This window comes from Kitasatospora sp. NPDC056531, assembly GCF_042794375.1.
Taxonomy (GTDB): domain Bacteria; phylum Actinomycetota; class Actinomycetes; order Streptomycetales; family Streptomycetaceae; genus Kitasatospora.
Genome location: NZ_JBHTTU010000039.1, coordinates 12,104 through 68,663, shown reverse-complemented (window position 1 = coordinate 68,663; position 56,560 = coordinate 12,104). Strand labels below are relative to the sequence as shown.

Genomic DNA, 56,560 nt, shown 5'->3' with positions numbered 1-56,560 from the left:
AGCCGCCAGATGAGCAAGCAGGGTGCACCCGCACAGCCGCCCCGGCCGGGCGACGGCTGGTGGGACACGGTCTACGACGGCCCGGCGGGCACCCTCCCCGACACCCCGCACGCCGACCCTGGCGACGGCACCGTGGACGACTGGTTCGACACGGCGGTCGGGCTGATCGGGCAGCAGCGCACGGCGGAGTCGGAGCCGGAGTCGGAGCCGGTACCGGAGGCCGTCGCGGATCCCGAGCCCGAGCCTGCGGTGGCGCGGGACAGCATCGACGACTGGTTCGACACCGCGATCGGCGTGATCGAGGGGACCGGGGGGACCGACGGGCTGGGGCGCCAGCGCACCTCGACCGAGACCCACCAGTTTCCCGCCCCGTCCTTCGCCTCCGACGCGCCCCGGGCGGAGCACGCGCCCGAGACCGAGGCTGAGGCCGTGCCCACGTCCGAGGCCGAAGAGGCCAAGCCCGAACCGGTCACCGAGCCCGAGCCCGAGGAGCCCCCCACCCCGGTCTCCCTGGAGAAGCCCGCCCCGACCCCCGCCGCCGAGCCGAAGCCCGAGCCCGCTCCCGAACCCCCGGCCGCCGAGGAACCCGCCCCCGAGCCGGAACCCGCCCCCGCCCCCGAACCCCCCGCCGTCACCAAGCCCCCCGCCCCCGAGCCCGAGCCCGACCACGCCCCCCAGCCCGACCCCGAACCCGCACCCGCGGTCCCCGACCCCCGCCTGGCCATCCGCACCCCGCGCGCCGAAGCCGACCCCGCCGTCCCGCACGTCGGCGAGCGCCCCCCGACCTACGGGCCCGAGCCCACCGCCGTAGCGGAGGCGGACCCCGGCTCGCTCGGCGCGGTCGTCCCGGACACCGCGCTGGAGGGCGCCCAGTACGGGAACACCGTGCTGCGCGCCGTCTCCGTCCGGGGCGACTCCGCCCGCTACCGGGGCGAGCCGCGCCGCGACAGCCTGCTGGTGACCAGGTTCGGCGACGGCCCCGACGGGCTGCTGCTCGCCGTCCTCGCGGGCTTCGACCGCACGGGCGGCGCAGAGGAGGGGGCACTCACCGCGGGGGCCGTCGCCGCCGCCACCGGCGAGGCCTGCCGCCAGCTCGCGGCCGCGATCGGGCGCAGCCGGGCGGGCCTGGCCGCCGATCTGCGCGACGGCGCCCGGGACCGGCTGCGCTACGGCCTGCAGCGCCTGGCCACCAGCGCCGCCGCCCCGCTGCGCGCGCTGGCGCCCCGGGCCGAGGGGGACGGCGCGCCGTCCCCGGCCTCGCTGCACTGCCTGATGCTGTCGCTGGACCCGGCGGCGGGCTACCGCGCGGCCTTCGGCGTCGGCCCGGGCGGGCTGTACCTGTTGCGCTCGGGCCACTGGATCGACGCCTACGCGGCCCGGCTGCTCCACCACCCGGACGGTCAGCCGCCGGCGCCGGACGCCCCGGTGCCGGATCCGCGCCCGTTCCGCTTCCGGCTGGTTCCGGCCACCCCCGGCGACATCCTGCTGCTCTGCACCCCGGGCCTGGCCGCCCCGGTCGCGGACGAGCCCGCCGTGGCCCACTTCCTGTCCGCCCACTGGGCGCACCCCCACCCGCCGGGCACGGTCGACTTCCTGCGCCAGGTCCAGGTCCGCGCCAAGGGCTACGCCGACGACCGTACGGCGGCCGCGGTCTGGACCGAGTGAGTGTCGGTGCCTGGGCCCGAGCCGGTGCCTCAGGCCCGCAGCAGGACGGCCGCGACCGCGGTGGCCTGGTCGAGGGCGGCGGGCCGGCCGGCGTCGGGCAGGCCGATGGCGATGGGGACGGCGAGGCCGTCGAGCAGGGAGCGCAGTTGGAGGGCGCGGTCGGCTGCGGGGCCGGGGGTGAAGTAGCCGGCGGCGGCGCCCTCCTCGATGAGGGCGACCAGGTCGGCCTGCCAGGGGGATTCGATCTCCTGCTGGCCCTGGCGGATCTCGGCGCTGGCGGGGGAGCGGCCCCACACCTCGACCCAGAGGATCCAGCGCGGGTCGCCCGGACCCTCCGGCAGGTAGAGGCGCAGGTAGGCGTCGAGGCGCTGCCAGGGGTCGCGGGCGTGGTCGGCGAGGGCCTCGCGGCGGCGGGCGCCGAGTTGGTCCTCGCTCCAGCGGAGGGTCTCCAGCAGCAGCTGGTCCTTGCTGCCGAAGTAGTAGAGCAGGTGTCCGGCGCTCATCTGGAGCTGCTTGCCGAGCCCGGCCATGGTGAGTTTGGCGAGCCCGTGTTCGGCGATCGCGGCCCGGGCGGTGGCGAAGACCTCCTCGCGGGGGCGCGCCGGCCGGCGCGGGCGGGCGTCCGCCATGTGCAGTGCTCTCCCTCGGTGGTGCGGAGCTCAGAAGGCTACCCGGGCGGGAGCGCGCGGCTCCCGCCCGGGGTGGACCTCAGAGCGCCTTCGGCTGCTGCTGGGTGATGCAGTGGATGCCGCCGCCGTTGGCGAAGATCTCCCGGGCGTCGACGAGTTCGACGGTGCGGCCCGGGTAGGCCTTGGCGAGGATGTCGGCGGCCTCCTGGTCGCGCGGGTCGGCGAAGGCGCACAGCACGACGGCGCCGTTGGCCACGTAGTGGTTGATGTAGGAGTAGTCGACCGGCTCGCCGTCCTCGTCCGACAGGACGGTGGGGGCGGGCAGTTCGATGACCTCCAGCGGGCGGCCCTGGGCGTCGGTGGCGGCGCGCAGGACGGCGACCAGCTCCCGGCAGACCTCGTGGTCCGGGTGGGACGGGTCGGGCTGGACGTGGGCGACCACGACGCCGGGGCGCACGAAGGAGGCGACGATGTCGATGTGGCCGCGGGTGCCGAACTCGTCGTAGTCGCGGGTGAGTCCGCGCGGCAGCCAGATCGCCTTGGTGGTGCCGAGGAAGGCGTGCAGCTCGGCCTCGACCTCCTCCTTGGTCCAGTCGGCGTTGCGGCCCTCGCCGAGCTGGACGGTCTCGGTGACCAGCACCGTGCCCTCGCCGTCGACGTGGATGCCGCCGCCCTCGTTGATCAGCCTGGAGGCGAAGCGCTGGACGCCCGTCAGCTCGCCGATGTGCTCGGCGATGTGCTGGTCCTTGTCCCAGCGGGCCCAGGACTGCGCGCCCCAGCCGTTGAAGATCCAGTCGGCGGCGGCGACCGAGCCCTTGCCGTCGATCAGGAAGGACGGGCCGATGTCGCGCATCCAGGCGTCGTTGAGCGGGCGCTCGACGATCTCGACCTGCTCGGAGACGTACCGGCGGGCGTCCGCCGTCTCACCGGTGTTGACGATCAGCGTCACCGGCTCGTAGCGGACGATGGTGTCGGCGACGGCGGCCCAGGCCTCGCGGGCCGCGTGCAGCTGCTCGGGGCCGTCGAAGGTGGGGTTGGTGGTCGGGAAGGCCATCCAGGTGCGGTCGTGGGGGTGCCACTCGGCGGGCATCCGGTAGCCGAGGGAGGCGGGCGTGGGGGTGGTCATCATCGGGTCCTTGAGGGGGAGGATCAGAGGAAGTAGAGGCGGCTGAGGGAGACGCTGTCGGCGGGCTCGGAGCGCAGCGGCGAGCCGTCCAGTGAGACCAGCCCGGTCTCGGTGACCTCGACCTGGCCGACGCGGGCGTTGCGCACCATGTCGCGCGGCCCGATGCCGCGGGTGCCCCGGACGCCGACGCGGCGGCGGCGGGTGGGCAGTCCGTCGGCGGGGCGGTCGAGGTAGGCGCCGTCGGCGGCGGCCTGGGCGACGAAGGCCACCGAGATGTCGGCGGCGGTGGCGCCGTGGGCGCCGAACTGCGGCCCCAGGACGAGGGGTTCGCAGCGGTCGGTGGAGGCGTTGGGGTCGCCGACCACGCCGTACGCGGGGAACCCGGCCTTGAGGACGAGCTGCGGCTTGGCGCCGAAGTGGTCCGGGCGCCAGAGCACGATGTCGGCGAGCTTGCCGACCTCGATCGAGCCGACCTCGTGGACAAGGCCGTGCGCGATGGCCGGGTTGATGGTCAGCTTGGCGATGTAGCGCAGCACGCGCTCGTTGTCGTCGCCGCTGTCGGTGGTGCCGTACGAGCCGGTGCCGTCCAGCGGGCCGAGTTCGGCCTTCATCTTGCCGGCCATGGCGAAGGTGCGGCGCACCGTCTCGCCGGCCCGGCCCATGCCCTGGGCGTCGGAGGAGGTGATGCCGATGACCCCGAGGTCGTGCAGCACGTCCTCGGCGCCCATGGTGCCGGCCCGGATGCGGTCGCGGGCCATCGCGGCGTCGCCGGGCAGGTCGACCTTGAGGTCGTGCGCGGAGACGATCATGCCGAAGTGCTCGCCGAGCGCGTCCCGGCCGAAGGGCAGGGTGGGGTTGGTGGAGGAGCCGATGACGTTCGGCACGCCCGCCATCTTCAGCACGTTGGGGACGTGACCACCGCCGCAGCCCTCGATGTGGAAGGCGTGGATGGTCCGGCCCTCCAGCACCTTCAGGGTGTCCTCGACGGAGAGGCACTCGTTCAGGCCGTCGGTGTGCAGGGCGACCTGGACGTCGTACTCCTCGGCGACCCGCAGCGCGGTGTCCAGGGCGCGGGTGTGGGCGCCCATGTCCTCGTGCACCTTGAAGCCGGAGGCGCCGCCCTCGGCCAGCGCCTCGATCAGCGGGGCCTCGTCGGAGGACGAACCGCGGCCCAGGAAGCCGATGTTGACGGGCCAGGCGTCGAAGGCGTTGAACGCGTGGCGCAGCGCCCAGGGCGAGTTGACGCCCACGCCCCAGACCGGGCCGAACTCCTGGCCGATGATGGTGGTGACGCCGGAGGCCAGCGAGGCCTCCATGATCCGCGGCGAGAGCAGGTGGACGTGGGTGTCGATGGCGCCGGCGGTGGCGATCATGCCCTCGCCGGAGACGATCGTGGTGCCGGTGCCGACGACCACGTCCACGCCGTCGAGGGTGTCCGGGTTGCCGGCCCGCCCGATCGAGGCGATCCGGCCGCCGATCAGACCGATGGACGTCTTGCGGATGCCCTGGACCGCGTCGATCACCAGCACGTTGCTGATCACGACGTCGCAGGTGTCGCGGACGGCGGCGGGCTTGAGGTGCAGGCCGTCGCGGGCGGTCTTGCCGAAGCCGGCCAGGAACTCGTCGCCGGGCGCCTGGGAGTCGGACTCGACCCGGACGATCAGGCCGCTGTCGCCGAGCCGGATCCGGTCCCCGGCGCGCGGGCCGTGGACGGAGATGTAGTCGTGGGGGCTGATGGCCGTCATGCTCCCGCCTCGCTTCGCTCGGCGGACCGCGCCGGCGCGGCCGCTCTGTCCAATTGCTCGCTCCGCTCGCTCATGACGGCACCTCCGCGTCGTCGAAGCTGGTCAGGTAGCCGGTCGCGCGGGCCTTCGCGAGGGCGGCCTCCTTCGCGCCGGGCGCGTCCAGGGGCCCGTCCACGAGCCCCGCGAAGCCGATCGCGACCCGCTCGCCGCCGATCGGCACCAGGCCGACCTCGACGGTGGCGCCCGGGTCGAAGCGCACCGAGGAGCCGGCCGGGACGGCCAGGTGGGTGCCGTAGGCGGCGGCGCGGTCGAAGGCCAGGCGCGGGTTGGCCTCGAAGAAGTGGAAGTGCGAGGTGACCGAGATCGGCACCCCGGAGGTGTTGTGGACGGGGATCAGCAGCGTCTCCTCGACCGGGTCGTAGCCGGCGCCGTCGCCGATCAGCGCGCCGCCGGGGGCCTCGTCGCCGAGTGAGCCGGCGCCCTTGAAGGGGTCGTTGACGACGGCGAGGCGGGTGCCGTCCTCGAACACGGCCTCGACCTGGACGACGGTGACCACGTCCGGCACGCCGGGCAGCACGTCGTCGGCGGTCAGGACGGAGCGGCCGGCCTCGATGGCCTCGGCCAGGCGAAGGCCGTCGCGGGCGGCCTCGCAGACGGTGTCCGCGATCAGGGCGGTCGCCTCGGGGATGTTGAGGCGCACGCCCCGGGCTCGGCGGGCGCGGGCCAGCTCGGCTGCTGTGAAGATCAGCAGCCGGTCCCGCTCGGTGGGGGTCAGTCGCACGGTTCCTCGCTCGCTCGTCGCCGGGAGAGGGGCCGGCTCGGGGCCGGGGGGCTTATGGGGTGATGTTCGGACCATCATTAGAACGTCGTTCAAACATCTCGGGGCCATTGAACCCGGACCGGGCCGCCCTGTCCAGCGTTGCCGCTCCGACCGGGTCCGGCCTGTCGGGCGGGCGACGGGGGTGAGGGCGGGTGTCCGACGGCGGCGAGGCCGGGTTCCGGGACCGGGCGTGCGGCGGGTCGGGGCCCGCGCGGCGGTGGCGGAGGCGGGGGCGCGTGTCCGGGCGCGCGGTCCGTACGGGCGCCGGGTGTGCGCGGGATCGGGTGGGGGCGGCCTCGAAAACTGCCTCTGCGCTTCGCAAACCTGTCCGGCGCGGGCAGTTGGATCACGTGAACCTCCCCGTGCCCCTTTCACCCCACGTGATCGGACGCACACTGTTGCAAACGCCGTCAACTGGGCATGAGGATGGGTGGTCAGAACGAGGGGGCCACCCGGCCGGCGGGGGATCCGGAGGCGGGGGCCCGGATTTGAGGGCGGGGGATGTGTTGATGGACGGTCAGTCGCGATTCCCGCGGCAGCGGACGGGTTCGGGCGACGCCTACCAGGCCGGGCAGGCCCAGGGCCCGGCCACCGGCACAAGGACGACCGTGTCGGGCGCGTCCGCGCCCGGCTGCGCGTTGCACCACCGGCTGCACCTGACGCTCGACCCGGCCGACCTGGTCGCGGTCGGCGCGGTCCGGCACCGGCTGCGCACGGCGCTGAGCCACTGGGGGGTGCCGGAGCTGTCCGACACCGCCGAGCTGCTCTCCTCCGAGCTGGTCACCAACGCGCTGCTGCACACCGGCAAGGGCGCGGTCTTCGACGCGGTGCTCGGTTCGGACAGCCGGCTGCGGGTCGAGGTGCAGGACGGTGCGAGCCGGCTGCCCGGGCGTCGCCGCGATCCCGACGCCGAGTACGCGACCTCGGGGCGCGGCCTGCTACTGGTGGAGGCGCTCGCGGACTCCTGGGGGGTGCAGCTCAGGGGCGACGGCAAGGTCACCTGGTTCGAGCTCGCGGTGCCCTGATCCCCGCCGCGTCCCGTACCGTACCGACCGCCGGCCCGATCGTCGGACCGCTCACTGCGCCACCACTCGCACCCCCGTCCGCACGATTGTTCGTCATCGATTGATCTGTTCCCGAAGCAAGCCCTGAACAGAAGGCGGAACGTAAGATTTCCGGCCCGTTGCCATTGCCGCTCGGCCGAACATTGGCCAGGATGGTGGGAATGTGTGTCCACGTGCGGGAAAGCAGCGGGGAGACCGAACCTCGACTGACCACTGTGCGTCGGCACCGTCCGATCCAGCACCACCCACCACATCGCCACGCGGCCCGTCCGGACGGTCGGCGCGGTCCGCCACGGCAGCGGCAGGAGCAGCATGCCCACTGAGCCCGAGTCGCCGGGGCCGGCGCTTCCTCCCGGCGCGTCCGCCGTGGAGCCGCTGCCGCCCGCCCGCCCGCCCGCGCAGGCCTCCCGGCGGAACCCGCTGCGCACGCCCCCCGGACTCGCCTCCGGACGGCTGGCCCCCGTGCTGTCCGGCGGACTGCCGCCCGCCACGGCCGACTCCATGCCGGACTGGCTGGAGCCCGCGATGGCCGCCAACGGCATCGGCTCCTTCGACTGGGACATCCGCCGCGACATCCTGGAGGGCGACCAGCGCGCCTGCACGATCATCGGCCTGGACGACGTGGAGCGCGGCCGCTTCGACCGCACCGCCGCCTCCTTCCTGTCCCTGCTGCACCCCGAGGACGCGCCCGTGGTGCGCCGCCGGGTCGAGCGCGCCGTGACCGAGCTGGGCCAGTGCGGCGCCTACTACCGCACCGTCGGGCCGAACGGCGGCATGCGCGCGGTGCGCTTCCGCGGCCGGGTGCTCGCGGACGCCTTCGGCCGCGCCTCCCGGATGGTCGGCTTCGTCTGGGACGCCACCGTCGAACTGCACAAGCGCGACCGCGCCGACCGGCTCGCCCTGCTGCGCGAGGAGCGCTCCCGCTTCATCAAGGAGGCCGCCCGCGCCCTGTCCGAGGCCGTCACCGTCCGGGACGTGGCCCGGGTCTTCACCGAGCTGCCGCTGCCCGGACTGCCGCCGGACGGCTTGGTGCTCGCCTCCTTCGAGGCCGGCCGGGCGCAGATCCTCGGCGCCTCCGGTTACCGCTCCGAGGCGCTCGCGGTCTGGGACCGCGCCGTGCTGCCGTCCGGCCACCCGGCCGCCGAGGCGCTGAAGCACCGCGCCCCGGTCTTCGTCTCCAACCGCGAGGAGTTCCGCGAGCGCCACGCCGACGTCTGGGAGCAGACCAGCCGCACCGGCCGTGGCTCCTGGGCCTACCTGCCGCTGGTGGCCAGCGGCCGGGCGATCGGCGTCTGCGTGGTCAGTTTCGACGACGAGCGCGAACTGGACGCCGACGAGCGGACCCTGCTGACCACCCTGGGCGGGCTGGTCGCCCAGTCGCTGGCCCGGGCCCGGCTGCACGACGCCGAGCACGAGCTGGCGGCGAGCCTGCAGCGGGTGATGCTGCCGCGCACCGTCCCCTCCATCCCCGGCGTGACCACCGCCGTGCGCTACCTCGCGGCCGGCTCCGGCCTGCAGATCGGCGGCGACTGGTACGACGTGGTGCCGCTGCCCGGCGGGCACGTCGGCCTGGTGATCGGCGACGTCCAGGGCCACGACGTGCACGCCGCGGGCATCATGGGCCAGCTGCGGATCGCGCTGCGCGCCTACGCCGCCGAGGGCCACCCGCCCGCCGCGGTGATGGCCCGAGCCTCCCGCTTCCTCGCCGACCTGGACACCGACCACTTCGCGACCTGCACGTACGCCGAGGTCAACGTGGACTACGGCGTGGTCTACGCGGTGCGGGCCGGCCACCTCGACCCGGTGGTGCGCCGCGCGGACGGCACCGCCGCCGCCGTGCCGGTGGCCGGCGGGCTGCCGCTGGGCATCGACCCGGACCAGGAGTACCGGGTCACCCGGTTCAGCCTGGACCCGGGCGAGACCGTGCTGCTGTGCACCGACGGCCTGGTCGAGGCGCGCGGCATGGACCTGGACGAGGGCATCGGCCGGCTCACCCGCGCGCTCGCCCGTCCGCTGCCGGCCCCCGAGGAGGCGGTCCGCGACCCGCTGGAGGACCTGGCCGACCGGATCGCCTCCCAGGCCGCCGACTCCAGCGAGCGCGAGGACGACATAGCGCTGCTGCTCCTGCGCTGGGACGGTCCGGCGGGCGGGCTCACCACCCAGCAGCTGCGCCGCCGGATCGGCCAGGCCGACCTGGCGCGGATCGCCGAGGTCCGCGCCGAACTGCGCGACGCGCTGCGCCGCTGGGGCGTCGCCGAGTTCATCGACACCGCCGAGCTGCTCTCTTCCGAGCTGGTCACCAACGCCATCCGGCACACCGACCGCGATGCCATGTTCACCGCCCGGCTCTACCGCGAGTCGGCCTCGGACGGCGGCCGGGCCCGGCTGCGGGTCGAGGTGGAGGACGAGTCCGACCTGTGGCCCACCCGCCGCACGCCGGGGGAGCAGGCCTCCTCCGGACGCGGCCTGATGCTGGTCGAAGCGCTGGCGGACGCCTGGGGCGTGGAGCCGCGCGGCTCCGGCAAGCGGATGTGGTTCGAACTCAGCGGGGCGAACGCGGCGTAGATCCCGCCGGGTCGGCGTGGTCGGCGTGGTCGGCGCCGTCCGGTCGCGCCGCGGCGGCAATCGGTCACGCCTCAGTGCAACGGGTGCGCGCGGCGGCCGCGTCTGCGAACCTGAAGGCAGGTCACGAGCCCCGGCGCGGCCCGGCAGCCGACGAGGGCGAGTGGCCAGAGCCCGCCGACGTGAGGCGGGCGGCCATGACCACTGCCGTACCCGAGGATCACGCCATGGTGTCGATCTTCCATCACCGCAGGGACGACCGAGCCGCCGAGTCCCCCACCCTCCCGCTGCCGCCCCCGCACCAGGAGCCGGCCGGGCCCCGCTACGCCACCGACGGCGCCGCCCGCCTCCCGCTGATCTACGTCCGCGGCTTCGCCGGCGGTACCAGCGGCATCGACAAGCAGGTGGACGACCCCTTCTACGGATTCAACACCGGCTCGACCCACATCCGGGTCGGCGGCGACGGCGACCCCCAGTACTACCAGTTCGAGAGCCCGTTGCTCCGGCTCTTCGCCGACGACGGCTACCACCCGCTGACGGCCGGTGACCCCAGGGCCTACCTGCAGTCCTGCGAGGACGGGTCGGTGGACCGGGCGACCGTCTGGATCCACCGCTTCTACGACGCCTCCGCCGACACCTTCGGCAAGCGGGCCGTCGACTTCGACATCGAGGCGGCGGCCCGCGACCTGTACGAACTCGTCCTGCTGGTCCGGAAGAAGACCGGTTCGGACAAGGTCGACCTGATCGCCCACTCGATGGGCGGCCTGGTCTGCCGAAGCATGCTCCAGAAGTGGTCCTACGACAGCCTCGGGGACTTCCGGCCGACCGTCCCCGGCAAGGACCTGGTCGACAAGCTGTTCACCTACGGCACTCCGCACAGCGGGATCGGCTTCGCCGTCGGCGGCGGCCTGCTCGACGAGTTCATGGAGGACCTCGGCCCGGTCGGGTCCGACATCTTCTCGCCGGAGAAGATGTACGGCTACCTGGTGCCGGGGGTCGAGTACGGCACCGAGGCCCCGGACGGCTGGCGGGCCGAGCGGATCCCGCCCCAGTACTTCGACACCGACCGGGTCTTCTGCGTGATCGGCACCGACGCCGGCGACTACGGCCTGGCCCAGAAGGTGGTCGGCCCGCAGAGCGACGGCCTGGTGGCGATCGGCAACGCCTGCGTCGACGGTGCGCACCACGCGTACGTCCACCGTTCGCACTCGGGCCGTTACGGCCTGGTCAACTCCGAGGAGGGGTACCAGAACCTGCGCCGCTTCCTGTTCGGCCGCAAGCGGGTGGCGGTCGCCCTCTCGGGCCTGGAGCCCGGCCCGCCCGCGACCGACGGCCGCCGGTCGTTCCGGCAGGGCGAGCTGCAGCTGTCGATCCGCGGACTGCCCGTGGTGACGGACCAGCAACTGGCGGCGCACTACTGCCCGGTCGCGCTGGAGCCCGACCCCGACGGCGGCTCAGTCCCGCTCACCACCGTCTTCCTGCTCGATCCGCTGACCACGCCCGCCGACGGCACCGACGAGCCGGTCTCGCTCCCGTCCCGCTACGCGCTGCACCTGCGGGTCTCCCGGCTGGCCGAGGAGCACGGGGTGCTGTCCTGGCGCGACCACCTCGCCCAGACGGCGGACTGGGACGACGTCCTGATCGTCGACGTGGGGCACGAGAGCGACGACCCCAAGGGCGAGTTGAGGATCTGGGCGGCCTGGAACTCCGGGCTGCCCGGCGCGATCGCCGACCGGGACCCGGTCGGTGCCGGCCCGCTCGACCACGGCCAGGACGCGATCCCCGTCCCCCTGCCGCCGAGCGCGGGCCGGCTCCTCGGCGCCGGCGCGGCGGTCGTCCTCACGCCCGGCGTCTGGCACTGACCCCGGTGGAGGTGCTCAGCCGAACCGCCCTCGGCCCGGCCGCTGTTCGGCCCGACCGCCGTCAGTCGAGCCGCCGTCAGCCGAACTGCTGCTCCAGGTCCTTGAGCTTGCGCTCCAGCGAGTCCAGCCGGGGCAGGGTGACGGTGTCCTCCTCCGCGGTGAGGTCGATGGTGCGCCGCTCCGGACGGGCCGGCAGGCCCGGCTGGACGACGGTGCCCTCGGCCGCGCCGACCTCACGCGGCCCGTCCTCGCGGGGCCCGGCGGCGCCGGCCTCCGGCCGCTCCGCCCCGGGCCCGCCGGCTATGGCGGGCTCCGAGCCGGACTCCAACTGCCGTGCGCCGCCGCCGCGGCCGCGCCAGTGACCGCCGCTGCGGTTGATCGCCCGGATCTCGGCCCGCTCACGGCGGCCCGCCAGCTTGCGGCGCTCCTTGTCCAGGGCGCGTTCCCGCCTGTCCTCGCGGACCTCGTCCACCGCCTCGTCCAGGCTGCGCACGCCCTCCAGCAGCATCAGCGACCAGGCCGCGTAGGTCTCGCGCGGGGCGCGCAGCCAGCGGACGATGCGGATCTGCGGCAGCGGGCGGGGCACCAGGCCTTGTTCGCGCAGCGCGGCCCGGCGGGTCTGCTTGAGCGCCCGGTCGAACAGGACCGCCGCGGACAGCGACATGCCGGAGAAGAACTGCGGGGCGCCGGCGTGGCCGAAGCCGCGGGGGGCGTGCACCCAGTTGAACCAGGCCGAGGCGCCGGCGAACAGCCATACCAGCAGCCGGGAGCCGAGTGCGGCGTCGCCGTGGCTGGCCTCGCGCACGGCCAGCACCGAGCAGAACATCGCGGCGCCGTCGAGCCCGAACGGGACGAGGTACTCCCAGCCGCCGGAGAGGCCGAGGTTCTGCACGCCGAAGCCGACCAGCCCGTGGAAGGACAGTGCGGCGGCGACGCCGGCGCAGCAGAACAGCAGCGTGTACGAGGCCGCGCCGTACAGGGATTCCTTGTGGCGGCGCCTTTCCTCGGAACGCTCCCAGGAATCCGAGCCGGCGGCGGGAGCGGATCCCCGGCTCCGGGCCAGGGCCACCAGGAGCGCGCTGACCAGTAGCCCAGCAACCCCGGTGACGGCCCAGCCGAGCGGTATGTCGGACAATTTCATCGCCGGAACCAGCCTCGCTTTCCTGCGTCGCTTTCCTGCGTCGTGATGGCGGGGACCATCATGGCGGATGCTCGGCGGGGGAACGGCTGATTCGCCGTCAATGCGCTGAGGAGAGGGATTTCTGATCCGGCGGAAATCGCATTGTCGTATCAGTGTGATGTGGATTGTTCCCGAAATGATGGCCTTTTCGGATTCAGAATCGGACGGATTTCCGTCAACCCGCCGTGACGGGTGGCGGCGCGGCTCGGCGCCGCCGGATCCGGGGGCAGCCGCCGCACATCTCCTCGGGCTCCACGGTGTACACGAGGCAGCAGCTGGCCCGGGCTCGGTCGGTGTCCGAAGCACCGGCCGCGCCCTCCGCCGGACCACCGGGAGCACCGGAGCGGTCGGGCGCCGGGTCCGCGAAACCGGCGCCCGGGGTGAAGGGGGCCGGGGCGGGAGCGGGGCACCGGCCCGCGCCGGGCGCGCACGCGGCGGGCTCCCCGGGGGCCAGCAGCGCGGTCAGCTCGGCGCGCGCCCGCTCCTGCTCGCCGAGCAGCCCGCCCGCGTACCCGAGCCCCTCCACCACCGCGTCGGTGGCCATCGCCCACAGCACCCGGGGCCCGCGCCGCACCTCCGGCCCGAAGGCGGCCAGCACCGGCCCGAGGAACTCGCCCAGCGCGCCGCGCAGTTCGGCGGCCAGCGCGGGCTCGTCCGGTGCCGTACGGGCGTGCGGCGCGCGGGCCGCCGGGTCGTCCGGCAGGCAGGCGAAGGACTCCGGGCGGACCGTCAGCTCGACCGAGCCCGGGCCCCGGCGCACCGAGACGTCCGCCGGGCCGAGCAGCGGCACGCGTCGCTCCAGGAGCCACGGCACGGTGAACAGCAGCGAGACCGGCCAGACGAAGCGGTGCAGTCCGAAGCCGGCCGCCACGTCCGGGCGCAGCGGCCGTCGGTAGCGGGCGAGGCCCTGCCGGGCGTCGTGGGCGACCAGCTCGCGCACCGCCCCGGGGTCCGCGGCCAGGTCGGCGACGGTCAGCCAGCCGTCGCCGCGCCGGGGCGGGGCGCAGCGCACGCTCACGACCGGAGTGAGCACGGTCAGTCGGTGGTACGACGGCGCGCAGGGGGCGGGGGAGTCCGGCGCGGGGCCGTGGGCGTGCGCCTCGGTGGTGCGGGGGGCGCGCGGCGTGGGGCCGGGCCGGGTGCTGCTCGCGGTCATGGGCGGGCCCCATCGGGTCGACCGGGGCCGCCGGTGGACCGCCCGGCGGTGCCCGGTCGTCACGGCGCCGGGCCCGGCCGGACCGGGGCACGGCGGTGCCCGGGGAACGGCAAGGCGACCCGTCCGGGGCACTGCTCACCCCGGACAGGTTAGGCTCACCTTAGCTGATTGCTCCCCGGGTCTCACTGGTGATGCGTCCGTCCGGGGGGAGGCCCCGGCGCACGGGCGGAGGTCGGGGGCGTGGCGGACAGCTGCCGCGCGAGCCAGACCGGCACCCCGCCCAGGACGTGCACCAGCCGGGCGGCCTCGGCGCGCAGTCGCGCGGCCTCGGCGGGCTCGGACACCTCGGCGAGCGCCGCGAGCGCCGGCGCGACCCCCACGGTGAAGCCGAGTTGCTCGCGCAGCCGCAGCGAGGCGTCGAACCCCTCCCGGGCGTTGCCGCGGTCCCCGCGCGCGAGCGCCAGCGCGGCCAGGTGCCGCCAGGTGTAGGAGCGCAGCAGTTCGTCGCCGCGCTCCCCCGCGCCCTCGTGCGCCCGGCGGTAGGCGATCCAGGCGGCGCTGCGGTCGCCCAGCAGGTTCTCGGCGACCAGTCCGCGCCGGAAGTCCAGCAGCGGGCGGCCCGGCGCGTCCGGCGGCAGCAGGGCCGAGGTGCGGCCGAGTGCGGCCTGCGCCTCGTCGAGCCGGTCGCGCGGGCCGAGCACGCTCGCCAGGTACGCCAGGAAGCCGCGGGCGCAGGCGGCGGCCGCGCGTTGCTCGGTGCCCTCCGCCAGGGCCTCGGCCAGTCGTAAGGCCTGTTCCGCCTGGGTCCAGTGCGCGGCGGTGAACAGGCACTGCTCGATGAGGAGTTCGGCCCGTGCGAGGGCGGCCGTGGGGTCGTGTTCGGCGGCCGGGCGCAGCAGTTCGGCGGCTTCCTGCCAGCATCCCCGGGAGCGTAGCCGCCACACGGTGTCGCCCGGTTCCTCCGCTGCCGCCCGCCCCCGCCCGTGCGAATCGCCCGGGCCCCATCCGTGCTCCGACAACGCCACCTCCTTGTGTGCGCCATCCGGCATGGGCGCGGACCTGCCCTGAGGCCCGGCCGCCACGGTCCGTTCGCATGGTGACGGCAGGGCGGAAGGCCCACGCTGTGGCGGCAATTCAACACGGGGGTGAGCTTGTGCACCAGATCACGAGCGCAGGTTGTTGCTTTCGGCGGGGAAATGATCTAGTGGGGCGCGGGGTCGGTCAGTGCCCGGCCGGTGGGTGGCCGGCGGGCGGTCAGGAGGTCCAGCCGGTCTCCATCAGGGCCTCGGCGGCGCCGTTGGCGGGTTGTGGAACGCCGGCCAGGTCCAGGCTGAACAGGGCGACCAGCAGCTGTTCGCCGCGCACGGTGGCCTGGTGCGAGTAACCGGCCAGGGTGAACATGGCGGCGGCCATCTCCTCGGCGTGCAGGGTCTGCAACCACAGGCACTCGACCGACTTCACGTCGGCCGGCTCGGTCCAGGTGTCCACCTGGGCGACCATCCGGCTGCCCAGCAGGGTGACCCCGTCGCGCTCCTGGGCCTCGGTGAGCTCCAGGTCGTCGAAGCCCAGCCACTCCAGGTAGCGGGCGGCGGTGAACACCGCGTCCTGCGAGGTGCGCACCGGGTGCGGGCGGAACGGCGTGCGGTGGCGGAACGGGCGGGAGCGCCCGGCGGAGCCGCCGGGCGGCGCGGGCACTGGGGCGCTCATCGGGTGGGCCGGGTACGGCCGGGAGGCCTGCGGGCCGGGGGTGGCGAGCGGACCGGCCGTCCCGCTGCCCAGCCGGGTGGCGCGGTCCACCGGGAGCCGGACGGTGGCGCCGCAGTTGCAGGTGAACTCGGGCTGCGGCCACTGGTCGGAGCGGCCGCAGTGCGGGCAGCGCATGCTCAGCCAGGAGTCCTCCCAGGAGCGGAACCGCACCTGCACCGGCACCCCGCCGCGCAACAGCGGTACCTTCAGCGAGGCGCCGCACGGGCACGGCAGCGACGGCGGTTCGTACAGGTGCTCGCGGCGGCAGGCGGGGCAGCGGATCGCCCGGGCGCCACCGCCTGCCCCCGGCCCTGGCAGCGCGGGGTCGTGTCCGGTGAAGTCGTCGGGCAGTCCGGCCATCGCGGGCTCCGTCCGTCGGTGTCGGGTGGGTGGGGCGGTTCCCATGCTCCCCGAAACGCCCGGTTCTGGGCGCGGAATGGAGCAATCCTCAGGGACGGATCAGGGAATGGTGCCCGGCGGGGGCGATGTCGACACCCTTCGTAGGGAGGATGCGCGGTCGGCGCACGGAGGATGCTCAGCGCGCGGACCAGCGTTCCAGGTCGGCGGGGGTGTCCAGGTCGTCCGGGACGGCCACGTCCGCGCACTCGACCAGGGCGAGCTCCCCGGCGTGCGCCGCCAGCAGGGCGCGGGCCCCGGCGTCGCCGGAGGCGCCCGCGGCGGCCTCGGCGAAGTGTCGGGCGCCGATCAGCACCGGGTGCCCGCGCCGCCCTTCGTAGGCCGCCGCGGCCAGTTCGGCGCCCGCCCGGTGCGCGGCCAGCAGCCGGGCCACCGCGGCCGGGGTGACGCCCGGGGTGTCCACCAGCATCACCAGCACCGCCGGGGCCCCGGGCGGCAGGGCGGCCAGCCCGGCCCGCAGCGAGGAGCCCATGCCCTGCGCCCAGTCCGGGTTGGCCACCAGTCGGCAGCCCGGCAGGTGCGCGGTGACCCGTACCCGCTCGGCGTCCGCGCCGAGCACCACCGTCACGTCCGGGCAGCCGCCGGCCCGTACGGTGGCCACCGCGTGCTCCACCAGCGGCCGGCCCGCGTACCGGACCAGCGCCTTGGGCCGCCCGCCGAGCCGGCGACCGCCCCCGGCGGCGAGGACGAGGGCCGGGACGTCGGCTGCTGTGTTCTGCATGGGCCCAGCCTGCCCGGTGGGGGCGAGGTCGCGCAGCACCCCCGTGGTTGTACGAACCCACAAGGCGAAGGCGCAGGTCGGCGGCGGTCCCCGGCGGTTCGGCCGCTGGCCCCGCGGGCCGCCCGCCCTCTGTACTGGGTCGATGAACACCGCACCGCACACCGAGCCGCGGCGCCCGCTGGTGGACCGCTTCGGCCGGGTCCACACCGACCTGCGGGTCTCGCTGACCGACCGCTGCAACCTGCGCTGCACGTACTGCATGCCGGCGGAGGGGCTGGACTGGCTCGCCCGGGACTCGGTGCTGGGGGACGACGAGGTGGTGCGGCTGGTGCGGATCGCCGTGGAGCGGCTGGGGGTGCGCTCGGTCCGGCTGACCGGCGGGGAGCCGCTGCTGCGCCGGGGTGTGGTGGGCCTGGTCGGGCGACTGGCGGCACTGGGGGTGGAGCTGTCGCTGACGACCAACGGGATCGGCCTGGCCCGGACGGCCGCCCAGCTGCGGGAGGCGGGGCTGCGGCGGGTGAACGTCAGCCTGGACACGCTGCGGCCCGAACGCTTCGCGGCGCTCACCCGGCGGGACCGGATCGACGACGTGTTCGCGGGGCTGGCCGCCGCGAAGGCCGCCGGGCTGGACCCGGTGAAGATCAACGCCGTGCCGGTGCGCGGGGTGAACGAGGACGAGATCGTCCCGCTGGTCGAGTTCGCCGTCGGGCACGGCTACCGGATGCGCTTCATCGAGTCCATGCCGCTGGACGCGCAAGGCGCTTGGGAGCGCGACGCGATGGTGACGGCGGACGAGATCCTGGCCCGGCTCGGCGAGCGCTTCGACCTGGTGCCCGTCGGGCGGCACGGCAACGCCCCGGCGGAGGAGTGGCGGATCGCCGGGACGCAGGCGGTGGTCGGGGTGATCGCCTCCGTCACCCGCCCGTTCTGCGGCGGCTGCGACCGGGTCCGGCTGACCGCCGACGGGCAGCTGCGCAACTGCCTGTTCGCCACCGAGGAGTCCGACCTGCGGGCCCTGCTGCGCGGCGGGGCGGACGACGACCGCATCGAGGAGGCCTGGCGGACCTCCATCGCCGGCAAGGGCCCCGGACACGCCGTCAACAGCGCCGGGTTCGTCCGGCCGGAGCGCCCGATGTCCGCCATCGGAGGCTGACCGCCGACGGCGTGTGGGCTTCGACGGCGTGTGGGCTTCGACGGTGTGTGAGCTTCGACGGATTCCCCCGCGATGTGCTCCGGGAGGGGGACGGGTGGTATTCGTGGGCGGTGGCCCCGATGACCCCCCGCCTCCCGAAGCGCGTCCTGCCCGCGCTCGCCGTCCTCCTGCTCGCCCTGCCGGCCGGCTGCACCGGCCCGGGCGGTCGGCACGCGACGGTCGCCCCGACGAGCCGCCCGCCGCTCGCCGAGCGGGTCGCCGCCGGCACCTCCCCGGCCCTGAAGGGGTTCTACGACCAGCGGATCGACTGGACACCCTGCCCCGACCAGGACGACGGCGGCCAGGACGAGCCCGTCGTGCAGTGCGCCACCCTCAAGGTCCCGCTGGACTACGCCGACCCCGGCGGCCGCACCATCGAGGTCCCCCTCGCCCGGGTGCCCGCCGCCGACCCCGGTCAGCGGATCGGCTCCCTCCTGCTCAACCCCGGCGGGCCCGGCAACTCCGGCTTCAGCATGGCCCGCTGGGGCTGGAAGGGCTTCGGACCGCTGCACGACCGCTACGACCTGGTCGGCTTCGACCCGCGCGGCGCCGGCGGCACCATCCCCGTGCACTGCCTGGACGACCGCACCCGCGCGGAGTGGACCGGCACCGACGACCCGGCCTACGACCACGGCCGGATCCTCGCCGACGCCTGCCGGGCCCGGCACGCCGACCTGCTGCCGCACCTCGGCACCCGCGACAGCGCCCGTGACATGGACGTGCTGCGCGGCGCCCTCGGCGAGCGCAGGCTCGACTTCCTCGGCCTCTCCTACGGCACCTACCTCGGCGCCCTCTACGCCGAGGAGTTCCCCGACCGCACCGGCCGGCTCGTCCTGGACGGCGCCGTCGAGCGCAGCACCGACCTGATCCACCTGAACGGCGAACAGGCCGTCGCCATGGAGGCCGAGTTCCGCGCGTTCGCCGCCGACTGCGCCACCGGCGCCGACCCCTGCCCGCTCGGCAGCGACCCGGCCACCGCCCCGAACCGGCTCGCGGACTTCCTCGACGGCCTCAAGGCCCACCCGCTGCGCGGCTCCGACGGCCGCACCGTCACGGCCGCGCTCGGCTGGGCCGGCGTCCTCGACGTGCTGAGCGACGGCAGCCGCTCCTGGCAGCGGCTGCGCGGCGCCCTCGAACCGGCCGTCGCCCACGGCGACGCCGAGGAGCTGCTCAAGCTCGCCGACGGCGCCAACGGCCGCATGGAGGACGGGCGTTACGAGACCGCGGCGGACGCCTTCGCGGCCATCCACTGCGCGGACGCCCCGATGGCGCCCACCGGGCGGGAGCTGGACGCGGCCCTCGCCGACCTCGCCGCCAAGGCCCCGCTGACCACCCGGCACGACCCCGAGGCCACCCTCTTCCTCCCGGACTGCCGCCCTTGGCCGTACCGTTCGCCCGAGCAGCCGCACACCGTGACCGCGCCCGGCAGCGCCCCGGTCCTGGTGATCGGCTCCACCGGCGACCCGGTCACCCCCTACCCGTGGGCGCAGCGGATGGCGGCCGGACTGCCGAACGCCCTGCTGCTCACCCGGGACGGGGACGGGCACACCGCGTACGACAAGAGCGGGTGCGTGCGCGACGCCGTCACCGCGTTCCTGGTGGACGGCCGGATGCCGGCGGCCGGGACGCGCTGCCCGTCCGACTGACGGCTCCGGCCGCACGGACGAGGAGCCGGCCGCACAGACCCGGAGGGGGCGTACCGCGCGAACGCGGTACGCCCCCTCCGGGTGAGTCCGGGATCAGGACTTCGGGGCCGTCAGGTCGTAGAAGGTGGCGCCGCCGACCGTCTTGGCGGTGAAGTGGCTGGTCACCCAGGCCTCGATCTGGGCGGACTCGGTCTGCTGCCCGTTGTCGTCGCCCTGGCCGCCTTCGCCGCCCGCGCCGCCGAAGCCGCGGTGGGAGCCGCCGCCGATGAACCAGTGCACCTTGCCCTCCTGGACGTACTTCTGGAAGCCGGCCAGGCTGAGCGAGGGGTCCGTCCCGTTGAAGCCACCGAGCGCCATCACCGGCTTGCCGGTGGCGAGTTGGTAGCTGGCGGCGTTCTGCGAACCGCTGGTGGCGGCCGCCCAGGTGTAGTGGTCGGCGTCCTGCGAGACCAGGGCCGCGGCCTCGTCGCTGACCTTGGTGCCGCCGAGCAGACCGCCCATGCCGCCGGCGAAGCCGCCGGGGCCGCCCATACCCTCGGGGTCCTGGGCGCCGGGGAAGCCGGAGGCGTCGCCGCGCTCGTGGCGGCCGCCGGAGCCGTTGCCGCCGTTGCCGCCGGGGAAGCCGCCGGGGAAGCCGTTCTGCCCGTGCGAGCCCTGGCCGCCCTGACCGCGCTGGCCGCCCGGGAAGCCCTGGCCGCCCTGACCGCCGCCGGGGAAGCCGCCCGGGAAGCCCTGGCCGCCCTGACCGCGCTGGCCGCCGAAGCCCGGACCGCCCTGGCCCCCCTGGCCGAACATCCGGCCGTTGCCCGGGAAGCCCTTGGCGCCACCGGCGCCCTTGCGCCCGCCGCCGCCCGGCCCGAAGGCGCCCTTCACCGAGGGCCCGGCGGTGATGATCGAGCCGTTGTGCGCGGTGTCCACGGTGTCCACCGCGTACGCCGCCGGACCGCCGAGCGCCGCCGCCAGGCCCAGCAGGCCCGCCACCGAGGCGATCCGCGCACCCGTCCGTCCGGAGGCCCGCCCGGCGAACTGCCCGGCCACCAGTGCGGCGGCCGCGGCCAGCCCGCCGGCCAGCACCGCCCAGCGCAGCCAGGGCAGGAAGTCGGAGCTGCGCCCGAGCAGGACGAAGGCCCACACCGCCGTCACCGCGAGCACGCCCGCCAGCAACAGTGCGTACGGCAGCCGGTGCCGCGCCCGCCACAGCCCGTCCACGCCCATGCCGACCAGCGCCGCGACCGCCGGGGCGAGCGCCACCGTGTAGTACTGGTGGAAGATCCCGGACATGAAGCTGAAGATCAGCGCGGTGGAGATCAGCCAGCCGCCCCAGACCAGGAAGGCCGCGCGGGCGGTGTCGGGTCGGGCGTAGCGGCGGGTCGCCCAAAGGCCGACCACCAGCAGGATCAGCGCGGCCGGCATCAGCCAGGCGATCTGCCCGCCGATGTCGCTGCCGAACAGCCGGGTGATGCCGGTCTGGCCCCAGCCCTTCCCGCCCCGCATCGCGCCGCCCGGCAGGTCGAGCCCGGCCGGGAGCCGTCCGCCGCCGCCCACGCTGCCGCGCTCGTTGCCGTCGACCCGGCCCAGGCCGTTGTAGCCGAAGGTGAGCGACAGGAAGCTGTTGTCCTGCGAGCCGCCGACGTACGGGCGGGCCGAGGCGGGCAGCAGCTCGACGATCGCCACCCACCAGCCGCCGGAGACGACGACGGCCGCGCCCGCGAGCAGGGTCTGCCGCACCCGCCGCCAGAGGCCGGTGGGCGCCACGACCAGGTAGATCACCGCGAAGGCGGGCAGGATCAGGAAGGCCGCCAGGGTCTTGGTGAGGAAGGCGAGCCCGAACATCGCCCCGGTGAACAGCAGCCACCGGGTGCTCGCCGTCTCGATCGCCCGCACCAGCCCGTACGCGGACAGGGTGAGCAGCAGCACCAGCAGCGCGTCCGGGTTGTTGAAGCGGAACATCAGCGCCGCCACCGGGGTCAGCGCCAGCGCGGCGCCGGCCAGCAGGCCGCCGAGCGGGGAGAAGCGGCGGCGCACCGTCGCGTACAGCACGCCGACGGTGGCGGCGCCCATCAGCGCCTGCGGGGCGAGCAGCGACCACGAGGAGAAGCCGAAGATCCGGGCCGACAGCGCCATCGGCCACAGCGACGCCGGGGGCTTGTCGACGGTGATGAAGTTGGCGGCGTCGGAGGAGCCGAAGAAGAAGGCCTTCCAGCTCTGGCTGCCGGCCTGGACGGCGGCCGAGTAGAAGGCGTTGGCCCACCCGGAGGCGCTCAGGCCCCACAGGTAGAGGACGGCGGTCGCGGCCAGCAGCGCCAGCAGGGCCGGGCGCACCCAGCGCGGATCGTCCGCGCGGCCGCGCCAGGCGCGGGCCGGGAGGGTGCGCAGCCGTCCGGACCAGGAGGCGACGCCCTTGGGTCCGGCGGGCGGCAGGGGCTGCTCGGGGAAGAGCGGTGCCGGGTCCGACCGGACGGCGCCCGGCTGCGGCACCTCCGGCGGCGGGTAGTTCGCGGCCTCGGGCCACGGGTCGCCGGCCGGAGGGGAGTAGCTGCTCGTGGTCATGCGCCATACCGTGCGTGGCGCGGCTGAGAGAACCGTGAGACGAGGCTGTGAGACGGGTGTGATCTGCCCCGTTTCTGCCCGGAAGGGCGCGAGTCTCAGACGGGCTTCACCTGGAGGGGCGCGGTTTCAGGCGGCCTTCACCGGGTCGTCACGCGGCGGGCGGCATGGTGATGTGCTTGCCCAGCCACTCCAGGGCCGGGGGGATCTCCCGGGTCCAGGTGTGGAAGTTGTGGCCGGCGGTGTCCAGGGTGATGGTCGACATCTTGGTCGGGGCCTTGAAGGCGCCGACCATGGCCTGGGTCTCGTCGTAGTTGTTCTCGTCGTTCGCGGTGGTCAGCAGCAGCGAGACGGGGGCGGGCGGCTGGTTCTTCAGCCGCCACAGCAGGTCGTTCTCCTGCTTCAGCTTGTCACTGCCGCCGAACAGGTCTCCGGTGGTCGGGTCGTGCGCCGCGCTGTAGTAGCCGGAGAGCGCGATCGCGGCCGGGTAGGAGTCGGGCTTGCGCAGGGCGAACTTGAGCGCGCAGTAGCCGCCGGTGGAGTTGCCGATCACGGCCCGGTTGGCCGGGTCGGTGCCGATCCGGTAGGTGGTGGCGAGGGCCTTGGGCAGATCGGTGGTGAAGAAGGTCTCCACCTGGGGGCCGTTCGGCACGTCGACGCACTCGGTGTCCCGGTCGCCGACCAGGGTCGGGCGGGTCATCACCAGGATGGTGGGCGGCAGCTTCTTCTGCTCGATCGCGTCGAGGGTGGAGGCCGGGTACTGCATCAGCGAGATCAGCTTCTCCGCGGTGCCCGGGTAGCCGGTGAGCACCAGGGCCATCGGGAAGCGCTGCTTGGCGTAGTCCGGCTGGAAGTACTGCGGCGGCAGGTAGACGTACGCCTCGGTGGTCAGGCCGCTGCCGGCTCCTTTGACGTCGACCTTCTGGATCAGCCCGGAGCGCTCGGGCTCGGAGCCCTGCGCCGAGTAGAAGCTCTGCTGGCCGGTGACGGCCACGCCGGAGGCGTTCGGCGTGTGGTCGACCACGGTGCCGAGCTTGCCGCTGGTGCCGAGCAGGTCGGTCCAGGAGCTGTAGAAGCCGAAGTAGCTGTTGGCGATCAGACCCATCGCGACCAGCACCGCCACCTGGGTCGCCAGGAAGGCGCCGATCCGGCCCACCCAGGCCTTCCAGCCCTTCCCGCCGAACCGCGGCCAGAGCCACATGGTGGCGGTGAAGACGAGGACCGCGACGACCGAGGCGGCGATCTGGAGGGGGAGGCCGGTGAGACTGAGCACGAGCCCGATCGTAGTTGACCCAGATGGGCGAGCCGGGGCGGCCCCTTCAGGTGATCCGTTGAAACCTGTTGACCGGGCGGTCCGTGCTCGGCAGCATGTCACCGGGTGTGCGCGTGCTGTGCGCGCCAGGTGTCAATGGGGTGGGGTCATGAGGTCCTTAGGCAAGGCCGGTCTGGCCGTCGGAACGGCGCTCCTGCTCGCAGCCTGCTCGGGTGGTGGGGGCGGTGACATCCACTCCTCGTCGACCGGTACGGCGACGGGCCTGACCGTGCCTCGGGCCACGCCGACGCCGACGCCGACGCCGTACGGCCCGGTGCTCAGTGCGAGCATCGACCCGCTCAACGCCGCGCTCGCCCAGGTGGCGGGGGCCAAGAACCTCGCCGACCTCGACACCGTGCTCACCACCGTCTCCACCAGCGCGCAGACGGCCGCCGCGAGCCTGAGCAAGGCGGACCAGCCGGCCGCGGTCTCCAAGGAACAGACCGTGCTGGTGGCCGCGCTGAAGCTGCTCGCCAAGGACGCGACCACGGTTCGCGGTGACATCAAGTCCCACGACGTCTGTGCCCTGGGCTCGGCCGAGGCCGAGTTCGGCGCCGCGCAGGGGCTGGCGGAGGTGTCGGCGGCCCTGAGCAAGATGACGGAGGCCGGCTACTCGACCACCTTCGCCGTTCCACAGCTGCCGAAGCAGCAGTCCCGTTCGCTCGACAACGGCACGATGGTCAGCAAGGGCAAGCTGCGCGGCGACGGCGTGTTCAAGGTCGACAACGGGACCAAGAAGGACGCCGTCGTCTCGCTCGTGCTGAACGGCAAGACGGTGCACTCGATGTTCGTGGCCAAGGGGCAGAAGGCCGACGTCGAGGGCGTGGAGGACGGGACGTACGACGTCTACGTCTCCGAGGGCGTGGACTGGGACTCCGAGGCCAAGGCCTTCACGCAGAGCTGCGCGTTCACCAAGTTCGAGGACAACTTCCCGTTCGAGACCGGCCGCACCTCGACTTCCTGGTCGATCACCCTGCAGCCGGTGGCCGACGGCAACGCCAAGACCAACAACGTGGACCCGAACTCCTTCCCGCAGCCGTAGCGTTCATCCTGCCGGTGCGTAACGGGCATAACGGGACGGGAAGTTGCCAACCAGTGGCACAACACGCGCCGAACAGTGGCGAGTTGTGCCGGAACGGTTGACCCCTTGAAGTGACCATGGCACTTTCGTGCGGGCGTGGGCCTCGGCGACCAGTCGGGGACCCCGCGATCCCCCACAAGGAGAGCCATGTTCAAGAGACTTGTCGCGGTGGTCGGCACGAGTGCCGTCGTCGCGGGCGGGCTGGCCTTAGCCGCCGCCCCCGCGCACGCCCTCCAGGCGGCCGACCTGACGTCGACCATCGCCCTGGACGACTGCTCGGCCTCGCTGGTCCGCTTCCCCGCCTCGGTGGACGGCGACCGGGCGATGATGCTCACCAACGGGCACTGCCTGCCCACCATGCCCTCGGCCGGCGAGGTCATCCAGAACGTGAGCGCCAGCCGTAGCGGCACCCTGCTGGACGGCGCGGGCAACAGCCTGGGCACCGTCCGGGCCGACCAGGTGATCTACGCGACGATGACCGGCACCGACGTCGCGCTCTACCGCCTCACCGACACCTACGGGTCGATCCGCTCCAAGTACGGTGCGACCGCGCTGACCGTCAACGACGCGCACCCGACCGACGGCGCCGCGATGTACATCCCGTCCTCGTACTGGAAGCAGGTCTGGAACTGCTCCGTCAACGGGTTCGTGCCGACCCTGCGCGAGGACCAGTGGACCTGGCACGACTCGTTGCGTTACAGCTCCGGTTGCAACACCACGCACGGCACCTCCGGTTCCCCGATCATCGACTCCGCGAGCGGGCGGATCGTCGGCATCAACAACACCGGCAACGACGACGGCGCCATGTGCACCCTGAACAACCCCTGCGAGGTCGCCGCCGACGGCACCACCACGGCCACCAAGGGCCAGAGCTACGGCGAGGAGACCTACTGGTTCACCACCTGCCTGAACTCCAGCCGCGCCGTCGACCTCACCGTGCCCGGCTGCCTGCTCACCAAGCCGGGCGGCAGCGGTAGCGCCGTCTCGGTCGCCAGCCCCGGCGACCAGTCCACCACGGTCGGCGGCTCGGTCAACCTGCAGATCAACGCCTCCGGCGGCACCGCCCCGCTCTCGTACGGCGCGAGCGGCCTGCCCGCCGGCCTGTCGATCAACTCCTCGACCGGCGTGATATCCGGCACCGTCTCCACTGCCGGCTCCTCCAACGTGACGGTCACGGTCACCGATTCGGCAGGCAAGTCGGCCACCACCAGCTTCGCCTGGACGGTCACCGGCGGTGGCGGCGGTACCTGCACCCCGGCGCAGCTGCTCGGCAACCCGGGCTTCGAGACGGGTTCGGCGGCGCCGTGGACGGCCAGCGCCGGTGTGATCGACAACAGCTCCTCGGAGCCGGCGCACGGCGGCAGCTGGAAGGCGTACCTGGACGGCTACGGCAGCACCCACACCGACACCCTCGCCCAGACGGTGACGATCCCGGCAGGCTGCAAGGCGACGCTGAGCTTCTGGCTGCACATCGACACCGCCGAGACCGACTCCACGGTGTACGACAAGCTGACCGTGCAGGTGAACGGCACCACGCTGAAGACCTACTCCAACGTGGACGCCGCGGCCGGCTACCAGCAGCGCACCTTCGACCTCTCGTCCTACGCGGGCCAGACGGTCACCCTGAAGTTCACCGGCACCGAGGACTCCTCGCTGCAGACGAGCTTCGTGATCGACGACACCTCCATCCAGACCAGCTGACCCCACGCTGACGTGCAGGGCCCGGCGACTCCGGCCGCCGGGCCCTGCCGATTGCTCTGGATTCGCTCAACTTCCGTACACGACAAGGGTCGATGGTTAGGCTGCCGACTGCATCGAACCGGCGGCGATTCGTCGGCGTGATGACCTGTCGTGCGCCGGCGCCGCCTGCGCCGGTCCACGACCACATGGAGCCACACGGGCTGGGGGCGGGGACAAGTGACTGACCTGGATTTCGAGCGACGGGTGAATCCGTGGCTCTTCGACAGCTCCGGGAACCTGACGGAGGCGGCGAAGAAGCAGTTCCCGGACCTCGCCGCCGCCGCCTCGGGCGCCGCGGCCCCGGGATGGGAGCCGACGCCGACACATGTGTCGGCCGCCGGCATGACGGTGAGGGTGAGCCCGGACGCGCTGCGGAAGGCGTCGGGCAACGCGAGCACCCTCAACACCAACTTCGACAAGGCATGCAAGGACGTATGGAAGGACCAGCCGGGCGCCACCAAGGGCATGTCCAAGAGCTGGAAGATCGTCGGCGCCTTGGCCACCGCGCAGGAGGTGTGGGCGGCGCAGGCGCAGGCCACCGGGGGACTGCTCGGACGCATCTCCAGCACGCTGTCCACCAACGCTGAGCAGTACGCGCAGGCCGACCAGGCCAACGCCAACAACTTCCCGACTCCCTGAGGCCGGTGGCATGAGTACCTACTCCGATCTGCGTCAGGAGTCGTTTCAGGGCCTTGAGACCCTGGCCACGGCCTTCGAGGGGCTGGTCCGCGACTGGAAGTTCTCCTCGGAGCTCACCGGTGACGTGATCACGCCGTTGCAGGGTTCCAACTGGAACGGCGACGCGGCCGAATCGGCCGCCACAGCGGTCACCAAGGCACGCAACGAGCTCGATGCGGCGTTCGAGGAGGCCAGTGCCATCGGTAAGGCGCTGCGGGAGGCACACACCGAACTCGCCGCCGCTCGAACCGATTTGGACGCGGCCCTGAAGAAGGCCGAGGGGCACTCCCTGACGGTGGACGCGAACGGTGTGAACGTCAGCTGGCCGGCGCCGGCCACTGCGGCGGACAAGGGCGACCCGACCTACGAGCAGACGTACAAGAGGCTGGCGCAGGAGGTCGCCGCCGACATCTCGAAGGCCGTGGCCCGGGCGGAGGCGGCGGACGCCGCGGCCGCTACCGCGCTCGGGGGCGCGACCGGGACGGACAGGGTGGCGTTCCGGCCGTCGTCGGGCCCGGAGGAGCAGGGCAAGCAGGCGGCTGACCTGTTGAAGCTCGCCGGGAACATCAGCGACGCCCAACTGGACCAGCTCAACAAGCTCCTGAAGGACCACGCCAACGATCCTCAGTTCACCACCGCCTTCTACAACCGGCTGGGACCGGACGGCTTCCTGAAGTACTACGGGCAGATGGCCACGGTCTCGTCCTCCAAGGACGGCAGCAGGCCACAGGCCATCGCGGACCTGCAGAAGAACCTCGGCCTCGCCCTGGCCACCGCCACCGACACCGACAACCTCCCCCACCTGTCCGATGATTGGGAGGCGGGGCTGCGCAAGGCCGGCTACGCCCGGCAGGACATCTGGCCGCCGAACACCTCGCCGCACAACCTCAACCCGTTCGGCTACCAGATCCTGTCGAACATCCTGCGCAACGGGACGTACGACCCGCACTTCCTCAACCCGATCGCCGAGCACGTCACCCAGCTCAGTCTGGGGTCGGGGCAGTGGACCTCGGACCGCTGGAGCCTCGACGAGTTCCGCTGCCTGAAGTTCCTCGGTCTCCCGCCGGGTACGGGGGATGGCGGCTTCAACCCGCTGGGCGGGGTGATGGACGCGCTCGCGCACAACCCTGAGGCGTCGGTGAAGTTCTTCAACGGCTCGACCACCCTCTACAACCTCGACGGCACGGTCAAGGGCTACAGCTCGGACAACCACTACATCCACGACCTGGCGAAACCGGGCGATGACTCGCCGCTCCGAGACACTTGGCCGGGGCACGACGTGATGCGCGACCACGCGGGGCAGTCCACCGCGCTGTCCTTCGGCCACGCCCTGGAGGCGGGCGTCACCGGCCGCCCGTTCGGTTCGCAGGACCAGCTGGCACCGCACACCGCGGAGCAGGCGGAGATGATGCAGACGGTGGTCGACGTCTTCGGCAGCGAGAAGGGCCCCAAGTCGCTTCGCCCCGGCGGAGAGTTCGCGGGCATCGCGCCCAGCCTAGGCCACATGGCGGCCGCGTACATGGGCGACGTCCAGGGCGCGCTCAGCCCGGACGACAAGGAACTGCCGCGCTACGGCACCCCGGCGGACTTGAATCAGGCGAACACCGCGAAGTTCCTGGGCGCGCTGGGCCGCAACCCCGACGCCTTCGGTGCCGTCGCGCAGGCCCAGCAGGCCTACACGACGTCGCACATCCAGGACGTGATCACGCGCCGGGGCGACTACGGCGATCACTACGACGCGGCCGTGCACAACGCGGCGCACGCAGGCGGCGAGGTGGCCGGAATCATCACGGCGGCCCGGACCCAGGAGATCGTGCACGATGCGCGGGCTCAGGCGGAGGCGTACAACCACGCCCTCGACGAGAACGCCGTGTGGGCCAAGTCGGCCTGGCTCATGACCGGCGGCGAGCTGGTGAAGGGCGTCCCGATCGTCGGCCCCGGCCTCTCGGAACCGGTGAAGCACTACATCGACGATCTGGCCCACAATTACCACATCGACGCGAAGTTCGCGGACCCGGCCACGATCTCGCAGACGGACGGCGTGAACGCGGCGGCGGCCTCCGCCAAGACCGCGGTGGTCAACGCCGCTCAGGGGGCCGGGCTGAGCGCGAAGGAGGTCGAAGCCATGGCCACGGACACCGCGAACCAGGTGCGCTATGCCCATACCGATGGTTCGACGCTCTTCACGACGGCCGTCAATGACTGAGTGCGGGCGGCTCCGGCGGCGGTGGCTCGCGGCTGGAGCCGCGGCGGTGCTCCTCTCCGGGGCCGGGTTCGGATTGTGGTGGCGGTCGGCCTACGGGCCGGCGGAGCTGCCCGCCAGTGCTTGCTGGTCGGTGCTCACCCGGGCGGACCTCAGGCCTCTGGCGGAGGGTGAGCATGGGACGTTCGTCGAGCACGGCGAGCTGGCTTACAGCGGGTTGCTCCGTCCGACTGTGGATCACCAGGGCTGCGAGGTGAGTCGGAACACGGGAGCGCCCATCGTGAACATCAATCTATGGCTGATGGACGAGTTCTCCATGAACGCCGTCTTCGGTGCAGGCGCGAAATCCGAGAGCCGGCTCGATTTCGGTGCGGATGTGCAAGGGTGGGTTGAGCAGGGTGGTGTGGACGTCGAGTTTCGGTGCGACAACCCGGAGAACACGCGTCTGGGCACGCCGTACGTGGGGATCCAGGTCTGGACGTCCATCGATCGGCAGTCGGACACGACTCACCGGGCGGTCCTGGGCATCGCGCTGAAGTATGCCAAGGCCGTTGTGGCGGAATTCCCGTGCTCGAACCCGGTGCGGTTGCCGGAGAGTGTTCCTGAGTCGGCGGGGAACTTCCCGCCGCCGGGCCCCTGACCGGATCGGGGCCGCCCTATGCTGATCGGATGATCGACCCGATAGAGCTGGTGATATTCGACTGCGACGGCGTCCTGGTGGACAGCGAGGTGATCGCCGTCCGGGTGCTGGTGCGGCTGGGCGAGGAGTACGGCTGGCCGCTGACCGAGGCCGAGGTGGTCGAGACGTTCGTCGGGCGGTCGGAGGCGGTCAACAACGCGCTGGTCGCCGAGCGGCTCGGGGCGGAGACGGCGGCGGTGTGGGGCAAGCGCTTCCACGAACTGCACGCCGAGGCCGTCGACGCCGGGCTGACTCCGGTGGACGGCCTGCCGGAGGCGCTGGCCGCGATCACCCTGCCGACGTGCGTGGCGTCCAGCGGCACGCACGAGAAGATGCGGCACACCCTGGGCCGGACCGGCCTCTACGAGCGGTTCGCCGGGCGGATCTTCAGTGCCACCGAGGTCGGGCGCGGCAAGCCCGCGCCCGACCTCTTCCTGCACGCCGCCCGGAGCATGGGCGTCGACCCGGCCCGCTGCCTCGTGGTCGAGGACAGCGGGCCCGGCGTCACGGCCGCCCGGGCCGCCGGGATGCGCGCGCTCGGTTACGCGGGCGGGGTCACGGCGGCGGAGCGGCTGGCCGGGCCGGGCACGGTCGTCTTCGAGGACATGCGCGAGCTGCCCAGCCTCATCGCGGCCTACCAGGGGTAGGTGCCGCCGTCGGGGTGGAAGAACTGGCCGCTGGGCGCGGACAGGGCCTCGCCCAGCTGCCGGGCGATCCGGCGGCCGCCCTCCTCGGCGGTGGCGTGGCCGCTGTGGCCGTTGAGGTCGGTCGCGCAGTAGCCCGGCTCCAGCGAACTGACCTTGATGCCGGACTCGCGCAGCACCCGGGCGTAAACCAGGGTGACGGCGTTCAGCGCGGCCTTGGAGGAGTTGTAGGCGAGCAGCGTCGCGTGCTCCCAGATCGGCGACTCCGGGTCGGCGAGGAACGAGAAGCTGCCGAGGCCGCTGGAGACGTTGCCGATCAGTCCGGCCGGGGACTTGCGCAGCAGCGGCAGCATGGCGTTGGTGACGGCGATGACGCCGAACACATTGGTCTCGTACGTCTCGCGCACCGCGTCGACCGGCAGCTCCTCCGGGGCGCGCTGCCAGTCCCGGGCGACACCCGCGTTGTTGACCAGGGTGTCCAGCCGGCCGTACTCGGCGGCGATCAGTTCGGCCGCGGCGGCGACGGTGGCCTGGTCGGTCACGTCCAGGCGGACGAAGCGGGCGTCCAGGCCCTCGGCGGTGAGAGTGGCGGCGGCCGCGGCACCGCGCTCGGGGCCGCGGGCGCCGATCAGCACGGTGTGCCCGGCGCGGGCGAGTTCGCCGGCGGTGGCGAGGCCGATGCCCTTGTTGGCGCCGGTGATCAGGGTGATGCGGTTGGTCGTCATGCCTCGACTGTGGCCGGGCGGCGCCGGGGCCGGGAGAGCACTGTCGAGGGTGGTACCGGCGGTCCCATGGTCGCCGCGTGGCGGCCGGGCCAGACTTGGGGCGTGGAACACGTGGACCGGGCGGAGCTGGCCGCCTTCCTGCGGCGCTGGCGCGCCCGCATCCAGCCCATCGACGTCGGCCTGCCGGCCGGCGGGCGTCGCCGCACCCCGGGCCTGCGCCGCCAGGAGGTCGCGCAGCTCGCGGGCATGTCGGTGGAGTACTACATCAGGCTCGAACAAGGCCGGGGGCCGCGCCCGTCCCGGCAGATGATCGGGGCGATGAGCCGGGCCCTGCGGCTGTCCGAGGACGAGACCGCCCACTTCCACCACCTCGTCGGCGAGCCGCCGCTGCCCCCGAGCGCGCTGCCCCGTGACGTGCGGCCGGGCATCCTGCACCTGCTCGACCGGCTGGACGACACCCCGGCGATGGTCTGCAGCGCCGCCCGCGACGTGCTGGCCTGGAACGCCATGGCGGCCGCGCTGCTCGGCGACTTCTCCGCCCCGCCGCCCGGCGAGCGCAACCTGATCTGGCGCTTCTTCACCGACCCGGAGACCCGCGCCCGCCACGATCCCGCCGGGCAGGCCGTGTTCGCCCGCCGGGCCGTCGCCGACCTGCGCTCCGCCGCGGCCCGCTACCCCGCCGACAGCGGCGTGCGCCGCCTGGTCGACCGACTGCTCGCGGGCAGCGCCGAGTTCCGCGAACTGTGGGCCCGGCAGGACGTCGAGATGCGCCGCTCCACCCGCAAGCGCATCATCCACCCGGTGGTCGGCCCACTCGATCTCGACTGCGAGGCGCTGCACGACCCGCACCGGGACCAGTGGACGATCTTCTACACCGCCGCGCCCGGCACCCCCTCGCACTCGGCGCTGCGGCTGCTCAAGGTGGTCGGCAGCCAGGACCTCGCGGTCAGGGAGTGAGCGGGAGTGTCCCGGCGAGTGTCTGCGGATGAGCTGACGTCCCTCGCTGTGCCCGGGAATGCCACGAGCGTATATTGAACACGTTCAAACCTCGGGCTGGGGACACGCATGGACGTTGCGGCACGCATGGTGGTCACGTGGCTGGCGACCTGGGCGGCACTTTTGGCGCTGTTGCTCGCGCCGACGATGCTCCCGGACCGATGGCAGTACTACATCTATTCGCCGGCCAGCGTGGGGCTGTGGATGCTGTCCATGCTCGTCGGTCCGGTCCTGGCCTGTGCCACCAAGTGGCAGTGGATCCGCCATGGTGCGAGGAGGGCCGGAGGAGGCGGGGAGAGGGTCTGACGTCGAGCCCTGCCCCGCCTACCCGGCCGGATGGTGGCGCAGCGTGGCCGTGGCGATGCCGAGGAAGTCCCGTACGACGCCCGCGCAGTCGCCGTCCTGCGGCACTGCCAGGCAGGTTTCGACGGGTGGGAGGTCGGTGACCGGCAGATAGGCGAGGTCGGGGCGGGAGTACGAGCCCGCGACGCTCAGCGGGACGAGTGCGACGCCCTGCCCGGAGGCGATCAGCTCGAACTTCTCGTCCAGCGTGTACGTGCGCCGCGCCCGGGCGTCGAGGATCGGCTCACCGTCGAGATCGGCCGAGGTGAGGCTGCTACGGCCGGTCAGCGGATGCGTCACGGGCAGGCAGGCGACCTTGGTCTCGTGCCCGATGGGGACGGTGCGCAGCCCCGCGTCGTCGAAGGGGTGCCGCAGGTAGCCGACGTGCGCGCGCCCGTCGCGCAGCGGCGCGTCCCGCTCCCACCAGCGCAGCGGGAGGACGTCGATCCCGACCTCCGGGTGGTGCGCGGAGAACGCCCGGATCGCCTCCGACACGTGCAGACCGGGGGAGAAGGCGACCACCAGCCACCGCTCGCCCCGTGCGGCCTCCTGCACGCGCTGCAGGGCGGTGTCCACTGTCGCGGTGATCCGCTGCGCCTCCTCGTACAACTGTCGCCCGGCGGCAGTCAGTTCGACGCTGCGCGTGGTCCGGGTGAACAGTGCGCAGCCCAGCTCCCGCTCGAACGCGCGGATCTGTCGGCTCAGCACCGGCTGCGCGATGAACAACGCTTGTGCCGCGCGGCCGAATTGCCCGTGCTCGGCGACCGCGACGAAGTAGCGGAGCTTGCGCAGGTCCAGATCCATACCCGCACGGTATCAATGCGTCCGGAAGGGTATTGGACGTCTGGGCCAAGCCGCTCCGAGACTGGCGGCATGAACGACACCACCCGCAAGACCGCCCTGATCGTCGGGGCCTCCCGCACCCTGGGCCTCGGCCTCGCCGCCGAGTTCCTCCACCGCGGCTGGGACGTCATCGGCACGGTTCGCGGAACCGCGCGCACCGGCCTGCACGACCTGGCGGACGCCTCCGGCGGGAGGCTGACCGTCGAGTCACTGGAGATGACCGACCCGGAGCAGATCGCGGCCCTGCGCGACCGACTCGCCCACCGCACCCTGGACCTGCTCTTCGTCAACGCCGCCATCACCCGGGGCGACCTCCCGATCGGCGAGGTCCCTACGGACATGTTCACCGAGGTCATGGTGACCAACGCGCTCAGCCCGATGCGCGTGGTGGAGACCTTCGACCCGATGGTCCCGCCGACCGGGACCATCGGCGTGATGTCCTCCGACCAGGGCAGCATCACGCTCAACACGGACGGCGGGCAGGACCTGTACCGGGCCAGCAAGTCCGCGCTGAACCAGCTGATGCGCTGCTACGCGGCCCGCCACGTGGACGGCGCGCGGACGCTGCTGCTGATGGACCCGGGCTGGGTGCGCACGGACCTCGGCGGCTTCGAGGCCGAACTCAGCGTGGAGGAGAGCGTTCCCGGGGTGGCGGGGACGATCGAGCGGCACCGCGGAAAGCCCGGTCTCCACTTCGTCGACCACCTGGGGCAGGTCGTGCCCTGGTAATTCGTTTGCCGGGCCTGAGCGGTGCTGGCAGGGTCGGACGCCATGTCGCCCTCCCCCAAGATGCACGCCGACGAACTGGACATCGACGAGGCGCTCGTGCGGCGAATGGTGGCCGCGCAGTTCCCGCAATGGGCCGACCTGCCCGTGGAGTTGGTTGACTCCGCCGGGACCAGCAACGCGATGTACCGGCTCGGGGCGGACCTGGTGGTACGGATCCCGCGCATCCCGGGGGCGGCTGAGGACATCGGCAAGGAACACGCCTGGCTGCCCCGCCTGGCGCTCGGACTGCCGGTCGCGGTACCGGCACCGGTGGGCCTGGGCGAGCCGGCCGACGGCTGCCCGTGGCCGTGGTCGGTGCTTCGCTGGTTGGAGGGGGCCAATCCGGTGGCCGGGCGGGTGGCCGAACCGGCGCTGTTGTCAGCTGACTTGGCGTCCTTCGTGACCGCCATGTACCGGGTGGACCCGGTTGGCGGTCCGGCCTCCTACCGCAGTGAGACGCTGGCGGCGCGGGACGGCGCGGTCCGTCGGGCGCTTGCGGCGCTGACGGACGTGGTGGACACGGAGGCCGTAACTTCGCTCTGGGATCTGGCACTTCGAGCGCCCGATCACCCGGGCCCGCCGGTCTGGATCCACGCCGACCTCCAGCCCGGCAACCTGCTGGTCGACGGCGCGGGACGGTTGAGTGCCGTCATCGACTTCGGCTGTGTGGGCCTCGGCGACCCGGCCGTGGACCTGCTCCCGGTCTGGTACGTGCTTCCAGCGTCCGTACGTGATGCCTTCCGGACGGCGGTCGGCGCCGATGCCGCCGCCTGGGCACGGGGGAGGGGCTGGGCCCTGTCCGTCGCGCTGATGGAGCTGGACTACTACCGGGAGACCAACCTCCGGATGGCGCGCACCGCCCGGTACGTGATCGGCGAGCTGCTCGCCGCTCACGTCGGGGACGCCTGAGAGGACGCCCCTATGGGGAGACGACCTGCGCCGCCGTGAGGAGCCGCTTGGTCATGCCCAGACGCTCGTACACGGCGATGGCCGACGGATTGTCCGCGTGGACCATGAGGGCGGCACGCCCGTGCCGGCGCACCAGCGCCTCGATGAGGAAGCCGCAGACGGCCTGCGCCAGCCCACGCCCGCGGGCGGCAGGGTGGGTGCACACACCGGCCAGGAACCCGCAGTTGGCTGCCGACCAGACGTCGGCTGCCACGGCCAGGGGCTCCGGTCGGGCACCGCTCCCGGGGGAGTCGACGATTCCGGCCCAGCGGTGCACACCGCCGTCGTCCGGTTGTGCGAACGAGTCGGGGAAGAAGCGGTCGAACAGCGAGGCCGCCTCCTTCACCGTCACCTCGTCCAGCCACTCCACCCCGACGGCGGGGGAGTCGGGAACGGTCGAGGTCTCCATCCAGTAGAACTCGGGGATCGGCGACAGACCGGGGAGCGCGCCGATCAGCGTCTCGATCAAGGAGGCCTGGCCAACGGGGCGGTAGGACGGTCCGAGGTCGTCCAGCAGGTGCCGCACCAGGTGCGTGGCGTCATCGGCATCACCCTTCACAGCCAGCCGGTCCCGCCCGGAGAGATCGGGGCTCGCCACCGCGAGGGCCGTCCCGTGACGCCAGGCCCGCACTCCCGGGCCCAGCCGGCCGTCCTGCCGTCCCTGAGCCGCCCACAGGAGGTGCCCGTCTCCGGCCGCGGCTTCCTCGACGTCCCTGAGGCGTATGAGTTCTTCCATACGCCTTTACCTATCAACCGGCGTGATCATGCGCAGTGATCCAGCACTCACCGGGCCTCACATGAGGTCGGCTGGCAGTCGCCACTCCCAGGGGAAGAGGTCCGCCGCCCAGGCGGGCGAGGCGGCGGCGGTCGCGGGGGTGCGCAGGAAGGTGCGGTGGCGGAGCAGTTCGCGGCGTTCGGCGGGGGTGAGGAGGCGCTCGTCGGGGCCGAGGTTCCCGTAGTCGTCCGGGTCGAGGTCGGGGCGTCCATCGATCGGGGCGTCCTCGGCGATGTTGAGCAGGTCGCCGTCGGCGGTGCGGTAGTCGAGGCGGAAGTCAGTGCGCCATTGGGAGTTGTTGCCCCAGCCCTGGGAGAGGTCACGGGTGGGACGGTGGGCGCGGCGGTGCGTCCAGTAGAGCGGCCAGCGGTCGGCCACCCCGCGTTCCGCGTGCGCGATGCCTGCCCGGATCCGTACTCCGGCGCGGCTGAACAGCAGCTCGCCGAGCATCAGGCCGGGCCAGCGGACGTCGAGGATCTCGATGGGGGAGTCCGGGGCTTCGGCCTGCTCGACCTCGGTGATCTCGTGCAGAAAGGGGTCGAAGTGGGTGCTGTTCTCGAACGGGGTCATCCCGAGGGCGGTGAACAGGTGCAGGTACGGCGGAAGTTGGGGGTCGAGGAGGAGGTAGTCGCTGACGCGGCTGAGGGCGTAGAGCTCCTGGAGGAGGTCCCAGCCGTCGTCCTTGTCGGTCCACCAGTGGTTGCGGGGGGTGGCGGCGGCGTGGAGGCGCGCGCGGTAGTCGTCGGCGGAGGGCTGGGCGAGCCAGGGGGCGATGACGTCCTCGTACGGGCCGTCGGTGTCGAGTAGCGCCTCGTACAGCGCGCGAGCGTTCACCGGAGCGATCCTGGCAGGTTTTACCCTCCGGTCAACCAACTTCCGGTCCGGTCCGGATAGCGTCCCGGGTCATGAACGTGGTCAACGTGAACGAGCGCGCGGCCCAACTGCCCGATGCCTGGCGTTCCCAGGTGCTGGGTCTGGTCGGGACGGCGGCGGTGAAGGTGCTGCGGATGGACGGGCGGGAGTTGGAGGGGGAGGTGCACGGGACGGCCGAGGTGCTGTTCGTGGTCGATGGCCTCCTCGAACTGGATGTGGAGGGAGAGGAGTTGACGGTCACTGCTGGTGAGCTGTCCCGGGTGCCGGCGGGCGCGCGGCACGCCGTACGGGCGGGCAGTCGGGGGACGTTGCTCATCGTGGAGGTGCCCGAGGAGGTGTAGCGGGGGGGGGGGGGGGGAGGGGGGGGGGGGAGGGGGGGGGGGGGGGGGGGGGGGGGGGGGGGGGGGGAGAGGGGGGGGGGGGGGGGGGGGGGGGGGGGGCCCCCCCCCCCCCCCCCCCCCCGCGGCATGGACGGCCACCGGACGGCCGAGACGATCGTCCGATGCTGAGATGATCGCCGAATGCTCCCCTCGGACGCCCCGCCGCTGCCCAGCGCCGCGCCCCTCACCGCCGCCGCGGCCGCCCGATGGCGCGCCGCCCGGACCGCCTGGCGGCTGGACACCCGCTGGCTCGCGCTCGCCCCGGCCGCCTTCCTCGTCCTGGCCACGGCCGTGGAGCCGACCGACACCGGCGGCTGCAACGTCCAGGGCGTCTGCCAGGACACCTGGGGCTCCGCACTGGCGTTCTGGACAGTGCTGGCCGAGGTGGTCCTGCTGATCGCCAAGCCCCGGATCCGGGCGCTGGTCCCGCCGGCCGCCCTGGCCGTGCTCTGGTACGCCCCCGGCGGCCTGGTCTCCCCGCTCGGCCGCTGGTCGGCCGTCCTGATGAACCTGCTGCTCGCCGCCGTGCTGATCGGCGCCGAACTCGGCCGCCGCCGCGCCCGCCAGCAACTGGACGAACTGGCAGCCCCGCCCGTCCCCTTCCCGTGGACGGCCGCCGGGGCGCCCTCGCCCGGCCACCCCGAGGGCCCGCCGGTCGGCCGCCGCACCCTCGGCGGCCTGCTGCTCCTGGTCGCCCTCGCGCTCCCGCTGTACGGCCTCTGGGCGCAGGCCGGGCAGCGGGCCGCCGACCGGCAGGCCACCGGGGTGTACGGCACCGCCCTGTCGACCGACCGGGACGGCGTGCTGACCGTCCGCTTCCAGCCGCCCGGCGGCGGCCCGGAGCGCACCGCGGCCCTGGACGTCCGGTGGCAGCGGCAGCCGCAGCCCGGCGAGCCCGTCACGCTGCTGGTGAACGGCGACTCCGTGCGCGCCGCCGGCGACGACTACGACCTCTCCGGCGAGATGGCCTTCGGTGGCCTGAGCGCCCTGCTCGGCGTCCTGCTGCTCGGCTCGGCCGCCGCCGCGAACGCGCGCCGGGCCCGGCCCGCCTTCGAGGGCTCCGCGCCCGCGCTGGCCGTCCGGGTCCGCGCCGACGCCCGCGGCGACCTGCTGGTGCTGCCGCTGGACGGCCCGCCGGACGGACCCCCGCTCTGGCGCGTGGTCGAGCGCGACCGCTACCTGTGGTCCCCGTACGGCGAGGGCCCGGCCTGGGTGCCCGAGTCCATGAAGATCGAGGGCGAGGGCGAGTATCCCGACCCCGAGCCGCCGTTCGACGGGGCAGGGCCCTACGACCGGCCGACCCCCGCACAGGCCGTCGCCCGGCTGGCCCGGGCCCGCCGCAGCGTCCCCGCGGTGCTCTACCGCGGCCCGGACGGCCCGGACCGGCAGCTCCTGGTCCGCCCCGCATTGCTGGACGGCGACCCGCACTGGGTGGCCGCCGTGGTCGCCGCCGTCGCCCGGGTCCCGCGGCCGAACCACAAGGCCGAGTACGACCGCGAGCAGCAACTCGCCGTCGCCGAGCTCACCGCCGAGACGGTGGCCGCCGCCCCCGACCCCGGACCGGACGCCCGGCCGGTGGCCGCCCGCCGCTGGGAGATACCCGTGCCGCTGCGCGTACTGCCCGGGCCCGCGATGGCGCTGCTGCTCGCCGCCGCCGTGGTGTTCCTGAGCGGCGACGGCTGGTGGGAGGGGTTGGTGCGGCCGCTCTGGTTCGGCTCCTCGGCGATCCTCGCCTGCGGCCACGCGCTGTCCTGGCAGATCGTGGCCGACCGGGACGGTCTGCGGGTGGCCACCGCGCTGCGCGTCCGCCACTTCCGGTGGCAGCAGATCACCGCAGCCGCCGTGCACCGCCGGCGGCTGATCATCCGGCTGCGCGGCGGCGAGGACCTCTCCGTGGCCGGCTGGCCGATGTCCCGGCTGGCCCGCCACCTCGGCGAGCGGTACGACCCGGTGGAGCTGGCCCGGGTGGTCGCCACCGCCGCCCACCGCCCCGACCTGCGCCCCAAGCAGGTGCTGCCGGACCGGCTGGGTCGTCCGCAGCGCCTGGTGAACATCCTTTCGGTGGCCGGCTTCGCGCTGTTCACCGTCGTTCACTACTGGCTCTGAACCTGCCCCGAACCTGCACCGTTCCCACTCCGATTCGGGCCCGGGGAAACGGAGCGGTACGGTGGGCGTGATCACAGCGCCGGTACCGCCCTTCGGGGTACCCGAGGCCACCCAGACCGGGACAAGACGGAGACGCGTCGGCACCGGTACGGTTGGCCCCGATGAACACCAAGGCTGCTGAGGAGCTGCCGGCTGTTTCCGTGATCATGCCGGTGCTCAACGAGGAACGACACCTGCGCACGGCGGTTCGGCGCATCCTGGACCAGGAGTACCCCGGGCCGATGGAAGTGGTGATCGCCCTCGGCCCCTCCACCGACCGTACCGCCGAGATCGCGGCCGCGCTGGTGGCCGAGGATCCGCGGGTGCGCACGGTGGAGAACCCCACCGGCCGCACCCCAGCGGGGCTGAACGCCGCCATCCGGGGCTCGCAGCACCCGATAGTGGTGCGCGTGGACGGCCACGGCCTGCTCACCCCGGGCTACATCACCACGGCGGTCCGGCTGCTCGGTGAGATGGACGCGGCCAACGTCGGCGGCATCATGCACGCCGAGGGCGAGACCGAGTGGGAGCACGCGGTCGCGGCCGCGATGACCTCCAAGATCGGTGTCGGCAACGCGGCCTTCCACACCGGCGGCCTGGCCGGCCCGGCGGACACCGTCTACCTCGGGGTGTTCCGGCGGGAGGTGCTGGAGAAGCTCGGCGGCTACAACGAGGAGTTCATCCGCGCCCAGGACTGGGAGCTGAACTACCGGATCCGCCAGGACGGCGGGCTGGTCTGGTTCACCCCGCAGCTCAGGGTGACCTACCGACCCCGGCCGTCGGTCCGGGCGCTGGCCAAGCAGTACAAGGACTACGGCCGCTGGCGCCGGGTGGTCACCCGCTACCACCGCGGCTCGGTCAACCTGCGCTACCTCGCCCCGCCGTCCGCGCTGCTCGCGGTCGTGCTCGGGCTGGTGCTCGGAGCCGCCGTCCACCCGGCGTTCCTCGCGGTGCCCGGCGCCTACCTGCTGGGCATCCTGGGCGGCGCGGTGGTCGAGGGCCGCGGCCTGTCCCTCAAGGCCAAGGCGCTGCTGCCGGTGGCGCTCGCGACCATGCACCTCAGCTGGGGCTTCGGCTTCATCACCTCGCCCCGCTCACTGGCCCGCCGGGTGATAAGGAGCATCGGTCCGTCCTCGAAGGACGTGCTCTCCCGGGCGGGTTGAGGGCGGCGACCGCTACCGCCGGTACCCCCCCCGGGGGGGGGGCGGTTGAGGGCGGGCCGGGCGCGAGCCCGACCGCCGTCCTCACCGATGACGACGGAACCCCCGCCCCCTGCCGGCTACTTGGCGCAGGCGTCGGTGTCGTCCGCCTGCACCCGCTGGAGGTCCTCCGGCGCCTCCGTCGGCGCCTGGGCGGGGGCCGCGAGGACGTCCTTGCCGAGCACCAGTACCAGTGCGCCCTTCGGGCCCGCCTTCGGGTCCTGCCGTACGGCGTCCGCGGGCAGCCCGAGGGCTGCGGCCAGCGTGGCGGCCTCGGCCTCTCGGCCGGCCGGGTACGACACCGTGGTGGTCGCCGTGACCGCCGCGTCGGAGGCGACGGCGGCCTTGGCGAAGCCCTTGGCCTTCAGCTTCTCCACCGTCGGACCGGACTGCCCGCGCGTCCCGCTGCCGTTGCGCACCGTCACCCGGACGTCCTCGGCGTCCACCGCGGGCGCGGTGGAGGCCGGGGCGGCGGAAGAGGGGGCGGCCGGGGCCGGGGTCTCGGCGGCCGACGGGGTGGCCGTCCCGGTCAGCGAGCGGTCGCCCGCGATCATCGAGAACACCTGCCCGGCGTCGGGCTGCTTGAGGATCAGCCGGTCGTTGTCCTTGGGGTCGTCCAGGACCGGCACGGTGGTGAAGGTGATGTTCTTGGTGTCCACCTTGCTGATGTCCTGCGCCAGGTCCTTGAGCTTGTCGACGCTGCCGATGCCGGAGTCCACGGTGAGCGCCTTGGTGGCGGCGTCCGCGAGCTTGTAGAGCTTGGCGGGGCTGGTCAGGGTGCCGTCGCTCTTGATCTTGCGGATCATCGAGCTGATGAACTGCTGCTGGAGCGGGATCCGGGTGAGGTCGCCGCCGAAGCCGACCGCGTGCCGGGTGCGGACGAAGGCCAGTGCCTCCTCGCCCTGGACCGTGTGGCGGCCCTTGGACATCTTCAGGTGCGAGTCCTTGTCGTCGATGTCCTTGGCCGCGCAGACCTCCACGCCGCCGACGGCGGTGGACAGGGTCTTCACCGCCTCGAAGTCGACCTGCACGAAGTGGTCGACCCGGATCCCGGTCATCGTCTCGACGGTCTTCCAGGTGCAGCCCGCGTCGCGCCCGTCCTGGCCCAGGCTGGTGTTGAACATCTCCCGCGCCGAGCCGGGGATCTTCTTCCCCTGGTCGGTCCGGCACTCCGGGATCGGCACCATCAGGTCGCGCGGGATGCTGATCACGGTCGCGTTGGTGCGGTCCTTGGCGATGTGGAACAGCAGCGTCGTGTCGGCGTGCCCGGTGCTGCCCTCGTCGCCGTACTCGCGCCCGAGGCCCTGCCGACTGTCCGTGCCGATCACCAGGATGTTCAGCGCGTCCCCGGCGGCCCGGGGCCGCTCGGCCTCGTCGCCCAGCTGGACCTTGACCGAGGTCAGGTTGTCGTTGAAGTGCTGGTACAGGTAGTACGCCCCGCCGCAGCCCGCGACCATCACCAGCGCGCCGGTGCCGGCCGCCCACTTGAGTATTCGTCGGCGCCGGTTCCGCTTGGCCGCGGCCGCGGCCCGGCGCCTGGTCGTCCGTCGGCCCTCCCCGTTGCCCTGGCCGGTTTCCGGTATGTCCTGCTGCACGGGGCTCCCTACGTCCGGCCGGCCACGGGGGCTGCCCACTCGGGTAGCGGGCTGATCCGGACACACTAGACGAGCCGAACGGGGGAATCGTTCCTGGTATGACATCCGTCACGAAAGAGCAATGGAAGGGTAAAGCCCGCGTGGGGCGTCAGTGCTGCGCGCAGGAGTCCACGTCGGCCGACCGTCCCTCGAAGGTCGGTGGGGCGCTCGCCGAGGGTGACGCCGTCGCCTGGTCCGACCCCGCCGACCCCGCCCCGGCGGACGGGCTCGCCGCCGCCGTGGGCGCCGGGCCGGGCGGCCGGACCGCGATCGGCCGGTCGTCCCGCAGCTCGGTGAACAGCTGGGTGGTCTGCGGCTGCACGAACTCGTCCCGGTCCGAGTCGTAGCGGTACGGGCGGCGCGGCGCGGTCAGGAACACCACGTCCGGCGAGGGGATGCCGCGCAGGTCCTGGGTGAGGTCGTACAGCGCACCCAGCGACGACAGCTTGCCGTCCGCCTTGATCGAGGAGGTGGCCGCGTCCAGCACCGGCCACAGCTTCGCCGGGTTCAGCAGCACCCCCTGCGACTGCACCTTGCGGATCAGCGAGGCCAGGAACTGCTGCTGACGGCCCATCCGCTGGGTGTCGCTGCCGTCGCCCAGGCTCTCCCGGGCCCGGACGTAGCCGAGCGCCTGCTCGCCGTGCAGCACCTGCCGGCCGGCCGCCAGGTCCAGCTTGGCGTCCTTGTCGTGGATCGGCTGCGGCACGCACACGTCGACCCCGCCGATCGCGTCCACCATCGTCTTGAAGCCGTTGAAGTCGAGGATCAGGTAGTGGTCCATCCGGATGCCGCTGAGCTGCTCGACGGTCCGGATCGAACAGGCCGGGCCGCCCAGCTCGAAGGCCCAGTTGAACTGCATCAGCCCCGGCTTGCTCCGGGTGCTGTCCGGCTTCTCGCAGGCCGGGACGGTGACCATGACGTCACGCGGGATGGAGACCGCCGTCGCGCGCTTACGGTCGGCGGCCAGGTGCAGCAGGATCGTGGTGTCCGAACGCTGGGTGCCGGGCTCGCCGCCGTAGGAGGAGTTCGCGCCGGAGCGGTCGTCGCTGCCGATCAACAGGATGTTCTCGGCGCCGCCGGCCCCGGCCGTACGGCTCGGGCGTTCGGCCTCCAGCTCGGCCAGCAGCTTGTCGGTGACCGAGTCGGTGCGGATGTTGCCGTCCAGCTTGCGGTAGGCGATGTAGAGCAGTGCGCCGATGGCGACCACCAGGAACGCGACGACGCCGGCGGTGATCATCAGCCACCGCCGGCGCCTGCGCGGGCGTCCGGGTCCGCTCGGGGGAGTGTCCGTCGGGGGAACGTCATCGGTCGGGGGGTGCTCGGTGTCGTCCTCGGCCATGGCAGGGATCCCTACCCGCCGGGCCCTCGTCGGGGGTCAGCCGACGCGCAGTGTCACCCGTTCGGATTCGACCCGCTTCTCCCACTGCTCGGTGCTCAGGCCCTCGGAGTTGCGGCACAGCACCACCGAGGCGCCGGCCGCCAGCGGGGCCAGCAGACCGGCCTCCAGGCCCGCCCAGTCGTCGAAGGAGGACGTGGACAGGACGCGCGCGCCGGGTTCCAGACCGAGGCGCGCGGCCCCCTCCCGGGCCAGCGCGACGGTCTGCTCGCCGGTCAGCTTCAGCGGCAGCCCGTCCACCGAGGTCTCCAGCGACTGCCCCTCCGGGGGCACGGGGGAGTACGGCGCGAAGCGGTCGCCCTGGCCGGGCACCTCGGCGGCGTAGTCGAGGAAGCCGTCCGGGCGCTGCGGGAAGCGGCCGCCGAGCGGCCGCAGCGCGAGCGCGACGCGCTCGCCCTGGCACGCCTGGGCGGCCTCCAGGCCGTCCGGACCGCTCACCACCAGGTCGGCGGCGGCCGGGTCGCCGCCCGGCACCGCCGTCACCCCGACCGACCAGCAGGCCAGCAGCCAGACGGCGCTCTGCCAGTGGGCGGGCAGGAGCAGCGCGGCGCGGTCGCCCGGACCGGCGTTCAGCTCGTCCTGGAGGAGGTTGGCGGTCTTGGCGACCCAGTTGTCGAAAGTCCGGGCGGAGAGTTCCACCCGTTCACCGGTGGCGTCGTCGTAGAAGGTGACCAGCGGGGCCGCGGGATCGACCGAAGGGGTGCCGCCGCGCAGGTATGCGTGCAGCAGCTCGACGGGGGTGCGGGCATCGGCAGCGAATGGCGCAGTCATGGTGCGCCCCAGCCTACGGCCTTCGGGTGGGAGGCCGGGAGGGGCGGCCGAGCGGGCGCGAGGCGGCGTGGCGGGCCGCCCGGTTTACGGCGACGATCCCCTCTATGTGCCCCTCAATCAAGGCTGCGTGCTCCCCAACCCAGGCTGTGTGCCCCTCAAGCAGGGCTGTGAGCCCCTCGACCCGCGCAGTGCGCCGTTCGACAAGGGCCGCGCGTCGCGCCCTCCCGGCCGCTCTGCTCGCCGGATGCACTGCCGCCCTGCTGCTCCAACCCGCTCCCACCGCCACCGCCACGCCCCTTGCGCCCGCCGCCGAACGCCGTGACTTCCCCGGCGGCGGCACGACCGTCTCGCTCCCCCTGACCACCGGCCACCGGCTCGCGCCACGCGCCACCCGGCCGTTCGAACTCCTCGGCGTCGGCTGGGACGGCCCGGCGGCGGCGATGGCCGGCGCCACCGTCCGGGTCCGCACCCGGGACGCCGCCACCGGCCGCTGGAGCGACTGGCACACCCTGGAGGCCGACACCGAGGACGGCCCCGACCACGCCCCGCACGCCGCCACCGCCCCGCTGTGGACCGGCCGCAGCGACGGCGTCGCGGTCGAGGTCGTACCGGGCCCGGCCGGCCCGCCGCCCGGACTGCGGCTCGACCTGGTCGACCCGGGTGCCGGCACCGGCACCGACGCCGCGGCCGCCACCCGGACCCTGCCCGCCGCCCCCGCGGACGGCCGTCAGGCCCCGCGCCCGGCCATCGTCACCCGGGCCGGCTGGGGCGCCGACGAGTCGCTTCGCGACCCCGGCTTCGAGTACACCGGCCCGGTCCGCGAGGTCTTCGTCCACCACACCGCGACCGCCTCCGACTACGCCTGCTCCGACGCCCCCCGGGTGATCAGGTCGATCCACCAGTACCACGTCAAGACCAGCGGCTGGCGGGACATCGGTTACAACTTCCTGGTCGACCGCTGCGGCACCGTCTACGAGGGTCGCGCCGGCGGCGTCGACCAGCCCGTCCACGGCGCCCACACCCTCGGCTTCAACACCGACTCCGCCGGCGCCGCCGCCATCGGCACCTACGTCGGCGACACCCCGCCCCAACCCCTCCTCGACGGCCTCGCCGCCCTCGCCGCCTGGAAACTCGGCCTCACCGGCCAAGCCGCCGACGGCCACACCAAACTCACCTCCTCCTCCGACGCCAGCCGCTACCCCACGGGCACGGTGGTCGACTTCGCCACCATCTCCGGCCACCGCGACGCCTTCAACACCGAATGTCCCGGCGCCGCGCTCTACGCCCGGCTCCCGGCACTGCGGACGGCAGCGGCCGAGCTGCAGGCCCAGTAGGGCCGTCATCCACACCCCCCGACCTGTCACCCTCCCCGCGTATCGTTCATAGCCCCAAGGACCACAGGAGGCGACAGCAGTGACGGGCGGCGAGGCGGTACGGCGCTGGCGGCCGGGCTTCCCGCTCGACCCGGTCCGCACCCTGCTGCCCCTGCGCCGGGGCCCCGCCGACCCCTCCTACCGCACCACCGGCGACGGCGCCGTCTGGCGCGCCTCCCGCACCCCGGCCGGCGTCGGCACCCTCCGGGTGCGGCCCCACCCCGCCGAGGGCGAAGTCGAGGCGACCGCCTGGGGCCCCGGCGCGCAGTGGCTGCTGGACCGGTTGCCCGCGCTGCTCGGGGCGGAGGACCACCCGGAGGCGCTGGTGCTGCCGCCCGGCCCGCTGCGGGACGCCCAGCGCCGTACGGCGGGGGTGCGGATCACCCGCACCGGCCTGGTGATGGAGTCCCTCGTGCCGGCCATCCTGGAGCAGAAGGTCACCACCGACGAGGCCTACCGCGCCTGGCGCACCCTGCTGCGGGACTTCGGCACCCCGGCACCGGGCCCCGCCGAGGGCATGCGGGTGGCACCGTCGGCCCGCGACTGGGCGATGGTCCCGAGCTGGGAGTGGCACCGGGCCGGCGTCGACCCCAAGCGCTCGGCGACGGTGATGCGCGCCGTGCGGCTGGCCCCGCGCCTGGAGGAGGCCTCGGCGATGGGCCACGAGGAGGCCTTCGCCCGCCTTACGGCTGTACCGGGCATCGGAGTCTGGACGGCCGCCGAGACCCTCCAGCGCAGCAACGGCGACCCGGACGCGGTCTCGGTGGGTGACTTCCACCTCCCCAACCTGGTCGGCTGGGCCCTGGCCGGCCGCCCCCGCAGCGACGACGCCCAGATGCTCGCCCTCCTGGAGCCCTACCGCCCGCACCGCCACCGCGTCTGCCGCCTCCTCATGGCCGCCGGCGCCCGCGCCCCCCGCTACGGCCCGAGGCTCACCCCCAACGACCACCGCCACCGCTGAGCCGATCGGCCGCTACGCTGCCGCCATGGACGACGTTGTGAGCATCAGTGTCGCCCGGGCCGGTTTCACCGAGTTGGTCGCTCGGGCCGAGGCCGGTAAGCCCACCGTGATCACCCGCAACGGCGAGCGCGTCGCGGCGTTAGTGCCGATCGAACTGCTGGACGCGGCCGAGGACGCCGCCGACGAACTCCTCGCCCGCGAGGCACGCAAGCACCTTAACGCCCCGACTGTCAGCATGTCCGAGCTGCTGGCAGACCTGTTCCCACCGCCCTAGGCGCAGCCGCTACCGGACCTCGATGAAGACGTCCGCGCTGCGCTCCGCCCGCTCCCGCGGCGCCTCAGCCGGCCGGCCGACGGCGATGGCCCCCATCGGGTCCCACCCGTCCGGCAGGTCCAGCGCCGCCCGGACGGTGTCACGGCAGAACATGGTGGACGACACCCAAGCAGAGCCGTACCCCTCACCCGTGAGCGCGACCAGCAGGTTCTGCACGGCCGCGCCGGCGGCGACGGTGAACATCTCCCGCTCCGCCGTGGCCCGGCGCCGGTCGGGGTAGTGGTGGGAGCCGTCCATCACCAGGCAGGGCACCACCAGGTACGGCGCGTCGCGCAGGACGTTGCCGCGGGCGGTGCGGCGGGCGATCTTGGCGTCGTCCCAGCCGTCGAGTTCGCGCAGGTCGCGCTGCCAGGCCGCGAGCATCGCGTCCAGCAGCCGGACCCGGGTCTCGGCGGACTCCAGCAGGACGAACCGCCACGGCGTCGTGTGGTGCGGGGCGGGCGCGGTGACGGCGGCGGCGACGGCGCGGCGGACGGCGGCCGGGTCGACCGGGTCGGCGGTGAAGGAGCGGACGGTGCGCCGCAGGGTGACGGCCTGGCGCAGCGCCTCGGAAGTGCCGAGCCGGAACATGTCGTCGACGGCGGACCGCACCAGCGGCCGGGTGCCGGCGCCGTCCTCGTCGGTGACGAGGTGTCCGAGGCCGCGCACGACCGCGACCGGGACGCCGGTGGCCTTGCCCTTCACCAGGTCGGCGGCGGCGGCGAGTTCGTCGGCGGTGGCGGTGACGGTGAGGACCAGCTCGTTGCCGTGGCTGTCGGTGCGGCCCCGGTGGTCCTCCAGGACGGACAGTCCGGCGGCGCCGATCGCGACGTCGGTGAGCCCGTTGCGCCAGGGCCGTCCGAAGGTGTCGGTGACGAGGACGGCGAGCCGGCGGCCGGTGAGCCGCTGGAGCCGGGCCCGCAGCGCGCGCGCCGAGGCGTCCGGGTCCTCGGGGAGCAGCAGGACGGTGCCGGGGGCGGTGTTGGAGGCGTCGACCCCGGCGGCGGCCATGACGAAGCCGTTGCGGTTCTCGACGATCCGGGCCGGTCCGCGCCGGGCGACCACCCGGACGGTCTCGGCGTCGATCGCGGCCTCGCGGTCGGCGGCGTGCAGCAGTCGGCCCTCGGCCTTGCTGACGATCTTCGAGGTGACCAGCAGGATGTCGCCGTCCTGGTACGTCCCGGCCTTGGCGATCAGCCCGGCGAGGTCGGCGCCCGCGTCGACCTCGGGGATCCCCTCGACGCCCAGGATCTCCACGGTCACTTCCGCACCTGCTCCGCCAGTGTGAGCGCCGCCCGGGCCATCTCGGCGGTGGCCTCGACGTCGGTCATCAGCAGCGGGACGGCCCGGCAGGCGATCCCGGCGGCCTCGACGGTGGCGACGGCGTCCTCGTCCGCGGTGTCCACCAGCCAGCCGTCGATCAGCGCCGCGCCGTAGTTGAGCGCGACCGCCTCGGCGGTGGCCTCGACGCCGACGGCGGCGAGCACCTTGTCGGCCATGCCGCGCACGGGCGCCCCGCCGATGATCGGGGAGAGCCCGACCACCGGGGCCGGGGCGGCGGCGACGGCCTCCCGGATGCCGGGGACGGCCAGGATGGTGCCGATCGAGACGACCGGGTTGGACGGCGGGAAGAGGATGACGTCGGCCTCGGCGATGGCCTCCAGCACACCGGGCGCGGGCTTGGCGGTGTCCGCGCCGACCGGGATGATCGCCTCGGCGTCGACGGCGGCGTGCAGCTTGACCCAGTACTCCTGGAAGTGGATCGCCCGGGTGCCCTGCTCGTCGGTGATCCGCACATGGGTCTCGACCCGGTCGTCGCTCATCGGCAGCAGCCGCACGCCGGGCTTCCAGCGCACGCACAGCGCCTCGGTGACCTGGCTGAGGCTGTACCCGGCGGTGAGCATCTGGCTGCGGACGAGGTGGGTGGCGAAGTCCCGGTCGCCGAGCCCGAACCATTCGGGGCCGACGCCGTACTCCTTCATCTCGGCCTTGATCGACCAGGTCTCGTCGGTCCGGCCCCAGCCCTGTTCCTCGTTGATCCCGCCGCCGAGGGTGTACATCACGGTGTCGAGGTCGGGACAGACCTTGAGGCCGTAGAGGTGGATGTCGTCGCCGGTGTTGCCGATGACGGTGATCTCGTCCTGCGGTCCGACCGCCGCGAGGAGTCCGCGCAGGAAGCGCGCCCCGCCGATTCCGCCTGCCAGTGCCACGATGCGCATGGGGTCATCCTGCCACGGTCGGACTCTTCGTCAGTCCGCGCTCAATGGCTCTCGGCCTGCGCCCGCGGGTGCGGCTCCGGGTGCGGCTGGGGGTGCTGCTCGGGGACGGCGGGGGCAGCGCCGTACTGGTTCATCTCGGTCAGGCCCGGGGTGTAGAGGTGGATGGAGACGGCGGGTTCGAGCGCGCCGTTGACCACCTCGTGCAGGTAGCCGGAGGAGAACACCCGCTGGCCGCCGGGGCGCAGGGTGCGGGAGCTCTCGCCCGCATGAGTGAGGGAGCGCTCGATCAGCTCGCCCTGGACGACGGTCAGCACGCCGGAGGACTCGCCGTGGTCGTGGAAGCCGCTGCTCTGGCCGGGCAGCCAGCTGAGCAGCCAGACCTCGTAGCCGGGGCCGGTCTCCAGCCGGGAGTACCAGCGGGTGAGCGCGTCGTAGCGGACCAGCGGCTCCCAGCGGGCGCGGTCGGCGGCGATCTCGCGCACCAGCCGGGCGTACTCGGCGACGGTGCCGGGGTGTCCGGGCAGGTCGGTGCGGGCGAGGTGGGGGAAGGCGAGCGGGTCGCCGGCGATGGAGACGTCGCTGAGTCCGTCCGTCCAAGGACGCCCGTTCGTCGGACGGGGGGAGTGGGCGAGGCCCAGGCGGGCGAGCTTGTTGCGGTCGCGGTTCCGTTTGCGGATGCGGATGGTGCGCACGGGAGTCGTCCTCGGAGAGTCGGCTGGTTCGTCGGGATCAGCCGGATCCGGGATGTCCTGGGGCGGGAATCGCGGGCGGCCTCTGTGCTTCCTGAGGGCGGCGCGCGGTGGGACGCGGGCGCCTAGATACAGCAGGAACAGAGGCGACAACAAGAGTTCACGGCACGGCGGAGGGTGGAACCGCTCCGGAGGCTGGCGAACTCTGACATAGGGGCAAGGACACCGCATGCGCGGGGTCGGTGTCAAACCGAAGGATGCGGCATTCGAGTGGGTTAGGTCCGGATCTTTCCCTGATGGGGTGATTCATCACTCTCTATGTTTCGATGGGAAGATCGCCGGGAAGGGAGGCCGATGACCGGCCTGTGATGGTGACGGGGTGTCATTCCGCGAATGATTGGGGACGGTTCGATGCCGTCCGAGGCCTTCAGGCTGAAAGTCTGATGTGTCCGGATATGTACACTATTCGTAACGGTTTGGTGCCAGGGAGTGAATCCCGGCCTCAATACCAGAGCTCGGCTTGACTGGGCCAGAGTGACGCAACTGTAATTTCACTCGTGTCGTCGGCCGCACGAGGCAACGGCAACCACGGGGACGCCAAGTAGGGGCAGAGGAGGCGCGCCACATGAGCGAGCTCTTTGAGCTGTTGATCGGGGACGGCATCGCGGAGGACGAGGAGGAACTCGGTTGGCAGGAGCGCGCGTTGTGCGCCCAGACCGACCCGGAGTCCTTCTTCCCCGAGAAGGGCGGCTCAACCCGCGAGGCCAAGAAGGTCTGCCTCGCCTGCGAGGTCCGCTCGGAGTGCCTGGAGTACGCCCTCGCCAATGACGAGCGCTTCGGCATCTGGGGCGGCCTCTCCGAGCGCGAGCGCCGTCGGCTCAAGAAGAGCGCGGTCTGACCGGGGCGACCCCTGACCCCCGCTGACCCTCCGACAGCGACGGACAACCACAAAGCTGAACGAGCGCCTCACCGCGACGGTGGGGCGCTTTCGTGTTCCCGGGCAGTTCTTCCGGTGCCTCCGGGCCCCTCCTCCACCGCCTCCGTACCGGCACCGCGCACGAGGCCGCCATCCGGAGCCGTTAGTGTGGTGCGCCATCCGGTTGCCGTTCACCGGCTGTGTCCACCGAGAACTGGGGCCCGCGCACTCGATGACCGTCTACAGCCACCAGAGCGGCTTCACCGCTTCCAGGCCGCCCGCCTACCCGCGTCACCTGGTCACCGCGGTGATCGTCTCGCACGACGGCGCCCGCTGGCTGCCGCAGGCCCTCGCCGGCCTGCTCGGCCAGGACCGTCAGGTCCAGCGGATCCTCGCGGTCGACACCGGATCCACTGACGACTCCCCGCAACTGCTCGCGAAAGCCCTCGAGGACTTCGGCCTCGCCGACGGGATGCCCGAGAGCGGCCCGCTGGTCCTCGGCCGCCGGGTCGGCTTCGGCGCCGCCGTCGCCGAGGCCGTCTTCAACAGCCCGCCGCTGCGTCCGGAGGACCTCCCGTACCGGCTCGACCCGTCCGGCTACGACCCGGTCACCGGCGGCTGGGACGACTTCGGCGACCCGCTCGCCCAGGAGGACGACCTCGGCCGCGGCGGCCCGCGCGAGACCCAGCCGGTCGAGTGGCTCTGGCTGCTGCACGACGACTGCGAACCGCAGACCGACGCGTTGCGCCGCCTCCTCCAGGTCGCCGACTCCACCCCCAGCGCCGGCGTGGTCGGCCCCAAGCTGCGCAGCTGGTACGACCGCCGCCAGCTCCTTGAGGTCGGCGTGACGATCGCCCGCTCCGGGCGGCGCTGGACCGGCCTCGACCGCCGCGAGCAGGACCAGGGCCAGCACGACCAGGTCCGCCCGGTGCTCGCCGTCTCCAGCGCCGGCATGCTGGTGCGCCGGGACGTCTTCGAGGAGCTCGGCGGCTTCGACAAGGCCCTCCCGCTGATGCGGGACGACACCGACTTCTGCTGGCGGGTCAACGCCGCCGGCCACCGCGTGGTGATCGCCCCCGACGCCGTGCTGCGGCACGCCGAGGCGGCCAGCCGCGAGCGCCGCGCCATCGACTGCGGCTCCTCCCACCCGCACCGGGTGGACAAGGCCGGCTCCGTCTTCACCCTGCTCGCCAACTGCAAGGGCGCGCTCTTCCCGTACGTGCTGCTGCGCCTGGTGCTCGGCACCCTGCTGCGGGCCGTCACCAACCTGCTCGGCAAGGACCCGCGCCAGGCCGTCGACGAACTGGCCGGCCTCGGCCACGAGCTCATCCGCCTCCCGCGGGTGTTGGCCGCGCGCAAACGCCGCTCCCGGACCAGGGCGGCGGACGCCCTGGACGACCGCACGCTCTTCCCCGCCCCCGGCGCCACCGCCCGGCTGGCCGTCGAGGGCGTCATCAGTTCGCTCGGGATAGGGGGCAGTGACGACACCGGCAGTCGGCACGGCAGCGCCGAGGCCGGCGGCGACGAGGAGTCCGAGGACCTGGTCGTCGAGCAGTTCGCGCTGCTCAAGAAGCTGGCCCGGCGCCCCGCGCCGGTGCTGTTCGCCGCCCTGCTGGTGTTCGCCCTGGTCGCCTGCCGCAGCCTGCTCGGCGGCGGCGGACTGTTCGGCGGCGCGCTGCTGCCCGCCTCCGACGGCGCCGGTGGCCTCTGGTCGATGTACGCGGACGCCTGGCACCCGATCGGCACCGGCTCCACCGCCGCCGCGCCGCCGTACCTCGGCGTGCTCGCGGTGTTCTCCTGGCTGCTGTTCGGCCACGCCGACCTCGCGCTCACCGTGCTGGTCGTGCTCACCGTCCCGCTCTCCGCGGTCAGCGCCTACCTGGTGTCCCGGCCGCTGCTGGACTCCAAGCTGGTCCGCGCCTGGGCCAGCGCCACCTACGCGCTGCTGCCCGCCGCGACCGGCGCGCTCGCCCAGGGCCGGATCGGCACCGCCGTCCTCGCCGTGCTGCTGCCGCCGCTGGCCCGCGCCGCCGCGATCGCGGCCGGCCTCGGCATCCGTGAGGAGAGCGCCGCCAAGGGCGCCCGCCCCGGCTGGCGGCCGGTCTGGATGACCGTCCTGCTGCTCACCCTGACCACCGCCTTCGTCCCGCTGACCTGGGCGCTCGCGGTGCCGCTGTGCCTGGCCACGCTGGTCGTCGCGGTGCTGCGCGGCGGCGCCTTCGGCTCCGGCGGTACGGCGCTTCGACTGCTCGGCCTGCGCGTGCTGGTGATCCTCGCGGTGCCGGTCGCCGTGCTGGCCCCCTGGTCCCTGAAGGTGCTGTCGCACCCGCAGTGGCTGCTGCTGGAGGCCGGACTGCCCGGCCTGCACGGCGCCGGGGCGAGTGCGGCCGGCCTGCTGCTGGTCAACCCCGGCGGCGCCGGGGTGCCGCCGGTCTGGCTCTCCGCCGGTGTGGTGCTCGCCGCGCTCGCCGCGCTGCTGCGCGCCGACCGCCGCCGCGCGGTGCTCGCCGCTTGGGGCGCGGCCGGCGCCGGCCTGGTCTTCGCGGTCGCGGTGGCGGGCACCTCCGTCACCCCGGCCTCCGGCGGCCCGGCGGTGCCCGCCTGGGCCGGCCCGGCCACCCTGATCGCCGGGATCGCCCTGCTCGCCGCCGCCGCGATCGGCGCCGACGGCGCCAACGCCCGCGTCGCCGGGATCGCCTTCGGCTGGCGCCAGCCGGTGGCCGCCCTGGTGGTGGCCGCCGCCGTGCTGGCCCCGCTGGGCACCGGCCTGTGGTGGGCGCTGACCGGTGCCGGCGGCCCGCTGCACCGCAGCGACGCCGGCCAGGTGCCCGCCTTCATCGCCGAGGAGGCCGGCACCACCGACCGGTCCCGCACCCTCGTCGTCACCGGGGAGAAGGGCGCCGTCCGCTACACCGTGGTCCGCGGCGCCGGCCTGACGCTCGGCCAGGCCGAGTCCACCGTCGACCCGGCCACCGGCACCCAGGACGGTCTCGACAAGATGGTCGGCAGCCTGCTGGCCGGCTCCGGCGCCGACCAGGCGAACGCCCTGGCCGGCTACGGCATCGCCTACGTCCTCGTCCAGCGCCCGGTGATCGACGCCTTCAAGGACGTCCTGGACACCACCCCCGGCCTGGTCAAGGCCAACCAGGACGGCGACGCCGCGCTCTGGCAGGTCAACGGCGCCCCGGCGGTCCGCGCGCTGATCACCGCCCCGGGCGCCAACCCGGTGGTCGTCCCGGCCGGCGTGCGCGACCTCAGCACCACCGTCCCGGCCGGCCCGGACGGCCGGGTGCTGCGCCTGGCCGAGGCCGCCGCCCCCGAGTGGAAGGCCACCGTGGACGGCGCCGCCCTGGAGCCCGCCACGGTGGACGGCTGGGCGCAGGGCTTCAAGCTCCCGGCCGCCGGCGGCAAGCTGTCCGTCACCCGTGAGGGCAGCCTCGCCCACACCGGCTGGATCTGGGGCCAGGTGCTGCTCGGCCTGACCATCCTGGTGCTGGCCCTGCCCGGCCGCCGCAGCCACAAGGACGACGACCTGCCCGAGGAGGTGGTGGCCGCCGCCGCGCTGGCCGCCGCCGCCCAGGCGCAGGCCCCCGCCCCCGGCAGCCGCCGGGCCCGCCGGATGGCCGAGCGCGGCGAGGGCGCCGAGCCCGGCGCCGAGGAGCCCGGGGTGTACGAGGGCCGGCCGGGCGCGGTCCCGGCCCAGCCGGCCGGCGAGCCGGTGACCGAGGCGGTCGAGGCGGCCGCCGCCGTCCAGGAGGCCGAGCCGTACACCGACCCGTACCAGACGTACCAGCAGGCCGACCCGTACAGCTACGACCAGTACGCGGCCCAGCAGCCGGTGACCGCGCCGTACGGCGGCCAGGGCTACGACACCCAGGGGTACGACGGGCAGCAGGCCTACCCGCAGCAGGGCTACGAGCAGTACCAGCAGGGCCAGTACGGCTACGACCCGTACCAGCAGCAGCCCGAGCAGCACCAGCAGCCCTGGCTGCCGGGCCAGCAGCAGGGCGAGCCCTACTACGACCCGAACGACCCAGGCGGCCGGTACCCGCACCAGCACGGATCGGGGAGCTGACCCGCGATGAAGAAGCCCGCTTTCAGGAAGAAGTCCGGCGACCGGACCGAGGAGCCCTTCGAGCCCGCCGAGGCCTTCGAGCCGGCGCAGGCCGCCGAACCCGCCCGCGCCGAGGCGAAGGCCCCCGGCCGGTCCGCGGGGACGAAGACCACCCAGTCCCTGCTGGCCGCGGCCGTGGTGCTCGCGGCGGTGTTCGGGATCGCCCAGGTCCGCCAGCCGGCCGGCCCGGCCAAGGCGGACGGCGTCGCCCCGACCACCGCGCAGGTCGAGCGGACCGCGGAGGTCTGCCCGCAGCCGCTCCAGGGCCTGACCGGCTCGACCACGCTCACCGCCTACACCCCGCCCGGCACCGGCTCGGCCACCGGCGGCGCCGGCTGGCTCTCCGACCAGGCCGCCCCCGCCACCCCGCCGACCACCGCGCCCTCGACCGCCCCGACGGCGGGCGTCTCGGCGACCCCGGCGACCCCCGTCCCGAGCGGCTCGGGCGCCCCGGCGGCCCCGGCCCCGGACAAGAACGCCGCGCCGGCCGACGCCAAGCTGACCGTCACCAAGCCCGGCACCCCGGCCACCGGCCCGGCCACCAACGGCGACGCCGCGCCCGGCACCGGGGCCGTCGCCACCGGCGCGCTCGCCCCCGGCTTCACCGTCACCCAGACCACCGTGGTCACCGAGCAGCGCGGCCTGGGCCTGTCCGGCCTCACGTGCACCCCGGCCGGCACCGACTTCTGGTTCGCCGGGGCCAGTACGGCCGGCGACCGGGTCGACTACGTCAGCCTGGTCAACACCGAGTCGTCCGCCGCCGTGGTCGACATCAAGCTGTACGGCGACAAGGGCCTGATCGACAACGACGCCGCCAACGGCATCACCGTCGCCCCCGGCAGCTCGCAGTCGGTGCTGCTGTCCACCATCAGCAAGGGCGCCGTCACCGACCTCGCCGTGCACGTGGTGGCCCGCTCCGGGCGGCTCGGCGCAGCGCTGCACGCCGCCGACGGCAACAAGGGCGCCGACTGGATCCCCGCGTCGGCCGACCCGGCCGCCACCCAGGTGCTGCCCGGCCTGCCCGCCGACACCTCGGCGGCCCGCCTGGTGGTCTGGGCGCCGCCGGAGGACGACGCCGACCTGAAGATCCAGCTCTCCGGCAAGAACGGCTGGTTCACCCCGGCCGGCAACGAGTCGATCCACGTCAAGGCGGGCATGGTGGCCGCCGTCGACCTCGGCAAGATCACCCGCGACGAGGTCGCCGGGTTGCGGCTGTCGCCCAGCGACGACAAGCACCCCACCCCGATCGTGGCCGGCCTGCGGGTCGACCGTACGGGGAACAACGGCAAGAGTGACGCGGCCTGGCTCACCGGCAGCAACCCGATCGGCGCCCGGGCCACCGTCGCCGACAACCGGGCCGGCGCCTCCACGCTGTTCCTGACCTCCACCGGTGACGCCGCCACCGTCAAGGTCACCGGCTCGGCCGGCAGCGGCGGCGGCACCCCGGCGACCAAGGAGGTCCAGATCCCGGCCGGCGGCACGGTGGCCGTCCCGGCGCCCGAGCCCGCCGGTCTGAACGGCGTCTTCGCGCTCACCGTGGAGACCGAGTCCGGCGGTCCGGTGGTGGCCGCCCGGATGCTCGCCATCCCCACCAAGGACGTGCCGATGTTCACCGTCCAGGCACTGCGCGACGACCACAGCACCGTCAAGGTCCCGCAGGCCGCCCAGGACCCGGCCGTCGTCCTGCGCTGACCGCGCGGCGGGGGGGGGGGGGAAAGGGAGAGGGGGGGGGCACCGGCCGGTGTCTCCCCTTTCGGGGGGGGTG

At 73.7% G+C, this 56,560-nt stretch carries 45 protein-coding genes and 2 pseudogenes; 26 read left to right on the top strand and 21 right to left on the bottom strand.

All coding sequences use genetic code 11. The annotated features are described in order from the left end of the window. Positions 1-9: 9 nt before the first annotated feature. Positions 10-1,665, top strand: coding sequence for a protein phosphatase 2C domain-containing protein (locus ACFQ87_RS27965; RefSeq protein ID WP_380613599.1), 1,656 nt, complete (start codon positions 10-12; stop codon positions 1,663-1,665). Between the two features lie 29 nt (positions 1,666-1,694). On the opposite strand, the gene ACFQ87_RS27960 is transcribed toward ACFQ87_RS27965, so the two are convergent. The 4 genes from ACFQ87_RS27960 to ureA all read right to left on the bottom strand — a co-directional run bounded on the left by ACFQ87_RS27960 (position 1,695) and on the right by ureA (position 5,946). Beyond that, positions 1,695-2,294, bottom strand: coding sequence for a TetR/AcrR family transcriptional regulator (locus ACFQ87_RS27960; protein ID WP_380613598.1), 600 nt, complete (start codon positions 2,292-2,294; stop codon positions 1,695-1,697). A gap of 79 nt (positions 2,295-2,373) precedes the next feature. Next, positions 2,374-3,423, bottom strand: a complete 1,050-nt coding sequence (locus tag ACFQ87_RS27955; RefSeq protein WP_380613597.1) for an agmatine/peptidylarginine deiminase — start codon at positions 3,421-3,423, stop codon at positions 2,374-2,376. Positions 3,424-3,443: 20 nt separating this feature from the next. Then, positions 3,444-5,165 (bottom strand): urease subunit alpha, encoded by a 1,722-nt coding sequence (locus ACFQ87_RS27950; RefSeq protein WP_380613596.1) that lies wholly within the window; start codon positions 5,163-5,165, stop codon positions 3,444-3,446. A gap of 70 nt (positions 5,166-5,235) precedes the next feature. Next, positions 5,236-5,946, bottom strand: a complete 711-nt coding sequence (gene ureA / locus ACFQ87_RS27945; RefSeq protein WP_380613595.1) for an urease subunit gamma — start codon at positions 5,944-5,946, stop codon at positions 5,236-5,238. A 548-nt stretch (positions 5,947-6,494) separates the two neighbouring features. On the opposite strand from ureA, the gene ACFQ87_RS27940 reads away from it, so the two are divergent. From ACFQ87_RS27940 to ACFQ87_RS27930, 3 genes are all read left to right on the top strand, one after another. After that, positions 6,495-7,010 carry an ATP-binding protein gene (locus ACFQ87_RS27940; protein WP_380613594.1) on the top strand — a complete coding sequence of 172 codons (516 nt, stop codon included), beginning with the start codon at positions 6,495-6,497 and terminating at the stop codon, positions 7,008-7,010. A gap of 351 nt (positions 7,011-7,361) precedes the next feature. Continuing rightward, complete coding sequence (locus ACFQ87_RS27935; protein WP_380613593.1) at positions 7,362-9,614, top strand: SpoIIE family protein phosphatase; 2,253 nt, start codon at positions 7,362-7,364, stop codon at positions 9,612-9,614. Positions 9,615-9,808: 194 nt separating this feature from the next. Next, positions 9,809-11,473 (top strand): esterase/lipase family protein, encoded by a 1,665-nt coding sequence (locus ACFQ87_RS27930; RefSeq protein ID WP_380613592.1) that lies wholly within the window; start codon positions 9,809-9,811, stop codon positions 11,471-11,473. Positions 11,474-11,549: 76 nt separating this feature from the next. Here the strand turns inward: ACFQ87_RS27930 and ACFQ87_RS27925 are convergent, their stop codons facing one another. The 5 genes from ACFQ87_RS27925 to ACFQ87_RS27905 all read right to left on the bottom strand — a co-directional run bounded on the left by ACFQ87_RS27925 (position 11,550) and on the right by ACFQ87_RS27905 (position 16,693). Continuing rightward, a complete protein-coding gene (locus ACFQ87_RS27925; protein ID WP_380613591.1) occupies positions 11,550-12,614 on the bottom strand; it encodes a DUF2637 domain-containing protein in 1,065 nt (354 codons plus the stop codon). A gap of 214 nt (positions 12,615-12,828) precedes the next feature. Further along, complete coding sequence (locus ACFQ87_RS27920) at positions 12,829-13,809, bottom strand: (2Fe-2S)-binding protein (RefSeq protein WP_380613590.1); 981 nt, start codon at positions 13,807-13,809, stop codon at positions 12,829-12,831. Positions 13,810-13,991: 182 nt separating this feature from the next. Further along, a complete protein-coding gene (locus tag ACFQ87_RS27915; protein WP_380613589.1) occupies positions 13,992-14,858 on the bottom strand; it encodes a hypothetical protein in 867 nt (288 codons plus the stop codon). A 205-nt stretch (positions 14,859-15,063) separates the two neighbouring features. Then, on the bottom strand, positions 15,064-15,915 hold the full coding sequence (locus ACFQ87_RS27910) for a hypothetical protein (RefSeq protein ID WP_380613588.1): 852 nt from the start codon (positions 15,913-15,915) through the stop codon (positions 15,064-15,066). Positions 15,916-16,090: 175 nt separating this feature from the next. Continuing rightward, positions 16,091-16,693 (bottom strand): NTP transferase domain-containing protein, encoded by a 603-nt coding sequence (locus ACFQ87_RS27905; RefSeq protein WP_380613587.1) that lies wholly within the window; start codon positions 16,691-16,693, stop codon positions 16,091-16,093. A gap of 142 nt (positions 16,694-16,835) precedes the next feature. Between ACFQ87_RS27905 and moaA the strand changes: the two genes are divergently transcribed. Then, entirely contained in the window at positions 16,836-17,846 is a 1,011-nt protein-coding gene (moaA, locus tag ACFQ87_RS27900; protein WP_380613586.1) for a GTP 3',8-cyclase MoaA, read from the top strand. 119 nt (positions 17,847-17,965) lie between these two features. Further along, the gene (locus ACFQ87_RS27895) at positions 17,966-19,531 is read left to right on the top strand and encodes an alpha/beta hydrolase (protein WP_380613585.1); all 1,566 of its coding nucleotides are present in this window, start codon (positions 17,966-17,968) and stop codon (positions 19,529-19,531) included. A 93-nt stretch (positions 19,532-19,624) separates the two neighbouring features. Here the strand turns inward: ACFQ87_RS27895 and ACFQ87_RS27890 are convergent, their stop codons facing one another. Then, positions 19,625-22,081 (bottom strand): glycosyltransferase family 39 protein, encoded by a 2,457-nt coding sequence (locus tag ACFQ87_RS27890; protein ID WP_380613584.1) that lies wholly within the window; start codon positions 22,079-22,081, stop codon positions 19,625-19,627. Between the two features lie 148 nt (positions 22,082-22,229). Beyond that, complete coding sequence (locus tag ACFQ87_RS27885) at positions 22,230-23,351, bottom strand: alpha/beta hydrolase (protein ID WP_380613583.1); 1,122 nt, start codon at positions 23,349-23,351, stop codon at positions 22,230-22,232. Positions 23,352-23,499: 148 nt separating this feature from the next. Here ACFQ87_RS27885 and ACFQ87_RS27880 point away from each other — a divergent pair, with 148 nt between their 5' ends. The 7 genes and pseudogenes from ACFQ87_RS27880 to ACFQ87_RS27850 all read left to right on the top strand — a co-directional run bounded on the left by ACFQ87_RS27880 (position 23,500) and on the right by ACFQ87_RS27850 (position 30,418). Beyond that, positions 23,500-24,432, top strand: coding sequence for a hypothetical protein (locus tag ACFQ87_RS27880; protein ID WP_380613582.1), 933 nt, complete (start codon positions 23,500-23,502; stop codon positions 24,430-24,432). A gap of 186 nt (positions 24,433-24,618) precedes the next feature. Beyond that, positions 24,619-25,236: pseudogene (locus ACFQ87_RS27875) on the top strand (trypsin-like peptidase domain-containing protein); the annotation flags it as partial. A gap of 210 nt (positions 25,237-25,446) precedes the next feature. Further along, positions 25,447-26,172, top strand: a pseudogene (locus ACFQ87_RS27870) (putative Ig domain-containing protein); the annotation flags it as partial. Between the two features lie 216 nt (positions 26,173-26,388). Then, the gene (locus ACFQ87_RS27865) at positions 26,389-26,850 is read left to right on the top strand and encodes a WXG100 family type VII secretion target (protein WP_380613581.1); all 462 of its coding nucleotides are present in this window, start codon (positions 26,389-26,391) and stop codon (positions 26,848-26,850) included. Positions 26,851-26,860: 10 nt separating this feature from the next. Beyond that, positions 26,861-29,095 (top strand): hypothetical protein, encoded by a 2,235-nt coding sequence (locus tag ACFQ87_RS27860; RefSeq protein ID WP_380613580.1) that lies wholly within the window; start codon positions 26,861-26,863, stop codon positions 29,093-29,095. A gap of 277 nt (positions 29,096-29,372) precedes the next feature. Further along, entirely contained in the window at positions 29,373-29,732 is a 360-nt protein-coding gene (locus ACFQ87_RS27855; RefSeq protein ID WP_380613579.1) for a hypothetical protein, read from the top strand. 29 nt (positions 29,733-29,761) lie between these two features. Further along, complete coding sequence (locus tag ACFQ87_RS27850) at positions 29,762-30,418, top strand: HAD family hydrolase (protein WP_380613578.1); 657 nt, start codon at positions 29,762-29,764, stop codon at positions 30,416-30,418. Here ACFQ87_RS27850 and ACFQ87_RS27845 read toward each other — a convergent pair. Then, positions 30,406-31,140: an SDR family NAD(P)-dependent oxidoreductase gene (locus ACFQ87_RS27845; RefSeq protein ID WP_380613577.1), complete on the bottom strand. Its 735-nt coding sequence runs from the start codon at positions 31,138-31,140 to the stop codon at positions 30,406-30,408. The genes ACFQ87_RS27850 and ACFQ87_RS27845 overlap by 13 nt on opposite strands. Before the next feature lie 102 nt (positions 31,141-31,242). Between ACFQ87_RS27845 and ACFQ87_RS27840 the strand changes: the two genes are divergently transcribed. Further along, positions 31,243-32,097, top strand: coding sequence for a helix-turn-helix transcriptional regulator (locus ACFQ87_RS27840; RefSeq protein ID WP_380613576.1), 855 nt, complete (start codon positions 31,243-31,245; stop codon positions 32,095-32,097). A gap of 108 nt (positions 32,098-32,205) precedes the next feature. Further along, the gene (locus tag ACFQ87_RS27835; protein ID WP_380613575.1) at positions 32,206-32,442 is read left to right on the top strand and encodes a hypothetical protein; all 237 of its coding nucleotides are present in this window, start codon (positions 32,206-32,208) and stop codon (positions 32,440-32,442) included. 18 nt (positions 32,443-32,460) lie between these two features. Here ACFQ87_RS27835 and ACFQ87_RS27830 read toward each other — a convergent pair whose 3' ends face one another. Next, a complete protein-coding gene (locus ACFQ87_RS27830; RefSeq protein WP_380613574.1) occupies positions 32,461-33,282 on the bottom strand; it encodes a LysR family transcriptional regulator in 822 nt (273 codons plus the stop codon). Between the two features lie 69 nt (positions 33,283-33,351). Between ACFQ87_RS27830 and ACFQ87_RS27825 the strand changes: the two genes are divergently transcribed. Further along, positions 33,352-34,050 (top strand): SDR family oxidoreductase, encoded by a 699-nt coding sequence (locus ACFQ87_RS27825; protein WP_380613573.1) that lies wholly within the window; start codon positions 33,352-33,354, stop codon positions 34,048-34,050. A gap of 42 nt (positions 34,051-34,092) precedes the next feature. Beyond that, positions 34,093-34,998 (top strand): aminoglycoside phosphotransferase family protein, encoded by a 906-nt coding sequence (locus tag ACFQ87_RS27820; protein WP_380613572.1) that lies wholly within the window; start codon positions 34,093-34,095, stop codon positions 34,996-34,998. Between the two features lie 10 nt (positions 34,999-35,008). On the opposite strand, the gene ACFQ87_RS27815 is transcribed toward ACFQ87_RS27820, so the two are convergent. Further along, entirely contained in the window at positions 35,009-35,773 is a 765-nt protein-coding gene (locus ACFQ87_RS27815; RefSeq protein ID WP_380613571.1) for a GNAT family N-acetyltransferase, read from the bottom strand. A 57-nt stretch (positions 35,774-35,830) separates the two neighbouring features. After that, on the bottom strand, positions 35,831-36,646 hold the full coding sequence (locus tag ACFQ87_RS27810) for a hypothetical protein (protein ID WP_380613570.1): 816 nt from the start codon (positions 36,644-36,646) through the stop codon (positions 35,831-35,833). 71 nt (positions 36,647-36,717) lie between these two features. On the opposite strand from ACFQ87_RS27810, the gene ACFQ87_RS27805 reads away from it, so the two are divergent. The 3 genes from ACFQ87_RS27805 to ACFQ87_RS27795 all read left to right on the top strand — a co-directional run bounded on the left by ACFQ87_RS27805 (position 36,718) and on the right by ACFQ87_RS27795 (position 40,373). Continuing rightward, positions 36,718-37,026, top strand: coding sequence for a cupin domain-containing protein (locus ACFQ87_RS27805; RefSeq protein WP_380613569.1), 309 nt, complete (start codon positions 36,718-36,720; stop codon positions 37,024-37,026). A gap of 180 nt (positions 37,027-37,206) precedes the next feature. After that, entirely contained in the window at positions 37,207-39,171 is a 1,965-nt protein-coding gene (locus ACFQ87_RS27800) for a hypothetical protein (RefSeq protein ID WP_380613568.1), read from the top strand. A 161-nt stretch (positions 39,172-39,332) separates the two neighbouring features. Beyond that, positions 39,333-40,373, top strand: a complete 1,041-nt coding sequence (locus ACFQ87_RS27795) for a glycosyltransferase family 2 protein (protein WP_380613567.1) — start codon at positions 39,333-39,335, stop codon at positions 40,371-40,373. Between the two features lie 116 nt (positions 40,374-40,489). Here the strand turns inward: ACFQ87_RS27795 and ACFQ87_RS27790 are convergent, their stop codons facing one another. The 3 genes from ACFQ87_RS27790 to ACFQ87_RS27780 all read right to left on the bottom strand — a co-directional run bounded on the left by ACFQ87_RS27790 (position 40,490) and on the right by ACFQ87_RS27780 (position 44,210). Then, complete coding sequence (locus tag ACFQ87_RS27790; protein ID WP_380613566.1) at positions 40,490-42,004, bottom strand: LCP family protein; 1,515 nt, start codon at positions 42,002-42,004, stop codon at positions 40,490-40,492. Positions 42,005-42,152: 148 nt separating this feature from the next. Further along, a complete protein-coding gene (locus tag ACFQ87_RS27785) occupies positions 42,153-43,382 on the bottom strand; it encodes an LCP family protein (protein WP_380613565.1) in 1,230 nt (409 codons plus the stop codon). A 36-nt stretch (positions 43,383-43,418) separates the two neighbouring features. After that, the gene (locus ACFQ87_RS27780; RefSeq protein WP_380613564.1) at positions 43,419-44,210 is read right to left on the bottom strand and encodes a TIGR03089 family protein; all 792 of its coding nucleotides are present in this window, start codon (positions 44,208-44,210) and stop codon (positions 43,419-43,421) included. A 188-nt stretch (positions 44,211-44,398) separates the two neighbouring features. Between ACFQ87_RS27780 and ACFQ87_RS27775 the strand changes: the two genes are divergently transcribed. The 3 genes from ACFQ87_RS27775 (at position 44,399) to ACFQ87_RS27765 (ending at position 46,818) form a co-directional block, all read left to right on the top strand. Beyond that, positions 44,399-45,544, top strand: coding sequence for a peptidoglycan recognition protein (locus tag ACFQ87_RS27775; protein ID WP_380613563.1), 1,146 nt, complete (start codon positions 44,399-44,401; stop codon positions 45,542-45,544). A 79-nt stretch (positions 45,545-45,623) separates the two neighbouring features. Further along, entirely contained in the window at positions 45,624-46,544 is a 921-nt protein-coding gene (locus ACFQ87_RS27770) for a DNA-3-methyladenine glycosylase family protein (protein ID WP_380613562.1), read from the top strand. Between the two features lie 25 nt (positions 46,545-46,569). Beyond that, complete coding sequence (locus ACFQ87_RS27765; protein ID WP_380613561.1) at positions 46,570-46,818, top strand: type II toxin-antitoxin system Phd/YefM family antitoxin; 249 nt, start codon at positions 46,570-46,572, stop codon at positions 46,816-46,818. A 9-nt stretch (positions 46,819-46,827) separates the two neighbouring features. Here the strand turns inward: ACFQ87_RS27765 and ACFQ87_RS27760 are convergent, their stop codons facing one another. Genes ACFQ87_RS27760 through ACFQ87_RS27750 form a run of 3 tightly spaced genes read right to left on the bottom strand, consistent with a single transcriptional unit; the run spans position 46,828 to position 49,714 of the window. Beyond that, positions 46,828-48,120, bottom strand: a complete 1,293-nt coding sequence (locus tag ACFQ87_RS27760) for a coenzyme F420-0:L-glutamate ligase (protein ID WP_380613560.1) — start codon at positions 48,118-48,120, stop codon at positions 46,828-46,830. After that, the gene (gene cofD / locus ACFQ87_RS27755; protein ID WP_380613559.1) at positions 48,117-49,076 is read right to left on the bottom strand and encodes a 2-phospho-L-lactate transferase; all 960 of its coding nucleotides are present in this window, start codon (positions 49,074-49,076) and stop codon (positions 48,117-48,119) included. The genes ACFQ87_RS27760 and cofD overlap by 4 nt, the downstream gene beginning before the upstream one ends. Positions 49,077-49,117: 41 nt before the next feature. Next, positions 49,118-49,714, bottom strand: a complete 597-nt coding sequence (locus tag ACFQ87_RS27750) for a cysteine dioxygenase (RefSeq protein WP_380613611.1) — start codon at positions 49,712-49,714, stop codon at positions 49,118-49,120. Between the two features lie 676 nt (positions 49,715-50,390). Here ACFQ87_RS27750 and ACFQ87_RS27745 point away from each other — a divergent pair. The 3 genes from ACFQ87_RS27745 (at position 50,391) to ACFQ87_RS27735 (ending at position 56,487) form a co-directional block, all read left to right on the top strand. Beyond that, positions 50,391-50,663, top strand: a complete 273-nt coding sequence (locus ACFQ87_RS27745; protein WP_030062195.1) for a WhiB family transcriptional regulator — start codon at positions 50,391-50,393, stop codon at positions 50,661-50,663. Between the two features lie 250 nt (positions 50,664-50,913). Then, positions 50,914-54,756: a glycosyltransferase gene (locus ACFQ87_RS27740; protein WP_380613558.1), complete on the top strand. Its 3,843-nt coding sequence runs from the start codon at positions 50,914-50,916 to the stop codon at positions 54,754-54,756. 6 nt (positions 54,757-54,762) lie between these two features. Continuing rightward, positions 54,763-56,487: a DUF5719 family protein gene (locus ACFQ87_RS27735; protein WP_380613557.1), complete on the top strand. Its 1,725-nt coding sequence runs from the start codon at positions 54,763-54,765 to the stop codon at positions 56,485-56,487. Positions 56,488-56,560: the final 73 nt, after the last annotated feature.

Bases quoted from the DNA above. Each gene is read 5' to 3' on its own strand.
- ACFQ87_RS27735 (WP_380613557.1), top strand. From the start codon at position 54,763: ATGAAGAAGCCCGCTTTCAGGAAGAAGTCCGGCGACCGGACCGAGGAG.
- ACFQ87_RS27850 (WP_380613578.1), top strand. From the start codon at position 29,762: ATGATCGACCCGATAGAGCTGGTGATATTCGACTGCGACGGCGTCCTG.
- ACFQ87_RS27780 (WP_380613564.1), bottom strand. From the start codon at position 44,210: ATGACTGCGCCATTCGCTGCCGATGCCCGCACCCCCGTCGAGCTGCTG.
- moaA (WP_380613586.1), top strand. From the start codon at position 16,836: ATGAACACCGCACCGCACACCGAGCCGCGGCGCCCGCTGGTGGACCGC.
- ACFQ87_RS27955 (WP_380613597.1), bottom strand. From the start codon at position 3,423: ATGATGACCACCCCCACGCCCGCCTCCCTCGGCTACCGGATGCCCGCC.
- ACFQ87_RS27880 (WP_380613582.1), top strand. From the start codon at position 23,500: ATGAGGTCCTTAGGCAAGGCCGGTCTGGCCGTCGGAACGGCGCTCCTG.
- ACFQ87_RS27825 (WP_380613573.1), top strand. From the start codon at position 33,352: ATGAACGACACCACCCGCAAGACCGCCCTGATCGTCGGGGCCTCCCGC.
- ACFQ87_RS27815 (WP_380613571.1), bottom strand. From the start codon at position 35,773: ATGGAAGAACTCATACGCCTCAGGGACGTCGAGGAAGCCGCGGCCGGA.
- ACFQ87_RS27795 (WP_380613567.1), top strand. From the start codon at position 39,333: ATGAACACCAAGGCTGCTGAGGAGCTGCCGGCTGTTTCCGTGATCATG.
- ACFQ87_RS27740 (WP_380613558.1), top strand. From the start codon at position 50,914: ATGACCGTCTACAGCCACCAGAGCGGCTTCACCGCTTCCAGGCCGCCC.
- ACFQ87_RS27960 (WP_380613598.1), bottom strand. From the start codon at position 2,294: ATGGCGGACGCCCGCCCGCGCCGGCCGGCGCGCCCCCGCGAGGAGGTC.
- ACFQ87_RS27765 (WP_380613561.1), top strand. From the start codon at position 46,570: ATGGACGACGTTGTGAGCATCAGTGTCGCCCGGGCCGGTTTCACCGAG.
- ACFQ87_RS27930 (WP_380613592.1), top strand. From the start codon at position 9,809: ATGACCACTGCCGTACCCGAGGATCACGCCATGGTGTCGATCTTCCAT.
- ACFQ87_RS27940 (WP_380613594.1), top strand. From the start codon at position 6,495: ATGGACGGTCAGTCGCGATTCCCGCGGCAGCGGACGGGTTCGGGCGAC.
- ACFQ87_RS27895 (WP_380613585.1), top strand. From the start codon at position 17,966: ATGACCCCCCGCCTCCCGAAGCGCGTCCTGCCCGCGCTCGCCGTCCTC.
- ACFQ87_RS27820 (WP_380613572.1), top strand. From the start codon at position 34,093: ATGTCGCCCTCCCCCAAGATGCACGCCGACGAACTGGACATCGACGAG.
- ACFQ87_RS27950 (WP_380613596.1), bottom strand. From the start codon at position 5,165: ATGACGGCCATCAGCCCCCACGACTACATCTCCGTCCACGGCCCGCGC.
- ACFQ87_RS27910 (WP_380613588.1), bottom strand. From the start codon at position 15,915: ATGGCCGGACTGCCCGACGACTTCACCGGACACGACCCCGCGCTGCCA.
- ACFQ87_RS27905 (WP_380613587.1), bottom strand. From the start codon at position 16,693: ATGCAGAACACAGCAGCCGACGTCCCGGCCCTCGTCCTCGCCGCCGGG.
- cofD (WP_380613559.1), bottom strand. From the start codon at position 49,076: ATGCGCATCGTGGCACTGGCAGGCGGAATCGGCGGGGCGCGCTTCCTG.
- ACFQ87_RS27845 (WP_380613577.1), bottom strand. From the start codon at position 31,140: ATGACGACCAACCGCATCACCCTGATCACCGGCGCCAACAAGGGCATC.
- ACFQ87_RS27745 (WP_030062195.1), top strand. From the start codon at position 50,391: ATGAGCGAGCTCTTTGAGCTGTTGATCGGGGACGGCATCGCGGAGGAC.
- ACFQ87_RS27830 (WP_380613574.1), bottom strand. From the start codon at position 33,282: ATGGATCTGGACCTGCGCAAGCTCCGCTACTTCGTCGCGGTCGCCGAG.
- ACFQ87_RS27860 (WP_380613580.1), top strand. From the start codon at position 26,861: ATGAGTACCTACTCCGATCTGCGTCAGGAGTCGTTTCAGGGCCTTGAG.
- ACFQ87_RS27890 (WP_380613584.1), bottom strand. From the start codon at position 22,081: ATGACCACGAGCAGCTACTCCCCTCCGGCCGGCGACCCGTGGCCCGAG.
- ACFQ87_RS27785 (WP_380613565.1), bottom strand. From the start codon at position 43,382: ATGGCCGAGGACGACACCGAGCACCCCCCGACCGATGACGTTCCCCCG.
- ACFQ87_RS27935 (WP_380613593.1), top strand. From the start codon at position 7,362: ATGCCCACTGAGCCCGAGTCGCCGGGGCCGGCGCTTCCTCCCGGCGCG.
- ACFQ87_RS27920 (WP_380613590.1), bottom strand. From the start codon at position 13,809: ATGACCGCGAGCAGCACCCGGCCCGGCCCCACGCCGCGCGCCCCCCGC.
- ACFQ87_RS27965 (WP_380613599.1), top strand. From the start codon at position 10: ATGAGCAAGCAGGGTGCACCCGCACAGCCGCCCCGGCCGGGCGACGGC.
- ACFQ87_RS27925 (WP_380613591.1), bottom strand. From the start codon at position 12,614: ATGAAATTGTCCGACATACCGCTCGGCTGGGCCGTCACCGGGGTTGCT.
- ACFQ87_RS27805 (WP_380613569.1), top strand. From the start codon at position 36,718: ATGAACGTGGTCAACGTGAACGAGCGCGCGGCCCAACTGCCCGATGCC.
- ACFQ87_RS27835 (WP_380613575.1), top strand. From the start codon at position 32,206: ATGGACGTTGCGGCACGCATGGTGGTCACGTGGCTGGCGACCTGGGCG.
- ACFQ87_RS27800 (WP_380613568.1), top strand. From the start codon at position 37,207: ATGCTCCCCTCGGACGCCCCGCCGCTGCCCAGCGCCGCGCCCCTCACC.
- ACFQ87_RS27915 (WP_380613589.1), bottom strand. From the start codon at position 14,858: ATGCCGGATGGCGCACACAAGGAGGTGGCGTTGTCGGAGCACGGATGG.